Here is a 57,671-nt window from a genome sequence, read left to right on the forward strand (position 1 = left end):
GGGGCGTACTCAACGGTATTCAGCATATCGTCTTTCAGCTTGCCAAGAAAACGGCGGTCTTCGGCAGTGGTGCTCTGTAACTTAGCCGTTTTATCGGCGGTATCAGAGACACACATCAGCAGACGACGCAGCTGGCTGCGTTGCTCAACGTTTAACGCGTCGTAGCTTTGCAGATTACTCAGCAGGCCTTGAGCACGTTGAATAGCCGGCATCGCGCGGGCGGCATCGCAGTGAAACTCATGCGGAGCGCCCGGATTTTCCTGCGGTGCGGGTACAACAGGCGGAGCCATCTGCACAATCTGGGTCAGCGAATCAGCATGCTGCTGATAATACTGTTCCAGATGGTTTACCGCATCGCGGGTACGCGTAATGTCATAGCCCGACGAATTCATATTGACCACAAAGCCCGCCGGCGCCACGCCAATCAGCACCAGCATGATCAGGCCAATGCCTTTCTGTCCGTCGTTAGCACCGTGAGAATAGCTCACGCCGATAGCCGAGACGATCAGCGCGGTGCGCGTCCAGAACGGCGGCTTTTTCTTGCCGTCGATCTTCTCGCGTTCCGCTGGCGTCATATGAATACGGCGGCGTTTCTTACTGCCGCTCCAGTAGCGACGCAGAATAAACACCAGGCTACCGGCCAGTACCAGGCCGACAATCGGCGAGATAACCAGCGACATAAAGATGCCGATCATTTTCGGGATATTCAGCGCGTCCACTACCGAAGTGCCGGTAAGCAGCGCGTTGGTCAGGCCAATGCCGATGATGGCCCCGATGAGGGTATGAGAGCTGGAGGCAGGCAGGCCAAAATACCAGGTGCCCAGATTCCAGATGATAGCAGCCAGCAGCATGGAAAAGACCATGGCCAGTCCGTGAGCCGATCCTACATTAAGCAGTAAATCGGTGGGTAGCAGATGAACGATAGCGTAAGCAACGCTTAGCCCGCCCAGCAGTACGCCAAAGAAGTTAAATACGCCGGCCATCACTACCGCCAGTTGCGATCGCATAGCTCGCGTATAAATTACAGTAGCCACCGCATTTGCCGTGTCGTGGAAGCCGTTGATAGCTTCGTAAAACAAAACAAAAAGCAGGGCAAGGACGAGTAACAGGCCGGTATGGTAATCAAGACCAGCAAACAGATGTAGCATAAGCGTTACGCCATTTTGGAGGACATGAACGCGGCGCATTATCAGCGAGAAACCGCGCCTGGGGAAAGTGAAATATAGACTTTTTTTGACATTAATACGTTAACAGAAGCAAATAATGGTCCTGAGTTGTATGAAAATCATACGTTTACCGCTATGGGCTAAGATGACGCTTTTATGACGCTGGCGATAAGCGACCCATCTCATTACAATCACCGTTTTTTGCGCAGCAGGTCGGAGCGGATTGTGGAAAAGTTTGACGTTATCGTTATTGGCGCAGGTGCGGCTGGCCTGTTCTGTGCCGCACAGGCAGGGCAGCGCGGCAAACGCGTGCTGGTGCTGGATAACGGCAAAAAAGCGGGACGCAAAATATTGATGTCGGGCGGCGGCCGCTGCAATTTTACTAACCTTTATACCGAGCCTGCGGCTTATCTGTCGCAAAATCCCCATTTCTGTAAGTCTGCGCTGGCACGCTATACGCAGTGGGATTTTATCGATCTGGTGAATCGGCACGATATCGCCTGGCACGAAAAGACGCTGGGCCAGCTATTTTGCGACGATTCCGCTCAGCAAATTGTGGATCTACTGCTTAAAGAGTGCGAAGCAGGTCAGGTGACGTTAAGACTGCGTAGCGAAGTAGTAAAGGTAACGCGCGAAGAACATTACACGCTGGAGCTGAACGGCAGCGTGGTACAGGCGGAAAAGCTGGTCATCGCTTCCGGCGGTCTTTCTATGCCCGGTTTGGGCGCGTCACCCTTTGGTTACAAACTTGCCGAACAGTTTGGCCTGAAGGTTTTTCCAACGCGCGCGGGCCTGGTGCCTTTTACGCTGCATAAGCCGCTGCTTGAGCAGCTGCAAATGCTTTCCGGCGTGGCGGTGCCTTCCGTAATGACTGCGGAAGACGGGACGGTATTTAAAGAAGCCTTGTTATTTACCCATCGCGGCCTCTCCGGTCCCGCGGTATTACAGCTTTCCAGCTATTGGCAGCCGGGCGAGTTCGTGACGGTCAATCTTTCACCTGAACGCGACCTTGATGCTTTTATCAGTGAAGAACGCGAAGCCCATCCTAATCAAAGCCTGAAAAACACGCTGGCAAAAGTGTTGCCGCGCCGTCTGGTAGAATGTTTACAGCTGTTGGGCAGCGTGCCGGAATGCACGCTTAAGCAGTTAAACAGCCGCCAGCAAAGCGAACTGACCCAGACGTTGCACAGCTGGCGCGTGCAGCCCAACGGTACGGAAGGTTACCGCACGGCGGAAGTTACGCTTGGCGGGGTTGATACCAGCGCACTCTCCTCTAAAACAATGGAAGCACGCGATGTGCCGGGCCTCTATTTTATTGGCGAAGTGGTGGACGTGACCGGCTGGCTGGGCGGCTATAATTTCCAGTGGGCCTGGAGCTCTGCCTGGGCCTGCGCGCAGGCGCTGTAGGGCAAACGGGATCTTCACTGACGAAGATCTTGTTTTATAGCACCCGTTATAATAGAAAGGCTAACGCAGACGGATTCCTTACTGGAAATAACGGGCCTGCATTGTAGGTAATAAGGAGTTGTAAAATTCCTTAATTAGCGACGCATTGTCTTTTCGCTTCGCAGCTTTAATTGGCTTTTTCATTAATGTTGTTTTTTAAATTATTGTTTTTATAAATATAAAAAAGAAGATTAATGGTCATGTTTTCGCTTCTCTTCTTATGGCTATTTATGGAATGAACCCCCGATTTTCCCGTTGGCGGTTAGCTGTTTTAATAACGCAATTGACTTATATCGACGATTAACACACTCTTTTTGCTGAGGCTATTTTATCGCGGCGCTTAAAAAACGCTTCTTCTTATGCGCCCATTCAATTAATATTGTTGCGCCAGGAAGGCCAGAATTAAAGGATGGGAAGCGGTGTTGCCCGTTTTATTCTCATTACGCTGTCAATTCAAAATAAACGCTTCGGATAGCGTATCGCACAACGTTTCCCCGGAACGCCTCCTCGCATTAAAACAGCAGCCAACCCCTTAATCGTTTTAAAACCATATTAATGAAAGGATGCACTATGGTTATGAAATCACGGCCTTTTGCGCTCGGTTTGCTCACGCTGACGCTCTCCCCACTCTCTGTTTTTGCCGCATGGGTAGTGACGGATGGTTCCACTTTACAGGTAACCTCAGGCTATGACTCTACGGACATCAGTGACGTACCGTTACAGGCTTCCGGACAAAACAGCCGGTTAGTTACCGACAGCGGACTGGCGTTCAGCATGTCAGGTGTTGCGACAAGCGTTGCTAAAATTATCGACCAGGGCAGTCTGAAGTTGAATAAGGCAACTTTATCCTTCACGGGAATTGACGGACAGGTCATTTCGGTTAACAACGCCACGATAGATATTATTGGAAGCACGCTTTCCATATCCGGGAAGCGCAACTTTGCTATTAACGCAAAAAATAGCAACGTCTCTGTTAAAGACAGTTCTTTGTTACTTGAAGGCGCTGGAGCAACTGGAATAAGCGTGAACGATGGCGGTACGCTAACGGTGAAAAATACCGTTATCAGCAATCAACCGGATTATGCCTCTACCGGTATCGTAATGAATCATTATGCCAAAGCCACGCTAAACGATGTAAAAATTACGCTGAACGGCAGTAACGTCTCTCATGCAATTAATATCTATGGCGGTTATATGACTGCCGATAACGTGACGATAGATACTGAGTCAGCCAAATGGGCTGCTATTTTGACAGGAAATGCCTCTGGTCCCAATAGTACGTTAGCGCTAAGCAACAGCACTATTAACTCCGTCTTTACCGCGCTGCGTGGTATGGGGGGAAATATGACGTTAGATAATGTGAATGTGACGACCCGTGGTACATCAGGCCTGGCTATTGATGTTAATGTCGAATCAAACGCTATCGTTCGCGGCGGCAGCTATCAAACTTCAGGGGAAAGGGCACATGGAGTATGGGTAGCAAATAAGCTCTCCACTTTAAAGGCTTCTGACACCAGTTTTACTACCCGGGGTAGCGGCTCCCATGCTGCTTTTCTACAGTTCGGCACAACCGAGTTGAATAACACGAAGTTAACAACGTCAGGAATCGAAAGCTTTGGCATGTATACCGAAGCGAGCGATCCTGATAAGCAGGGGAGCATTACGGGCGACAATGTCACTGTCAATACATCCGGAGAATCGAGTTATGGTGCCAGAGCACATGGAGGAAAAATAACGTTAGAGAATTCCGCCATTACTACCAAAGGGGCAAGCGCATCAGGTGTAGGGATAAGTAATGCAGGCGTGCTGACGCTGGTCAACACACCGGTAACAACTTTTGGAGATGACGCATCGGGGATTACTCTTGCCGCTACCGCAAGTGCAACGATAAGCAATTCGGCAATAGGGACTTCTGGCTCACAGGCGCATGGCGTAAATGCCGACAACAGTACTATTAACCTGACGGACGTCTCTTTAACCACTTCAGGTACAGACGCTTACGGCATAGTGGCCAAAAACAGCAGGACAGGCGAAATTCGTAACAGCACCATTTCCACTACGGGAAAGGGCGGCGTAGGTATCGCTGCTTTGCTATCTGCCAGCCTGACCGGCGATAATCTTACTATCAATACAACCGGTGAAAATGCGCCAGGCTTGTCTGCCTCTCTTGCCACGTTAAAGCTGGCCAACAGCACAATTACTACGGCGGGGACAGGCGATAAATCTCCTGCCGCTTTGTACGCGGCCGACAGTTCAGGCAGTGCGACCAACACAGTAGAGCTGGACAACGTCTCGTTAAATAGCCTGGCGGGCAATGGCGTACTGGCGAAGGGGACGCCGCTCAACCTGACGCTGACAAACAACAGCGTTATCTCTGGTGGCAACGGCACGGCATTACGTGCTGTCCCAAACATCGTCGAAAAAGAGGGCACGGTGACCTATGCAAAAGTGAACATCACTGCAAAAGATCGTGCCCGGCTGCTGGGGGATATTATCGCCGAAAGTGACGATAACGAGATCAATCTGTCGTTAAACAGCGCCTCGGTTTTGCAGGGTGCGACGCAAAACGTTAACAGGCTCATCCTTGATGCCGCGAGCAGCTGGTTGGTAACGGGCGACTCTGACGTTAAAACGCTGCAGCTGAATAACGGCTCGGTGATTTTTAATAACGAATCCGGTTTCAGTACCTTAACGGTAAATGGCGATTTGACCGACTCAGGGAATTTTACCCTGGGTACGCAGCTGGGTGATGACAGCTCGCCAACGGACAGAATTCTGGTCAGCGGCACCGCATCCGGGCAGTACGGTTTGACCATTAACAACAGAGGCGGCACGGGCGGGATCACGGACGCCGGTATTCTGGTTGTGCGGGTAGCTGGCGATGCCAGTAATGCCGATTTTAAACAAAATGGCACCGTGGTCGCGGGTAACTATCAGTACATGCTCCATAAGATTGGTGACGGTGCCTGGTATTTACAGACCTCGCTGACGCCGGTAACGCCACCGGATGAGGCTGACGGCGATGCTGAAGAAATCGACAACGGCGATGTTCCGGGAATTGATGATGGCGATGTCCCCGGAATTGATGATGGCAATATCCCGGAAACCGATGGTGGCAATACCCCGGAAATTGACGACAGCGTGACGCCAGGCATCAAAGCTTACAGGCCAGAAACCGCCGGTTATCTTATCGCGCCTTATCTTAATGCCGCTTACGGCTTTGCCGCTATCGGCACCTGGCATGAACGACTGGGCGCTTATCAGGATGACACCATGTGGGCAAGAGTCTCTGGTCGGCATGACGGATACCGTGCAGGGCGCTTCTCTTTTAACGTCAACACGACCTTTGTGCAGTTTGGCGGCGATCTTCTGACTAAAAGTCTGGCTGACGGCTGGCATCTGAGCGCCGGGCCGGTGATAACGCTGGGCCATCAACGCAGCAATAACAAAGACACCGCGCGTAGCTTACGTTCTGAACTCTCTGTCGATGTCGGTAAAATCACCACCAATACCTATAGCCTTGGCGGTTATCTGACGGCGTGGAATGACGAAGGTGCTTACCTGGATAATGTGGTGCAGGTGACGCGCTACAGCAACGAGTTTACCAGCCTGACCAGCGCGAAAATGGACAGCTACGGCGTCGTTGCCTCTGTGGAAACCAGTCTTCCCCTTTCGCTGGGCGGGCAGTTTAAGCTGGAGCCGCAGCTGCAGGCTATGGGGCAATATATGAATATCAGCCAGACCTATGCCAGCGGCGTTAAGCTGAAAGATCAAAACCTGATGGTCGCCCAGCTGCGTGAGGGACTACGGCTTTACTACGATAGCCCGTTACTTAAGCCTTATCTGCAGGCGGATGTCGTGCAGTTGCTGGGCCGTACGCCAGGCGTTGATATGAACAATGAAACGCTGACGCCGGATGTTCGTCGCGGCTACTGGCAGGCCGGAGCCGGACTCAGCAGCCAGCTCAACGCGCACTTAAGCGCTTACGCACAGATGAAATATTCGCACAGTTTTGGGCCAGGCTCGGAAGGCTATACGGGCAACATAGGCGTGAAATACAAGTTTTAATTCAATAAGCTGGCGTCGTTATCGACGCCACGCTTCGGGCCTGCGGGCCCTTTTTTGTTGCCGTAGCTTAGTGGCAGCGCTCATTTTTGAAATTGATAATGGCAATGAAAATTATTATCATTCGCGCCAATTATAACTCCATCCTGCGTCCTTATTGATGAAAACACCATCCGCACGTTCTGCCAGCGTTTTTTGCCTGCAAAGAAAAACGCCGCTTTATATCGCTCTTTCTTTGCTAAGCGCCTCTGCTATAGCCGCAACCAGCAAAGACCAAACGCTGACCGTGACCGCTGACAAAGCAGCCCCTACGGGCAGCTACAGTCAGGATACCGCCACGGCTGCGACCAAAACGGCCACGCCGCGTAGTGAAACACCACAGTCCGTCAGCGTGGTCACGCCGCAGGTGATAAAAGATTACCAGGTTAAAACCGTTAACGACGCCATGAAGTTTGTCAGCGGCGTAGCCCAGGGCAATACGCTGGGCAACATAGAAGACGGTTTTGTTAAACGCGGCTTTGGCAGTAATTCCGATGGCTCTATCTTTATTGACGGCGTGCGCAGTAACCAGGGATTGTCGATGGATTCCACCATCGATCATGTGGAAGTGCTGAAAGGGTCCGCTTCACTCCTGTACGGCATCCTTAATCCGGGCGGCATTATCAACCTGGTCAGTAAAAAACCACAGTACGAATGGAATACGCATATCAGCGGTGAATCTACCAGCGTAGGCGGCGGTGCGGGCAGCATAGATATCACCGGACCGTTAGGGAACGGCTTTGCTTTTCGTCTGGTTGCCGAACGTCAGCGTGAAGATTACTGGCGCAACTTTGGCGTGAATGAACACACGCTGCTGGCGCCTTCACTGAGCTGGTACGGTGATAAGGCTTCCTTCAACATCAGCTATAGCGAATATAAATTTGATATCCCTGTCGATCGCGGCACCGCGTTTATCAATAAAAAGCCGCTGAAGATCCCGTACAACGAGCGCATTGACGATAACGCCAACCATGCCTGGGGCAAAAACAAGCGGTTGAATGTCAATTACGGTTATAACCTGGACGAGACCTGGGAAACGCATTTCAACTATGCCTGGATGCAGCGCCGCTATGACAGTAACGAAGTTCGCGCCACGGCGATCAACGCCACTACCGGCATCGTTTCTCGTCGCGCCGATGCCAACCGCGGCTTCAATCACCAGACCACTTATCTTTCGTGGGATATCGGCGGCAGCCCGGAAATCTGGGGCATGCAGCATGACGTCATGCTGGGCGTGGACTACGAGCAGGATGAAACCTACAAGGCATACTCTTATCGCGGCAAGGTTTCAAAAACCTTCAACATGTACGATCCGGTCTATGGCGAAGAGCCGCCGGTCAGCGCCAGCACGGTTTCCGATGCGCAGAGTAATTTGCGCACCAACCTTTATAGCCGTTCCGTATTTGCTAAAGACAGCATCCACCTGACCGACAAATGGATCGCCGTCGCGGGCGCACGCTATCAGCGCTATACCCAAACGGCCAGCAGCGGCTGGACCGATCCGCAAACCACGCTAAACGATCGCGGTGATGCTTTCCTGCCGCAGATGGGACTGGTTTATAAAATTCGACCAGATTTATCGCTCTACGGCAGCTACAGTAAATCGTTTACGCCTTCGACCCAGACAGATGACGACGGTAACGTCGCCTCAACGGAAAAGGGCACCACGTATGAAGTGGGTGCAAAATGGCAGATGGTACCAGCGGTTTCTGCCACGCTGGCGCTTTATCGCATTGATGAAAAAGATATGTCAGTGCTGATTAACGGCGTCACGCGCAATATTCCAAAGGCGCGTTCAACCGGAGCAGAAGTCGAAATTAACGGCGAGCTGGCCCCTGACTGGAATTTAATCGCCACTTACAGCCACGACAAAACGGAAATTGTAGAGGACGACGTTAATTCGGCGAACGTGGGTAATCGCCTGGTTAACGCCCCGACTAACAGCGGCAGCCTTTATCTGACGCATGCGCTGCGCTTCTCCTGGCTACCTGGCGATGTACGCGTTGGCGGCGGCGCGCGCTACGTTGGCTCCCGCGCGGGCGATCCGGAAAACAGCTTTACCATGCCGGACTATACGGTTGCGGATGCTTTTGTTGCCTGGGACAGCAAGCTGGTCGGCAAGCATACGCAGCTGAAGGTGAACGTGAATAACCTGTTCGATAAAGAGTACTACGAATCCAGCGGTGGCAGCCTGCGTGTTAGCGAAGGTGCACCGCGCGAAGTCGTCGTCTCCGCTTCGGTAGATTTTTAATAACGGCCGGGAAAACCGATGAAAAAAACGCTGATTATGCTGCTGCTATTAGCCAGCGGACTGGTGCAGGCAAAAACCGTTACCGACATTTTGCAGCGACAGGTAACGGTGCCGGATAATCCGCAGCGCATCGTACTGGGTGAAGGACGGTTACTCTACACCCTTGCGCTGGTGGAAAAGGGCAACCCTCTGGCACGCGTAGCGGGCTGGCCTGACGATCTACAACGTTACGATCGCCAGACCTGGGAACGCTATACCGCGGCTTTTCCGGCAATTAAAAAAATTCCGCTTATCGGCGGCGCAAATCCTGGCCAGTTCAGCGTGGAAAAAATTATCGCACTGCACCCGGATTTGGTGATTTTGCCGGTTTATGCCAGAAAACCGACGACGCAGGATAACGTACTGGCCCAGTTAAGCGCGGCGCGCATCCCGGTAATCTATATTGATACTCGCGTCGAGCAGTTGAAAAACACCGTGCCAAGCCTGCAAATTCTTGGCGAAGCGCTAAATGACGGTCAGAAAGCCCAACGCTTTATCGCTTTTTACCAGCAGCATATGAACCTGGTTCGCGATCGTCTGCGTCAGGCTAATCCACCCAAGCCCAGCGTGATGCTGCAGCTGCATATTGGCCGCCGTGACGTTTGCTGCACAACTGTTGGTCGCGGTAACCTGGCCGATTTGCTGGAATGGGCGGGCGGCAGAAATATTGCGGCCGGCAAGTTTTCCGGGGTCTTTGGTCAGCTAAGTCCGGAAGCCGTGCTGGCGGCTAATCCCGATGTTTTTCTGGCGACGGGCATGAGCGGTCCTCAGCAGCCAGATCGGCTACAGCTTGGCCCACAGGTAAAGCCGGAAGCGGCGCAAAAGAGTTTTGATCGGGCGCTGGCGGGCGAAAGCGTCATTTCCCAGCTGGCGGCGGTTCGCAACGGGAGAACGCTGGCTATCTGGCATAATTTCTACCTTAGCCCGTGGCACCTGCTGACGGTTGAAATGATTGCCAAAACGCTGCATCCCCGGCTGTTTCACGATTTGAATCCGGCCGAAACGCTACGGGAAATGAATCGTGAATTCTTACCGCTTCCGGAAACGGGAACCTACTGGACAACTGGCGACAAGCGATAAAAGCGGGAAAGGGTAAAAGCGGCTCTGGTAAAAGGCAGAAAAAAGCCCGCGGCTGCGGGCTTCCGGTACTTTACTCGTTAATACGCGGATGCTGGTTAATCAGATGCTTACGCTTCTCTTCCAGCTCGGCGATCTGCTCGTTAATATCTTCAATCTTGCTCTCGATATTATCGTGGTGCTCCTGCAGCAGTTCTTTCGCCTCGGCGATATCAGACGCGGCAGGCGTAGCGCCACGCAGCGGCATATTCGCGGTTTCTTTCATCATGATACCGGTGATCAGCCCTACCACCGCAACCACCATCAGATAGTAGGCTGGCATATAAAGATTAGCGGTATATTCTACTAACCATGCCGCCAGCGTTGGCGTCAGGCCCGCGATCAGAATAGAGATATTAAACGCGCTCGCCAGGGCACTGTAGCGGATATGGGTAGGGAACATCGCCGGAAGCGATGACGCCATCACGCCGGTAAAGCAGTTCAGAATCACCGCCAGCAGCAGCAGACCGGCAAAAATCAGCCCCATCACGTTACTGTTGATCAGCATAAAGCAAGGAATGGCCAGCAGCAGCAGCGCAATACTACCGATGATCACAAACGGACGACGCCCAAACTTATCGCTCATTAACCCCATTACCGGCTGAATAAACAGCATACCGATCATAATCGCGATAATAATCAGTACGCCGTGATCTTCGGAGTAATGAAGGTTATGCGACAGATAGCTCGGCATATAGGTGAGCAGCATGTAATAGGTCACGTTGGTGGACAGCACCAGACCAATACAGGCCAGCAGGCTTTTCCAGTGTTTGGTCGCGATCTCTTTGAAAGATACCTTCGGGCCGTCAGCCAGGCCTTCACGGTCGCCCTGTTCCAGCTTGTCTACGTGCTGCTGGAAAGCCGGGGTTTCTTCCAGCGCGTTACGCAGATAAATACCGATCAGTCCCAGCGGCAGCGCGACGAAGAACGGCAGACGCCAGCCCCATTCCAGGAAGCTCGCTTCGCCGACCACGGTAGAAATCAGTACCACCAGGCCCGCGCCCATAACGAAACCGACGATAGAACCGAAGTCCAGCCAGCTGCCCATAAAGCCGCGTTTGCGGTCAGGGGAGTATTCGGCGACAAAGATAGAAGCGCCGGTATATTCACCGCCTACGGAGAAGCCCTGAGCCATTTTACATATCAGCAGTAAAATCGGCGCCCAGATACCGATAGAGGCGTGCGAAGGTATCAGGCCAATACAGAAGGTACTGACCGACATAATAACAATGGTAACAGAGAGAATTTTCTGGCGGCCGTACTTATCGCCCAGCGCGCCAAAAAACAGGCCGCCCAGCGGACGGATCAAGAATGGAACGGAAAAGGTTGCCAGCGCGGCTATCATTTGTAAGCCGGGATCGGCGCCAGGAAAGAAAACCTGACCTAGCGCGTAGGCCACAAAACCGTATACCCCAAAGTCAAACCACTCCATGGCGTTACCAAGCGACGCGGCGGTAATGGCTTTGCGTAACCTGGCATCGTCAATGATCGTTACGTCTTTTAAGCCAATCGGCTTAACACGCTTCCTACGTAGCTTCATATAAAAACACCCTGTAATTGACTGTTTCCCAGATAATTTTTCCATTTTGCGCCGCACTTATGACACCATGCGGGCAGAACGGTACAAATTGCGTACGGACTTTTACCCTACAGACAGAGATAAGTAGCGGGTTTGTTGTTCAACTGCCAAATATCTGTCTGCCTTCATTATATCCTCTCTCTGGCGCGTAACATAATTTCTACCCGAAATCAGATAATGTAACCAGAAGTAACATTTTGCAATCGACCCACTCAGGGTATGCCGGCCTTGAATGTGTACAGTGCGCGGCTCTGAATGAATAACGCCGGGCCAGGTTAGTCCAGGATTTTTCGGAATAGAAATAGCTTTAAAAACTTTATATTAATATGACACCTGATTGAATTTAGTATTGCACGCTCTGGCGCAATCAGTAATACTGCCAGCCGCATTTATGCGGAGCTCGCAATGTATAATAAAATAAAACCAGATTTTGAAAATTACTGGCTGGACAGTATAGAAATCAATTTGAAATTTTTTCGTTCGCCGCAACTCTTTTTCCCTGGTAAATATGGGGTTTATTCCAGGCAGAATGAATGGTTACAATGTGGCAGACGTGTTGATAAAAATTTGCAGCAGGAAGCGAAACGGCATCGACTGTTTTTTCAGCATGTCGCAGCAAGGATCCAACGACGGATAAAAAGAATACGTCTTTTATTTCAAAGGGTTGTAAAAAGCAATTTTCCGGGGGACAGCGATAGATTTCATACTGACTTATATCAACAGCAATTTGAAAATATCACGGATCTACTGGCAAGAATTAATTGCCGGGAAAACAGACGTCGTGAAAAATCAGACATAACTCCGCTCCATCGGGAAAAAGTGTCAGCGGATGAAACGCTGGAGTCCGCATTGCGAATCATATTAAAGCATCGTGAATGTAATTGAATATCATTACGTCATTCCTCTATTTGATTTAATTATCTCTGGTAACAGATTATTATTCAGCTCCGCACTTTTAGCCCAGCGGATGCTGACCTTGTTGCTGTAGCCACTCCATCAGTACGCTGCTTTCCATTGGACGCGCATACAGATAGCCCTGAATAAATACCACACCGCGATCTTTAACGTATTGTAGCTGTAGCGGCGTTTCTATCCCTTCCGCTACCACCTTCAGCTTCAGCTTGTGGCTTAGCATGATGATGGCATCCAGCACTGGCGTTTCGCCTTCCACCGACTCAATAGCGTTAATAAAACCACGGTCAATTTTCAGGTAGTCGAGCGGGAAAGTTTGCAGGTAGGAAAGCGAGCAGTGGCCAGTACCAAAATCATCAATCGCAATACGGATCCCCTCGCTGCGCAGCAGCTGCAGTTTTTGCACAACATCCTCGCCGTCGGACAGCAGGCTACGTTCGGTAAGCTCCAGCGTAATTCTGGATTGATGCGTGGCCATCGCAGCAGCAAATTGTCGGATATCACTGACAAAATCTTCGTGCTGGACATGTTCGGCCGCCACGTTGATCGCCAAATGAAAGTCAGGCGGAACACTCCAGCTTTTCGCTTCTTCGGCAATCAGCTGCATTAAATGACGGGTAAGCGGGACGATCATACCTTCCGCTTCGGCTGCGGCAATAAACAGATCGGGCCGTATCTGGTTGCCGTCAGGCAGGTGCCAGCGCATGAGCGCCTCTACGCCACTGGCCTGGCCGGTTGCTATATGGTAAACGGGCTGATACTGCACGGAAAATTCACGACGCACTATGGCCCGACGTAACCGGTCACGTATTGAAAGCTTACGCTCCAGCCAGTTATTGATCACGGCCACCAGCAGCAGCGACAGGATCAGCGCCACCGGTACAAAGGTAAGCAGACCATGGCGCCAGTTTCGCATGACGTCGCTGGCGGGCGAGGTAACATGCACAGTAACGGGATAGCGGCTGGACGTTTTATTCAACATCAGCGCAGCGGGTACAGCGCCATCCTTTATGTCGCTATAAAGGATGGCGCCTCCGCCAAACTGTAGCGTAATACTACTATCCTGATTCCTGTCGATAGCATTCATAAAATCCAGCAGATATTGCCCGTCAATCAGCGCAAAAGTGCTGAACTGGCTGGGCGTATCGCGCACAAAAATCACCGCCGGGCGATCTTTTACCGCCCGGGTACCGGCAACCGAAAGCATCCACCAGGCTTTACGGTTTTCCGGCGGCGGCCGTAAAAGCATGGTCTTGATATCGCTATGGCTGCTGCCAAAAGCAGAAGAGCAGGTCACCAGGCCGTCCTGCATTACGCCAACGGCGCGAAAATAGGGATAAAGCGCCGCATATTGCCGTAAATCTTCATTAACATCGTCGCATTGTTTACCGGAAAAACGGCGCAGCTGATCGATCATATTCCATGCCTGATCGCTGATCGTCTCGGCGTGAGCCAGCAGCATGTCTGCCGTTGCCTCCTGCTGGCGTTGAACGCTATGTCTGGCGTCGACCCAGGTAAAAATGACGCAAAGAATTAGCGGTAGCAGGCCTGCGGTAGCCAGAATAGTTATCTTTCGCGCGCGTTTTTTTTTCGGCGAATCCATGATGGACCTCTGTTAACGGCGCCTCGGTGCCTGAAGAAAATCTTAAGGTAGCACGTCACGAAAGAAAAAGTTTAAACGTCACGCTGCCCATCCTGACTTAGTCAATTTTATGCAATTTATTCTTATATTCGTCATTTCCGTCTGCCGATCCTTTCGTGTCAGGATGCCAGGACAGGGCTTCGGCCGTCCATCACGCTGGTAAATCAGGAGAATTTATGACTGGCGCACTGCATCCTGCTGAATCACTTCGCGCGCGTATTACCGACGCGGAGTGGCAGGCTCGAACCAAACTGGCACAGTGTTACCATCTGGCGGCGCGCCTGCGCTGGACAGATCATATTTACACCCATTTTTCATTACGTGTGCCGGGCGATAAGCCTCATTTTTTAATTAATGCGTATGGGCAAACGTTTGATGAAATCGCGCCGGAAACGCTGGTAAAGGTCGATCTGGATGGCGAAATTATTGACGATCCCACCGGACTGGGGATAAATCCTGCAGGTTATGTCATTCACAGCGCTATTCATCGCGCCCGACCGGAAACGCATGCCGTACTGCATACCCATACGGCCGCAGGTATTGGCGTAGCGGCGCAAAAAAATGGCCTGCTGATGATTTCACAACACAGCATGCGCTTTTACCGCCGACTGGCTTACCACGACTATGAAGGGATTGCGCTGGATCTGGATGAACAGCAGCGAATCGTCGCCGATCTTGGCGATCTGAACGCGCTGATCCTGCGTAATCATGGCCTGCTAACCTGTGGGCGGGATCTGGAAGAGGCCTTTTATAACCTTTATTACCTTGAACGTGCCTGCGTGGCGCAGCTGGCTGCCCAGAGCGGTGGCGCTGAACTCACTATTGTCCCTGATGACGTATCGGAAAAAGCCGCGCAGGTATTTGATGACGCTATCAAAAATAAAAGATATCTGCTGCACTGGGATGCCTACATACGTCAGCTGCAGCGCAATGCGCTTTAAGGAAGGAAAATGAAAGCGGGAAAAATCGTTCTGGCGCTGCTGCTTAGCGCCGTGGCTGCCGCCAGTATGGCAAAAGAGGAAGAGGTAACGCTGGTGCTTGGCGATCAGGCGCGCAACTTACGCTCTCTGGTCGAAGCCTCTGGCGTAATGAAAGATGCGCCTTATCACTATCGCTGGGCCAATTTTCAGGGTGCTGCGCCGTTATTTGAAGCGCAGCGTGCTGGCGCTGTCGATACTTCTTACGCTGGCGATCTGCCGGTGTTGATGGCGGCTTCCGGCGGCGTCGATCTGAAAATTATCGCCACTAACGTAGGCGACAACAGCGCGAACGGTCTGATTGTTCCCGCCGATTCACCTGTACATAGCGTAAAAGAGCTGGCGGGGAAAACGGTGGTCGTTTCATCGGCACGCGGCAGTATCTCTCAGCATCTGTTGTATGGCGCGCTAAAAGAAGCCAGCGTGCCGCAAAAGGATGTTTCCGTCCGCTTTGTATTGCCAACCGACGCCAGCGCGGCCTTTAATTCCGGACAAATCACCGCATGGGCTACTTTCGATCCCTATCTGGGCATAGCAGAGCAGCATGGCGCGCGCCTGTTGCGCGACAGTAAAGGATTAACGACCGCGCTTTCGTTTGTCACCGCCACCGGCAGCTCGCTGAAAGATCCGCAAAAGCGTCTGGCGATTGCCGATTTCGCCCGTCGTCTGGCAAAAGCGCGTGCGTGGGGGATTGCTCATCCTGCGGAATATAATCAGGTTTATTCGACGCTGACCCGACTCTCGCCGGAAGAGTCCAAAGCCATAACCGCGCGGATTTCGCACGGTATACGGCCGGTCTCAACGGAGGATGTGGCTCGCGTACAGCAGGTCGCCGATCTTTTCTCTTCGCTGGCTATCTTGCCCAACAAAGTTAACGTTCAGGCGATTACCGATAGCAGCGTATTTGAGGCTCGCTGAAGGCTATTTCTGTACTTTGGGTTTGGCGACTCTCGGCGGCCTGCCGTTGCCCAGCAGGATCGCCAGCTTGCTGCCGCCGGGCGTCGTTTCCATCAGGATTTTACACACGCTGGTCAACGGGACCGAAAGCAGCATGCCAACCGGGCCCAGCAGCCAGCCCCAGAAAATCAGCGACAAAAAGACCACCAGGCTCGACAGCCCCAGGCCTTTACCCATTACGCGTGGCTCCAGCATATTGCCGAAAACCATATGGATAGCGCTGAACAGAGCGGCAACCAGTGCAGCATCATAAACGCTGTTTAGCAGCAGCGCCTGCAAGGTGGGCGGAATGCCTGCGATAATGGGGCCGATATTGGGGATATAGTTCAGTACAAACGCCAGCGCCCCCCATAAAAGCGCAAACTTCACGCCCAGCAGTACCAGCACCAGCCAGACCGAGAGCCCGGTAATCAGGCTAATAAGCGTTTTCAGCGCCAGATAGTGCGTGACGCCTTTTAACGCCCGATGTAAGCCGGCTATGCGAATTTTGGGGTTAATCAGCGCAAAACGCAGCTTATAAGGCAGGTGATGCACTTCAAAAAGCATAAACACGACGGTCATTACCAGCAGTACCAGATTAGCTAATGCGCCGGAAAACTGACTCAGGATAACGGTCGCCATGTTCATGATCGCGTTAGGATCCAGCCGTGCGGCCAGACTGTTAGTAGAAAGGTTGATATGAAAGGGCGCCACCAGATGCTGCACTATCGTAAGCTTCTGCGTCATCTGATGCTGCAACTGAGGATAAACAGTAGAAAACTCATCGGCTGAACCGGCAATCATTGCTACCAGCAGGCCCAGCGCCGTCAGCACGGCGGCAATTACCAGCGTAATGGCCAGTCCGCGTCGTACGCCCCGGCGCATCAACAGGGTGACTAAAGGATTTAAAACAATCGCCAGAAACAGAGCGAGCAAAAAGGGCACGATGATCGTCGAGGCTGCCTTGATCCCTGCCAGTATCACGACCAGTGTCGCCATCTTTAGCAGTATATTCTGCCCCATCTTCTCCTGCTGCAGTGTGTTCATTCCTTCTCCCTCTGGCTTCGATCTGCTAAGTGTAGCGGCTTCCGGCCACTAACAGCCTGATTTCCGGAAAGCTCTGAGGATTTTTACGCCAGCGTTTAAGCCATAGCGGGTGCTTTATTTTATTGTGGGCAGGTTAACGTTGTTGCTCACTGTCAGGGAAAAGCAAATCAAGGTGCTGCTCGTTGTTTGGGAAGCGGGAATTAAGGTGCCGTTCTTTAGTTGGGAAGAGGGAATTAAGGTGCTGCTCGTTGTTTGGGAAGAGGAAATCAAGGTGCCGTTCGTTGTTCGTGAAAAGGAGATCAAAGTGCTGCTCGTTGTCCGGGAAGAGAAAATCAGGGTGCTGTCGTTGTTCTGTAAGGGTGATGAAGCTTATTGCTCGCGCTACTAAAAAAAGGCGGCCGTAAGGCCGCAAGGTAGGACACAGATAAAACCGAGGAAAAGGGTATAAGTCCTTACGTGGCTAGTGAGCTATGCTGGTCCAGGCCAGAAAGCACTCTCTTTTGAAAAATAAAATTTTGAGAGGCACAGGCTTTGGCATAACGACTGCTGCCTGTGCCTGTGCCTGTGCCTGTGCCTGTGCCTGTGCCTGTGCCTGTGCCTGTAACTGTAACTGTAACTGTAAACCGTTTCCGCTATGCTTTAAGGCTGTTGCAGATATTTGACTCCTGGCGCTTCCAGCTGAGCATAGCTCGTACCGTAACGCTGTTATGCCTGCAGCAGCTCAATGCTCTGACGCAGTTCCCGTTCAATATCCGCCGCGCTCCAGTTTTCCATTGCCGAGGAAAAAGGCTCAAAAGCATAAATGCCGCGATAGCCCATACGTTCCAGCCTTTGAACCTGGGCCACGCTGTTAAGCAAGTCACCTTTGCTTAGCATAATTCGTTCTTCGTCAGTCAGTTCTGCCGTTGGGCGCGCATCTTCCACGCCAGAAAGATGTACCAGGCCAATCCCGTTAATGTCGATGCCCTTTTCAAACTCTTCTTCCGCTTTTTCATAAAGATGATGATGGAACGTATCCAGCACCAGGCGGAAAGGCACGCCCGCATCACGAATCAGCGCCTGGCTATGTACCGCCGAACGTAGCGAGCTAATCGGAAAGCCGAGCGGCTCGACCAGGCCTTCCACACCATACTTTTCAAACAGCGGGGCCAGGGTTTTCAGCGCGCTGATGGTTTCTTCTGCATCAACCGGCGTGCCGTCGTTTAACGGACAGAGAACCAGTGCTTTAGCACCGATACCTTCAGCATCTTTCAGCAGCGCCTCTGTTTTTGCCAGAAGCGCATCGTCAATCTGGTTAAACGGATAGACCGCATTAATGGTGACAATTTCCAGGCCATAGCGCTGCGCCAGCTCGCGCACTGCGCTATGGCTAAGGTTATCCGTCACCTTACCGCTGCGCATATCGTTACGCAGTTCGACTTTATGCAGCCCCAGTCCGTGGACCAGCTGGAAAAATTGCTCAATGCTGAGAGCGGGCGCAATTTTACGGTTAACACAGAAACGGGTTGGATCGATGGCCATCTTGCTGCTCCTGCAGAATAAGAAATAAGGCTGAATAATGAGTGAGGGCGCAGACCCCGGCATGTCGTCCGGCCTTATCTTGCCAGTTCCGCCACCCGTCACGTTCAATTTCACTAAGAAAACATTTATTTCATATTAGTGGAATGATGAAATTTAAATTTTTGGATCTTTCTCGCAAAATTTCGTTTTTCCGCATCGGGACTTACGTTGTAGTAGCCGTTCTTACAGCTGAAAAAACAAAATGCTATCGGCCAGGAAAGTGGAGTATTACGGTGATCCCAGCGCTATTTCTGGTTTTTTCTTTTGCTCGCCACAAAGGGATAAGCCCGCGTTCGTCAATGTGCTGCCGGTAAAAAATGCGATCCACGCCGCTAAAAATGGATTTTCTAAAGTGGAGTATTTGAAAAATTTATTCCAATATAATACTGTCATTGCACGCATTTGGGAGTTGTCCGGTCGGATTGCCAGCTGAACAAGCGGCTATCCGCAGGAATACATACATTAAAGAGGCCAGAACATGACTACTACAGGAAACTTTATCGGCGGAAAAACGTCTCTGAGCGCCAGCAATGAAACTATTCCGATTTACGATCCGGCAACCGGTAAACCAGTGCGTGAATTGACGCAAAGCTCGGCGGAAGAAGTCAGACAAGCTATTGAAGTTGCGCATAATGCGTTTGATGGCTGGTCACGTACTTCGCCACTGCGCCGCGCACGCGTGCTGTTCAACTTTAAAGCCCTGATGGAACAGCACCGTGACGAGCTGGCCGCACTGATCGTGAGCGAGCACGGCAAAGTCTGGTCAGATGCGCTGGGTGAGTTGACGCGTGGTATGGAAGTCGTCGAGTTTGCCTGCGGTATTCCTCATCTGATTAAAGGCGAGAACTCTGCGGATGTTGCCACCGGTGTGGATAGCTACTCGTTGATGCAGCCGCTGGGCGTGGTCGCGGGCATTACGCCATTCAACTTCCCGGCAATGGTACCGCTGTGGATGTTCCCGATTGCGCTGGCCTGCGGCAACACCTTTGTCCTGAAGCCGCCAGCGCTGGACCCGTCAGCTTCTGTTCGTATGGCCGAGCTGCTGACCGAAGCTGGTCTGCCGGACGGCGTGTTTAACGTTGTTCACTGTTCTAACGAAGATGCCGAACAGCTTTATACCAATCCGCTTGTTCAGGCGGTCAGTTTTGTCGGTTCTTCTGGCGTAGCGGAACATATTTATAAAACCGCCAGCGCACACGGCAAACGCGTCCAGGCCTTTGGCGCGGCGAAAAACCACGCGATTGTTATGCCGGATGCCGATCTTGATGCAACGGTAAACGCCATTATGGGCGGTGCATTTGGTTCCGCGGGCGAACGGTGTATGGCGCTGCCGGTAGTGGTAGCAGTGGGCGATGACACTGCTGACAAACTGATTGCTGCCCTGACGCCGCTGGTAAAAGCATTGCGTGTGGGGCCGGGCATACAAAAAGGCAGTGAAGAAAACGAGATGGGGCCGGTAGTTTCCGCTGCGCATCAGAAGAAAGTGCTGGGCTATATTGATAAAGGTGTGGAAGAAGGGGCGAAGCTGGTGGTGGACGGCCGCAACTTCCAGGTACCGGGCCATGCTGAAGGCTACTACGTTGGCGGCACGCTGTTCGATAACGTTACGTCCGATATGGTTATCTGGCGTGAAGAGATCTTTGGACCGGTATTGAGCATTATGCGTGCGCCAGATTATGCCACGGCGCTGGAATTAGTTAACAGTCATGAGTTTGGCAACGGTAGCGCTATTTTTACCAGTAACGGCCACATCGGACGCGACTTTGTCCGTGAGGTTCAGGCAGGCATGGTGGGCGTTAACGTACCCGTTCCGGTGCCAATGGCGTTCCATAGCTTTGGCGGCTGGAAACGCTCCGTGTTTGGCGCGTTAAACGTACACGGACCAGATGGCGTGCGTTTTTATACCCGCATGAAAACTGCCACCGTGCGCTGGCCGAGCGGACAGAAAACCGTTTCTGAATTCAGCATGCCAACGCTGGGCTAACGATAAGGAGACGCAATATGTCATTGCTGTCTAAAGCACAACGGCCTGATGCGCAGGGACGCATCCAGCAGGTTACGCCAGAAAGCGCCAGCTGGCGCTATGTTGGCTTCGAAGCTTATCAGATGAAGCAGGGGCAAACTATTCAGCTTGAAAGCGGTGATAAAGAGCTGTGTCTGGTGTTGATTGCCGGACTGGCATCGGTAAAAACCCGTCATGCCGAGTTCCCTGATATCGGTAAGCGGATGTCGCCCTTTGAACGCACGCCGCCGTACTCTGTGTATGTGCCGCATCATGACAAAGTAGAAGTTCGTGCCGACTCCGATCTGGAGCTGGCAGTCTGCAGCGCGCCGGGCAGCGGTAATCTGCCCGCACGGCTGATTACGCCGGCAGATGTGGGCGTCGAAAAACGGGGCAAAGGGCGTAACAAACGTCTGGTGCATAATATTCTGCCTGACGACAGGCCTGCCGATAGCCTGCTGGTGGTAGAAGTTTATACGGACGAAGGCGATACCAGCTCTTACCCGAGCCACAAGCACGATCAGGAAAACTCAGAGACGGAAACCTATCTGGAAGAGACTTACTATCACCGTTTCGATCCGGAACAGGGATTTGCTCTGCAGCGCGTCTATACGGATGACCGCTCCCTGGATGAGTGTATGGCTGTCTATAACCATGATGTGGTCACAGTACCGCGAGGCTATCATCCGGTAGCGACTATTGCGGGCTATGACAACTACTACCTGAACGTTATGGCTGGTCCGGTTCGTCTGTGGAAGTTTAGCTGGGAAAAAGATCATTCCTGGGTAAACAGTGAAGCGTATCCACGTAAATAGAGCATTTTAGCGAAACGTGTTTACGGTAAGTCGAGCATTTTAGCGAAGCATACCCATGTAAACAGGGCTTCTCAGTAAAGCGTGCTCATATATGGCGGGCGTCTCAGTAATGCATGCTCCCGTAAGCAGGGCGTCTTTCAAAGCAATGTTTTCTTTGTGAATGCATTAACGATACAGAGTTTGCCCGTCCTTTAATAAAGGGGTGACGCCAGTCACCCCTTTTTGTTAGCGCTGGCTATTCGACTTCTTTCTGCCTCTGCTCGCGGGCACGACGCAGCAGTAGCCACATTCTGACTGTTCTGACCGCTACGGTACGTGCGGCAGTAGATTGCGTAGTCGGCTCTTCCGGGGCGCAGTCTGCGCAGGTGCGTTGCTGAAGATGGGCGCCTTTGCCATTTAAAATCAGATTCGCCACAATCGCCACGCAAGTGCCAAGCGTAATACCGCTATGCAGGAACATTTTCGCCATTTCAGGAAGCTGCGCGAAAAGCTGCGGTACCAGCACGGGCATCAACCCTAAACCCAGCGTCAGCGCGACAACCATACCGTTATTGTTATTACGGTAGTTCACTTCGCCCAGCGTCCGAATCCCGGAAACCGCTACCATCCCGAACATTACCACGCCAGCACCGCCCAGTACGGGTTTCGGTACGATAACAACCAGGGCTGCCATTTTGGCAAAAAGCCCCATCAGGATCAGGATGCAGCCGGAAACCGCTACGACAAAGCGGCTTCGGATCCCGGTTAACCCGATCAGACCGACGTTTTGTGCAAAGGCCGCATAAGGGAAAAGATTAAAAAAACTGCCGCAGAAGGTTGCCAGACCGCAGGCTAACAACCCCTTTTTCAGGGTTTCCCTGTCTGCTTTTCGCCCTACCATTTCACCTGTTGCCATCATTGATGACATGGTTTCTACCATAACGACAACCATAACCATTGACAGCAGCAAAACAGGTACCAGGTGAAACTCAGGCAGAGCAAACTGCACTGGAACGGGAATATTAAACCACGGGCTAAGGGTTATGCGGCTGAAATCGAGCGTATCGACGAAGTACCACAGCGTTGAGCCAACGACCAGCCCAATCAGCACGGCAATATTTTTGAGCAGTCCGGAACCAAACGTATAGATATTCAGGATGATAACCAGTGTCAACACAGCCATAGCCAGCGAGGTCACGCTGCCGAAGCTGGCCATCTCGCTGTTGCCGCCGCCGATCCAGCCGCCCGCTACCGGCATAATAGAAAGGCCGATCAGCGTGACAATAGACCCCATTACCACCTTAGGGAAAAAACGAACCAGTCGACAAATCCAGGGCGCGCTGAGCAGCGTAAAGGCACCGGCAATCATCACCGCACCAGATATACCGCCCATGCCATACTCTTTGCCTATTAACACCAGCGGTATTAGCGCAGCGAAAGTACAGCCCTGAACAACCGGCAGGCGGCAGCCTAGCCAGCGCCCGGCACCCAGCGTTTGCAGTAGTGTGGCAAGGCCGCAGACCACTAAATCACAGCTGATTAACACAACAATTTGCGCATCGGTCATGCCTAATGCCGCGCCTACGACCAGCGGAACGGCAACGGCCCCGGCATACATAACCAGCACGTGCTGCAGGCCATAGAGGATCATCTGCCCGACGGGCAGTATCCGATCGACGGGTAGAACGGAAGTCTGAAGCGGCTGATGAATCACGGATGTATCCATTACTCTCTCCCTTACGGCCAGGCCATCCCTGGCTACGATTCGAAGGCGTTCACAGTTTTGCCATGTTTTGCCATAGTCGTTCGGCAGCCTGGCGTGCTTTGGCATAAAGCGGTTCTGATTCAAAGGGGAAATGGCGGTCCTGGTATACCATTCGGCCGGCAACCATTACGCTGTTTACCGCCGCGCTGTTTATGCCAAAGGCCAGATGACCCGCCAGGTTTTCCGCCTGTAGCGGCGTGGGGGAAACATAATCGCAGATGGTAAGATCGGCGGTATAGCCCACCGCCAGTTGGCCAAATGGCTGAGCAAAATTACGCTCCAGCAAAATGTTGCCGTTATGCAACATACGCAGAAAACTATCGGGCCATAGCGGGCCGCCCGCATCGCGATGTTTAAAATAAGCAAATTTCAGCTCTTCAAACATATCGGCACCAATACCGTCAGTGCCTAACGCCGCCAGCTGGTAATCAGGCAAACGATGGTTATAGCCAACATGGTTATTCATATTGGAACGCGCATTATGTACCAGACAGGCTTGGCGCTGATTCAACAGGGCAACCTCTGCGGGCGAAAGCCAGAGCGCGTGGGCAATCAGCGTTTTTTCATCCAGCAGACCAAATTTATCCAGGCGCACAATCGGGTCCATACCGTACTTATCGTGGCTGTGCGAAACATCATAGCTATCCTCTGCCACATGTATGTGCAGGCCGCGGCCTGTTTCCCGCCTCGCTTCGGCCAGCATCGACAAACCGCTGTCCGGTACGGTAAAGGGAGCGTGGGCACCCAGGTGACATTCAACCAGGCGTTCCTGAACGCCTTTATCACGCTGTGCATCGATCAGGTGCGCAAAAGCTACGTTTTCTTCCACGCCCGCTTCCAGCTCGCGTAAACCAAAATTACGATCTGTTGTTTCAAAGCAGGTCATTCCGCGCAGTCCGGCCTCTATAAAACCGCGCCGCAGGATCGCCAGCGATCCTTTGATAAAATTTGGGGAGGCATGATGATCGATAACGGCAGTACAGCCGTGACGAATGGCTTCCAGTGAACAGATCAGGCCGCTGTAATAAAGGGACTCTTCATCCAGCGCTCGATCCAGCCGCCACCAGAGGTTTTTCAGCGTTGAGATAAAATCCGGGCAGGGGGCTATCGGTGCCAGAATGCCGCGCGAAAGGCCAGAGTAGAAGTGGTTGTGCGCGCAAACCAGCCCGGGCATTACCAGCTTGCCGTGCAGACAGATAATTTCCGCCTGCGGATAGAGCGCTGACAGACTGCTGCCGATGGCAATAATTCTGTCGCCCTCGATGACAATATCGCTATTGTGCTCAACTCGGCAGGGGTGGAAATTTACAAGGGTACAATTTTTTAATAACAGCATGATTATTCCTCCACGCTGCCGAGCAAATAAGCGTGATGCTGGCGCGTATAGCTGATAATCCGCGCCATATCATGCAGTTCGTCAGGTACCTCAGCGATTTCTCCCTGCCTGTCGACCTTAAGCTGCCAGACGCGATTGTTAAGGCGAACCTGAACGTTTTGTTGATGGAGTACAAAGCCCGGATTAGTACTGTTCTCGAAGTCGTCCTGGCGGCTAAAAAGGGTAATTTTGTCTTTATAAGGTTTACCTCGCCACGGGCAGAACTGGGCGCAGTTGCCGCATTCATTGCAGAACGCGTCCAGATGCAGAATTTGCTGGCGGCTGTTAAAACCCGGTACGGCAAGCGCAACGTTGGCACGATTAGGGCAGACGTCCACGCACCTGGCGCACACGTAGTTACATTCCAGACAGCGAGCGGCTTCCTGACGGGCGAATGCATCTGGCTGATCCACGTCGATCTGCCGCACTGCTACCACGCCACGCCGACGATATATTGCCGTTGGGTCGCTATTCAGCCAGCGCTTGTTTTCATCGTTGTGATGAATGTTTTCCCGCTTAAGGATGGTGCGAGTCGCCTTACGTGCGCCACCAATGGCGGCAACAACAGAGGCTGGCCCACTTTGCACGTCGCCAATCAGAAAAACGTCTGGCAGACGCGTTTCCAGCGTATGGGGATCAACTTCTACGCTGCCGGAAGCGGCAAGGGGTAAGCCGATGCGCTGTAAAATTTCGTTATCTGCCTGCTCGCCGGTAGCGGCGATGAGCGCGTCAAAACGTCGGCTTAACGTTTGCCCGGTCGCAACCGGACGACGGCGGCCCTGTTCATCAGGTTCTCCGGGCTGCATAACACGGAGTAGTAGTTCGCCGTCGGCCTTAAAGCTTTCTGGATTCACCAGCGTCATAAACTGCACGCCGTCGCGTTTTGCTTCCGCAATCTCTTCCGGCCAGGCGGGCATATCCTGCTCTTCACGGCGATATAACAGGGTAACTGACCTGACGCCAGGAACTCTTAGCGCGGCCCTGGCGCAATCCATCGCCGTATTGCCTGCGCCAACAACGGCGATCTCGCCCTGAATGGCAGCAGGTGTATTTTGCTGATTGAATGCCTGAAGAAACTCAAAGGGTTTAAATATGTGCGGATTATCACCGGTCAGCGACAGCGCGTTATTTTTACCGGCACCGATGCCAATGCAAATACAGGTGAAGCCCTGCTGGCGTAGCTGCCCAATAGTCAGATGCGGATCGCAGTCAAAAACGAACCTTACGCCGTGATCGGCAATGAACTTAATATCCTGTTCAATCAGGCTGGCGGGAATGCGGAAGCGAGGAACAATATGTTGCACCACGCCGCCGGGGCCAGCTTCTCGCTCAAACAGCGTTACCGGATGACCTGCACGCGCCAGAAAATAAGCGGCGGCCAGACCTGCCGGCCCGGCACCCATTACCGCAACGGGATGTCGGTTGCCCGAACCCGCCGGTTTATGCCAGCGCTGACGGTAGGCTTGCCAGCCCTTTTCCAGCACGATTTTTTTGATTGCGCGAATGTTCAAAGCGTTATCGTAATCAAGGCGGGTACAGTTGTTCTGACACTGATGATCGCAAATATGGCCAGTAATGGCCGGTAGCGCGTTACGTTGATAGATCAGCTCCAGCGCCTCAACGTAGCGGCCTTCTCCCGCCAGACGAAGGTATTCCGGAATATCCTGGCTAATGGCGCAGGCGGTGACGCAGGGCGCGACGTAGCAGTCGGTCAACGGCAGCGGTTCGCCGGTATCAATCTGTTCACGAGATTTCCAGGACTTTTGTGCCCACTCAGCGGTTAGCGCTTCCTCAGCCAGCTTTTTCAATCGCGGAACATCAATATGCCGTTGCTGCCAGCCCGGATTTGTTTCGAGCAGCTGCGCGCAGGTTTTCATTCGCAGATAGCCGCCTGGTTTTAGCAAATCGGTGGCCATTGTCACTGGTTGAATACCGGTCGCGAAGATTTCAGCAATATTGTACTGGCTGGCCCCACCGGAGTAAGAGATGGGCAACTTCCCGGCAAAATGTTCAGACAGCAATGCCGCAACGTTAATGGATAGCGGATAAAGTGCGCGGCCTGACATATACATCTCTTCACCCGGTAAGCGATGTTTATGGTTGCGAGCGCCCAGCGTATTGGTCAGCTTCACGCCGAAGACGCGTTGTTTCTCGCGCCCCAGCGCCAGAAGCCGCTCCAGCATGCCCAGCGCCTGCGCTAACGGCAGGTCGTGACTAAAGGACTCTTCGCTCAGTGAAACATAGTCAAAGCCGTTGTTATCCAGAATTTCCCTGACGCGCGCATAGCCCAGCAGCGTGGGATTAAGTTTGACAAAGGTATGCAGCTGCTTCTCCGTCAGCATATAGCGGCAGATTGACTCGATTTCGTCAGGGGGGCACCCGTGCATGGTCGAAAGGGTTACGCTGTTGACCATACGGCTGGATATACGCGGTAATAAGGCCTGCAAATCGGGCGGGTTGGCTTTTTTCAGCAGTTGCCAGCGTCCGTCCGAGATAAAATTTTGCAGCATATACTGATAACGAGCGAATTTTGTATTCTGACTGGCGTCCATCATTTCGCTGATAAAGGTTTGCATGGCGGGCTGCTTAATACCCTGTAAATCGTAGCCAACGCTCATATTGAAAATAAAAGAGCGCTGTCCGCTTTCCCCACGCGGTGTAAAAATTGCTTCCAGCAGATGCAGAACGAACCACGCTTTCAGATATTCATCCCAGGCTTTGGGTAGCGTGTACTCCGTTGACCATTCTGTATTAAAAGCTTCGTCACTGGCGTCAATACAGGGCTTTTCCAGTTCCAGTCGATCCAGAATTTGTACGGTTTTCAGCTCAATAAAGCTGCCGCCAGCCAGCCATGCGGCGATAATATTTTGCGCCAGCTGCGTATGAGGCCCGGCTGCCGGCCCAACGGGCGTATCGCAGCTTTCCCCAAACAGTGAAATTTTTCGATGTTGATTTCGCTGATAAAATTCCGTTTCCGGAATGCCAAAAATTGTCCGGTTTTCCTCATACTCCGCGGCTGTTCGCGTCAGGAGTTCATCAAAGGGAATGGGACGCATAATGTCACCCATATATAGCTCCTTAATGCTGCTGATTAATCCGCCCCGGCCTGAAGGCAAGCGGTTTTGCAGGGGATAGCAACAAGCGAGCCAGGGCTGCCTCGACTCAGGTTTTCCGATAAATTTCGTGACGCCTTTCGCACTTTCAGGCGCGCGGTAAACGCGGCGGCGTAAGAGCTGAGAATGGCTTTCATTTAGAACGGGGCGGGGCGTTCACAAAGACGTAAATCTTCGCAATATAAGAATCGATGCTCTCATTATGAGAATGTCGCGCTGTTTTTATAAAAATAAACAATAAAATCAGAATATTAAAATCGGCACAGGGGTTGCATCCGGCGGCGCAATATAATTGACAGGGAGGAAGAAAAAATGAGCCTGTTTGCCGTAGCCAGCCAGCTGGAAAAGGAAAATCGTGCTTTTGCTCTTTTACATATTATCGAATGCCGGGGTTCTTCCCCGCGCCATTCTGCGACAATGCTGGTGCCGGAAGAGGGAATGCCTACAGGGACAATTGGCGGTGGGATGATTGAACGGCTGGCTATCGATCAGGCCAAAGCTGCGCTGGCAGAAGAACGTTCGCGTCTTTTTCATGGCAAGCTGGCGCGTCAGGGGCCGGATGCAGTGGGATCGGATTGCGGCGGTGCCATGACGATTTATATTGCCGTTTATCCGCGGCGTCCTGCCCTGTTTTTGCTGGGAGCAGGACACGTTAATCGCGCCCTGGCGCAGATAGCGATGCCGCTGGGCTATGAGGTGACTATCGCCGATCCCTGGGAAGGAAATCTGTATCATCCAGCTTTACCTCAGGCGTGTAAGCGCGTTGGTGGCAAAAATTACAGCGAGATCCTGGCCCGTTTGCCGTTGACGGCCAATAGTTCCGTCATCATTGCGACCAATCATCAGGACTGGGAAGTACTGGAACAGGTAATGCGCCTGCCGCTGCGCTATCTGGGACTGCTCGCCAGCCGACGAAAAGCGCACTATTTTCGGGACAGATTACAAAAGGAACGGCTGGCTACAACAGATCGGTTGGCAAGATTGCATGCGCCAATCGGGCTGGATATTGCTGCAGAAACGCCGGAAGAAATTGCCGTCAGCATTCTGGCCGCGCTGGTTCAACATCACCGCCAGAACAAATCTGACGGTGAGACAACAGCCGACAGGATGATCGTAGAAGTAGCCGGAACGGCTACTGTTGAATAAGCGTTCCGGTCCGGCCCGCAATGCCTTCCCCGGCCTTTGACAGCAGGGTAATCAAAGCCTGACGGCCGGGCTTTGATTCAGCAAAGGCCACGGCGGCTTTCACTTTTGGCAGCATCGAACCGGGTGCGAACTGATTTTCGGCGATATGGCGTAAGGCATCCTGCGGCGTCAGGGTATCCAGCCAGCGTTCTGAAGGCTTACGGAAATCGATAGCCACTTTTTCTACCGCCGTGAGAATAATCAGCATATCGGCGTTGATATCCTGGGCCAGCACCGCACTGGCAAGATCTTTATCGATCACCGCATTGGCACCCTGTAAGTGACGATCGTGGGCAACAACCGGAATACCGCCACCGCCTGCGGTAATGACAATCTGACCTGCTTCCAGCAGAGTTTTGACCGCACAGGCCTCAATAATTTCCAGTGGTTCAGGCGAGGCAACCACCCTTCGCCAGCCACGTCCTGCATCCTCCATCAGCAGAACGCCCATTGATTTGAGTTTGCGCGCCTCTTCTTCCGCCAGAAAGGAACCAATCGGCTTATCGGGATGCAAAAAGGCCGGATCGCGAGGATCAACGCGTACCTGAGTAATCAGTGAAACGACGTTTTTTACGATGCCGCGATTAAGCAAAGCCTCTCTTAAAGCATTTTGTAGATCGTAGCCAATATAACCCTGGCTGAGCGCAACGCAGACCGACATAGGCAGCACGGGTGAATGCGCGGAAGTATGTGCCGCGGCCTCAAAGGCCTGATGAATCATGCCAACCTGCGGGCCATTGCCGTGGGTGATAACTAAATCGTGGCCTTCAGCTACCAGCGTAGCGATGGTGTCCGCCGTATTTTTTACGGCCTGCATCTGTTCCGTCAGGCCGTTGCCAAGCGCGTTTCCGCCCAGCGCCAGTACGATTCTCTTGTTCATAGGTGACTTCCTGTTACAAATGGCTTACGAGAAATAAAACGTCCGTGACCGGCTTTGCCGGTAAAGCGGCCTTCACGGCAGACTACCTCGCCGCGAGAAAGCGTCATGACAGGCTTGCCCTGGCAGCAAAAGCCCTCATAAGGCGTATAGTCGCCGTTATCGTGTAAATCCGTGTGGTGAACAATATGCTGGCTACGCGGGTCAAACAGCACCAGATCGGCGTCGGAGCCAGGCAACAGACTGCCTTTTTCCGGCCATAAGCCAAATAATTTTGCGGGCATAGTGCTGGTCAGAGACACGAACCGCGAGCGGCTAATGCGTCCTTTCATTACGCCTTCAGAAAAAAGAAGGGCAAGGCGATTTTCCACTCCCGGCATACCGTTAGGGCAGCGGGTAAAGTCTCCTGCTGCCATCTGCTGGCGCTGGCGCCAGGGGAAGTTACAGTGATCGGTAGCCAGTGTGGCAATGCTGCCATCGGCGATACCCACCCACAATTTATCCAGCTCGCTGTGCGGACGCAGTGGTGGACTAAGAATATATTTCAGGCCGTCCGGCAGGAGATAGCGGCCCATATCCAGCAGCAAATATTGTGGGCAGGTTTCTGCCCAGACCGGTTGCCCGGCGGCCTTTGCCATTCGAACGTAGTCCAGCCCCAGGCCGTTAGAAAGATGAACAATGTATAAAGGGGCGTTGTCAGCCAGCCTGGCGAGATTGATAGTGCGGGAAATCGCTTCGGCTTCGCAGGCCAGGGGACGACTGTGCGCATGCCACACGGGTGCCGTTTTATTCTGCTGCTTAAGCTGGGCCGTGCGCCAGCGTATTGCCGCATCGTTTTCCGGATGGACCGTGGCCAGCGCTCCCGCTTCGTTAAGCTGCTGCAGGACCTGTAGCACGTCGCTGTCCTGCAGCATATAGCTATAGGTCAGATAAAATTTAAAGCTGCTGATGCCCTCTTTTTGCACCATCGGTGCAATTTCTTCCAGAATCTGCGGATTCACATGCTGGATAACGCCGTGAAAGCTGTAATCAATTACCGCTCGGGCCGCATCCCGATGATACTTTTCCAGCTGATGGTGCAGCGAGCAGCCCGCAGGCCCAAACCCCATGTGATCGATAATGGTGGTGGTTCCGCCACAGGCTGCGGCACGAGTACCGGCAAAAAAATCGTCGCAGCTTTGCGCAATACCGACATCAATATTGAAATGGGTATGTACATCAATGCCGCCAGGCATTACCAGCAGTTCACGGGCGTCAATGACGCCCATGCTTTCATCTGCCACAATCTGCGGCGCTCGGCGGACGATTTTTCCCTGCATTATCAGTAAATCCTGACGATATTCCCCAGCGTCATCCACCAGGGTGCCCCCTTTTATTAATAGCTTCATCGTCCTTCTCCCGCCGACAGCAAGCGCCGCCTAGTGCTGTTGCAGCCAGGTTAAAGGCGTTGCAGCATACAGAGCTGCGCAGGTAACCAAATGCGCTTTCCAGGTTTTCTCATTGGGGGCGTGCGCCTCTGGTTCTTTACCTGGCCCAAAGCCGATGACGGGAATACCGTGACGGCCCATGATAGACACGCCGTTAGTGGAAAACGTCCATTTATCAACTACAGGTTCACTTTTAAACAGTCCGCGATAGGCTGCGCTCAGGGTTCTGACCGTAATATGATCCTGCTCTACTTTCCAGGTCGGGAAATAGCAGTCGGTAGGATAGACAAGACCGGTCCAGGAAGGGCGTTCATAGGTATAGAGCGAAACCTCTGCTTTAGCGGCCTGTACGGCGGGCAGGGCACGAATTTCCTCCAGCGCGTTTTCCCAGGTTTCTCCCCACGTCAGGCGGCGGTCGATAGAAATAGCGCAGCTATCGGCAACGGCGCAGCGGCTGGGCGACGTAAAGAAAATTTCGGAGACGGTCAATGTGCCTTTGCCGAGGAAATCATCGTTGGCCAGTTTGCCGGACATGGCTTCCAGTTCGGTAAGAATGGGTGCCATTTTAAAAATAGCGTTGTCGCCGCGTTCCGGCGCGGAGCCATGACAGCTGACCCCCTGAACCTCAACCCGAATCTCCATGCGCCCGCGATGACCACGGTAGATTTTACAGTCGGTAGGTTCCGTGCTGATAACAAATTCAGGTCTGATGTTCATCTGTTCAATAAGATATTGCCAGCACAGGCCGTCGCAATCTTCTTCCTGAACCGTTCCCGTAATCAGCAGCGTATAGTCATCTTCCAGTTGTAGATCTTTGATGATCTTCGCGGCGTAGACCATGGCCGCCATACCGCCCTCCTGATCGGATGAACCACGACCGCCGATCAGTTCGCTATCTTCCATGCCTTCATAAGGATCGAAGTTCCAGTTTTTGCGGTTGCCGATGCCAACCGTATCAATATGGGCATCCATCGCAAGCAGGCGTGGCCCATGACCGATATAACCCAGGATATTGCCCATAGGATCGATCTCAATTTTATCAAAACCTACTTTCTCCATTTCCTGACGTATACGCGCAACCACGCGTTTTTCATCACAGCTTTCGCTGGGAATGGCAATCATATCGCGCAGAAAACGCGTCATTTCGGGCTGATATTTTTGCGCCAGAGCAAGAATGTCGTCGAACGGAACGGATTTCATGATTAACTCCTGTCAATTATACGGTAATTCCATCTTTTCCTTCCCATACCACTTCCCGATAGTGCTGAGGATCGGTATCGCCTTCGGTACTGAGTAACAGCAAGCGTGAGGCTGGGGTAAGCTTTAATTTCTCTTTGAGTGCCTGAGCCTGGGGATGATGCAAAATGGTGGCGAGCACGCCTGCGCTGACGGCCCCCGATTCGCCCGACACAATGCGGGGATCTTCGCCCAGAGGGTTGCCCAAAACGCGCATGCCAAGAGCGGCTACGCGATCCTCGCAGGAGATAAATTGCCTGGCGCAGTCGCGTAGCAGCGGCCAGCCAAGCGGGTTCGGTTCACCGCAGGCTAAACCGGCCATAATGGTGTTCATCTCGCCGCCAACGTTGACTATTTCCCCGCGCCTTGCCGAACGAAACAGGCAGTCGGCTTTATCCGGTTCAACCACCACGGCATGCAGCGCTTCTGCGCCATATACATCATTGAGATAGCCCAACACGCCCGCGGCCATTGCCCCAACGCCAGCCTGAAGAAAGACGTGGGTTGGCCTGGTGCCCTGCATCTGTTCTACCGCTTCGTCTGCCAGCGTAGCGTAACCCTGCATAATCCAGGTGGGGACTTCGTTGTAGCCTTCCCATGCCGTATCCTGAACCACCTTCCAGCCGTTTTTTTCTGCGTTGCTGATGGTCATACGCACGGTATCGTCATAGTTCATCTGCGTAACAATACATTCTGCACCCAGCTCGGTAATGTGCCTGACGCGGGCGGGCGAAGAGCCTTTGGGCATATAAATGACGGCATGCTGGCCCAGCTGGCGCGCTGCCCAGGCTACGCCGCGCCCGTGATTGCCATCGGTGGTGGTGGTAAAAGTGATGGGGCGGTGCTGCTGCTGACGGAAGGCGGCAAAAGAGAATTTGCCGATATCGCAGCCTGACTCCTTGCAAAGCAGCCGGGCAATAGCCCAGGCGCCGCCAAGCATTTTAAAAGCGTTCAGGCCAAAACGATGTGACTCGTCTTTTACTAAGATTTGCTCAACGCCCAGTGCCTTTGCAAACGCGGGAAGCGATAAAAGTGGCGTAGGCTGATAGCCCGGCAGCGAGCTGTGAAACGCGCGCGCCTCCCGAGCAGATTGCCGATTAAAAAGGGCCGACTGGCCAGGCGAAAAAGCGGCGTTGTCCGCAATTTGCATCTTTAACGTGAAGTGTGACATGACTGACCTTTCCTTAAAAAATAAGCGAGGGACGCATCGATCAGAGTTTTATTCGCGGCAAAGCCTCCTGCAGGCGTTGGGTCAGTACAGCAGCTGGGTCGGCAAATTTTCTGGCCAGAATCATGCTGGCGATAATCCAGGGCTTCCAGCTGGCTTCTTTGTAGGTAGCGATGCGGTAACGTTCGAAAACGCTGGCTTCGACTTCTCCAGCGGCACAGGAGACGCCGGTGATATCGGCGGGCAGGCAGTGCATATAGAGTGCCTGTTCCTGGCGGGTTAGCTTCATTATCTCTTCCGTACAGTGCCAGTGCTGGTGCTGGGCATTTTGCTGCAGGCATTTCTGCTCCAGCGCTTTCAGGCCTTCGCTATCCTGGCTACGTAGCAGCTCGGTTCTCTGCTGCATAACCTGCCACGGTGCCCAGGATTTTGGGTAGACGATATCGGCATCACGGAAAGCTTCCTCCATAGAGCCAACCTGGCGAAAATGTCCGCCCGACGCCTTGGCATTCCGTTGCGCCGTTTGCAGCACCTCAGGGATTAAATCGTAACCTTCGGGGTGCGCCAGCGTGACCTCCATGCCAAAGCGGGTCATCAGGCCGATAATGCCTTGCGGCACGGAAAGCGGCTTGCCGTAGCTTGGCGAATAGGCCCAGGTCATGGCGATTTTCTTGCCTTTCAGCTGGTCCAGACCGCCAAAATGTTCTTTTAGCCAGGCCAGGTCCGCCATCGATTGTGTCGGGTGGTCAATATCGCACTGTAAATTGACCAGTGCAGGACGTTGAGGCAGCACGCCTTGCTGAAAGCCTTCGTCCAGCGCCTCACCGACTTCACGCATATAGGCATTTCCCGCACCCAGATACATGTCGTCACGGATACCAATCGCATCCGCACAGAAAGAGATCATGTTCGCGGTTTCCCGAACGGTTTCGCCGTGGGCGATTTGCGATTTGCCTTCATCCAGATCCTGCTGGGTTAACCCAAGAATATTGAGCGCGGAAGCGTAGGAAAATCTTGTGCGGGTGGAGTTATCACGAAAAATGGAAATGCCTAATCCGTTATTGAAAACGCGCGTATCAATATTTTGCTCGCGCATTGTTTTCATCGCTTGCGCGATATCCAGTATCTGCTCCAGCTCGTCGCGGGTTTGCTCCCAGGTAAGTAGAAAGTCTTTACTGGCCAGGCTGGTTTGTCTCTGGCCGATAGCCTGCAGCAGTTTGCCTGTCTCTTGCATGTAATCGGTTCCTTCTAGCGATAGCATTATCCCTGTAGCTGTCTGTAAGCCAGGGAGCCTGTCCGCTGTAATCAACTTTTGTGCCAATGCTGATGAGAAAGTAAGCCACCGCTAAAAAAGTGTGCCTGAGAGGGGAATTTGCGAAGTTGGCTACAAAATAAAAACGAAATCGGCAGCGAACAGGCTTTTTCTACCGCGACTGGCATGACAGTCAGCCGTATGGCGGAGTATGGTGACCGCCAGACGCTGATTTCTCAGCGCTCAAAATGATAAAGCCGGGCGATTCTCTCAAAATGAGATACGGCCTCTTTCTCCTGGACGAAAATGTGCACTATGGACAAAAGGATATTTTCCATGGATGAAACTTCATCATTACCTTCCTCTCTCATGGCAATACAGCCTGTGATAATGAATTTCAGCAGCCTCCTGGCAAACGTGCTGGGAATGGAAGTTGAAGTGGTCGATCGCCATCTTATACGTATCGCCGGGACCGGCCCTTATGGCCATAGCTTTGGCCATAGCCCGGAAGGCAATACGCATCTGCTGCGCAAGGTGATAGAAACGCAAAAAGAAATGGTCGTTGTCGACTCGCGGCATAACCTGTTGTGCAAAGATTGCCAGCATCGTCATAGCTGCAAAGAACAGGCGTTTATCGGCGTGCCTGTTGTGACCGCTCAGCGTTGTCTGGGCGTCATCAGCCTGATTGCCGTTAATAATGAACAGCAGCGCAAGCTGAGCGATAACGCAGAAATGTTTGTGCAATACATGTGGCACGTGTCCAGGCTGCTGGTGGCTAATCTGGCCAGCGTTCAGTTAAAAAACCCGCAGAACAATGTTGCCTGGAACATTTTGCTGGAGAATATGGATCAAGGTGTGATCTTGCTCGATCGTGACGGCAAAGTTAAGGCCGTGAACGATCGGGCATTACAGCAGCTCCTGTTACCGGGCGAAGATATGCTGGGGCGGTTAATGACGATTGAACCGCTTAGTCGTCAACGAGAACGTGTCAGGGGACACATTCAACACCGCATTACGCTGGGAGACCGGCAGATGCTTCTCACCGGACAACGTCACCAGACCGAGCGACAGACGCTTTTTTTACTGGCTTTTCATCAGGATGCTTCGCCTGCGCCTTTATTGAACGAGGAAGAAACGCCGGGCATTGAACGGCTGGTAGGTAAATCAGGCGCTATGAAACAGTTAAAGCGGCTGGTTATGCGCATTGCATCCAGTCCCTCCAGCGTAATGATTCTGGGAGAAAGCGGAACCGGAAAAGAGGTAGTAGCGCGTGCGATCCATCGGCTCAGTAAGCGACACGATAAACCTTTTGTGGCGATAAACTGTGCGGCAATTCCGGAAAATTTGCTGGAAAGCGAACTGTTTGGCTATGTGAAAGGCGCTTTTACCGGCGCCGCCCCGGGCGGAAGAGCAGGCCTAATCCTGTCTGCCAATGGAGGTACGCTATTTCTGGATGAAATTGGCGATATGCCGCTTAGCCTGCAAGCTCGTCTGTTGCGTGCTATAGAAAGCCGCGAAGTATTGCCTGTGGGTGCCAGCCGGCCCGTTCCTGTCGATATTCGCATTCTTTCCGCCACGCATCAGAAGCTGCAGCAATTTATCGCCGAAGGAAAATTTCGTGAAGACCTCTATTACCGGCTTAACGTCATCCCTCTTGAGGTGCCGGCACTGCGCGAGCGGGGCGGTGATGTAGAGCTCCTTCTGCACTACTTTCTTAACCAACATTCGCAGCGTATCGGCTGTACTTATCCGGGAGTCAGCCGCGAAGTTATTCGGCTTTTACAGAATTACTCCTGGCCCGGCAACGTGCGTGAGCTAAGTAATCTCGTTGAATATCTGGTTAACATCATTCCCGAAGGTGAAATCATTGACAGCGCGCTGTTACCACCGCTGTTTCATACCCATTCCCGCTCGGTTATTACTGAAAATAAAAAAGAAACCAGGACGGAAGAAAGGCACGAAGAAGAAGGCACAAAGCTAAAATCTGTCGAAAAAAGCCTTATTGAGGAAGCCTTGCAGCGCACCCGGAATAAAAAGCAAATTGCAGAGGAATTGGGTATTGGCGTTGCAACACTTTACCGCAAAATCAAAAAATATGGCCTGAGAGCGTAGCTCAGTGGAATAATGTCAGCAGCCGTTGATATTGTGCAGGCGTATCAACATCCCAGTGAATAGTGCTGCTTGTTACGGGCAGGCTTTCACGTCCACAGATCTGCATTAACGTCCGTAAGGTCTCTGTTTCGGGGGCGGCAAGAATGTGTTCCCGCATTATGGCGGGCAGCAGAGCAGGATGCCCGTTGCCGCCTGCATAACTCGGCAACAGACAGTAGCATGTACGATAATGCCAGAGCAGGCGATAGACGTTTGGGTCAATAGCGGGCATATCTCCCGGAACAATAAAAAAACGCTCACCGGGAAGAAGCGCCGCCGCGCCGCAGCGAACCGATGAGAACATGCCCGCCATATAGTCTGCATTATGACAAAGACGAACGGACGGCCGATCGGCGTAGCGCTGGCGAAGCTCGGCAGCCCGATGGCCTGTGACCAGAATAACGGTATCGCAAAAGGCCAGCGCATTTTGCAACGCGCTGTCCAGTACCGTTAAATCCTTCCATGGCAGCAGCATTTTCCAGTGTCCCATACGCGATGAAAGCCCGGCCGCCAGCATGATGCACTGCTTCACCTGCCCTCCGTTAACCTGCTTTCAGCACGGCTTTAATGGATTTTATAATCGGACGATAGCCGGTGCAGCGGCAGAGGTTACCCTCCAGCGCTTCTGCAATTTGCTGGTCATCGGGCTGAGGCTGTTTGTCCAGCAGGGCTTTAGTGCTCATCAACACGCCCGGCGTACAGAAACCACACTGCACACCGCCATGCCGAACAAATTCCTGCTGTAGCTTTCTGCCTGTCTCATCTGCCTGCAGAGCTTCTATCGTCGTCACTTCGGCACCTTCACACTGCGCGGCCAAAAGCAAACAGGAGCAGACGGCTTTGCCGTTCATAATGACCGTACAGGCACCGCATTCGCCAACCGAGCAGCCTTCTTTCGTACCGGTAAGCTGCAAATCCTCCCTTAAAAAATCAAGCAGGCGACGGTTATCATCAACCGTTTTTTCTACGTGAACGCCGTTTACTATTAGCTTGACCTGATTCATTTTTGCTCCTTTTGTGTCCTTGCTTCGCAGGCTTCCTGCAACATCTGACGCAGCATATCCAGCGCGACCGGTACTTTGTAAGCGGCAGACCAGCGATTACCAATAGCCGCTATGAGCTGAGCTTCCAGCGTGCTGGTTCCCGCCTCAATTTGTGCCGCAGTCAGCTTCTGTCCGGTTAGCACTTTCTCTACGGCTATCAGCCGCTGGGGTTTACTGAGTAACGCACCATCCACCAGCCGGCAGCGGGTCAGTATTCCAGCTGAATTAAAAGTGAACTGTCCGGTAAAACTTTGTCGGGTGATATTTAGCGCATTGCGACGGCCTAGCTGTAGATAGCGCTGCTGCATTCCGCTGTCCCGATAAGGTGAAGGAAGAATGATGGTGGTTAAAAGCTCGTCCGGCTGTAGCTGCGTGCGGTAACCGCCGGTAATAAAGTCTGCCAGCGGCATCTGCCTGAGGCCCTGCTGACTTTGCAAGACCACTATGGCGTCATAAATAATTAACGGGGGTACAGAGTCCGCGCAGGGCGCGGCATTAACAATGTTTCCACCCAGGGTAGCCCGGTTACGCAACTGCAAAGAACCAATCGTATTGCAGGCGGTAACCAGCAACGGATAGCTCTCCTGAACCAGCGTGTTTGCTGTGAGATCGCTGAAGCATACGCCTGCGCCAATGGCCAGCCCTTCAGCACAAGGCGTAATCTTCTGTAATTCCGCCAGGCCAGAAATATCTACCAGTGGTAAAGGCGCGGCGCTTAATCTTGCCTGAACCAGTACATCTGTTCCGCCTGCCACCGGTCTGGATTTGCCATCCGCCAGCGCCTGTAGCGCCATGGCCAGCGTAGTGGCGCGACGAAGGCGCAGCGTATTCAGACGTAAAACCTGTTTCTTCTCATCCGATTCAGCCAAAATTTCGCTTTGCCGCACCGGTTTTTTCAACGCGTAGCCAAGACGTACCTGCTCCAGCGTCAGAGGTAGCACATAGTTACGGCGCGCCAGTGCAAAACTTACGGCGTTGTTCAGGGCCGCGCCGCCCAGCTCCAGTACCGGTTCGCCAATAACTTTTGCGCCATAGGGGCCTGCGACGTCATGATTTTCTACCGCCACAATGTCAATATTGGGGATGTCTTTAATGGTGGGCAGCAGATAAGTATCGAAATTTTCTGATTTGACCTCGCCCTGTTCAATATTGAATTCTTCCAGCATGGCGTAGCCGATCATTCCCTGAACCAGACCGCCGTACACCTGGCCTTCAAACCCTACTTTATTGATTACTTTGCCAACGTCATGCACCGCTGTAGCATTGTTAAAGGTGATTTTGCCAGTGCGTGTATCTATAGCGATATCGGCAATCTGACAGCCGTAAACCCAGGTGAAATAGGGGTTACCGCACCCTTTCTCTTCATCCCAGTAAATATCCGGCGCAACATGCCAGCCGTAAGCGGAAAGATTTGCGCCGGTCGCTTTGGTCATCTCCACCACCTGCTGAAAATCCAGCCGTTTCCAGGGGCAGGTGCGGTTAAAAACCCGCCCATTTTCCCAGACTAAATCATCAACGCTTGTCGCCTTCAGCTCTACAGCAACCGCTTTGGCCATGTCGTGTTTGATCTTATTGGCTGCATCCAGAATGGCCTGGCCACCCATCAACGTGCCGCGCGACGCTACCGTTGAGCCGCCATCGGCAATCATTGACGTGGCCGGATCGGTAAAGTGGATGCGATCCAGCCCGAGACCAAAGGCTTCTGCCGCAATCAGCGACATGGTTGTTTGCAGGCCCTGACCGTTCTCAGATACGGAGGTGGAAATATTAAGGCTGCCGTCGGCATTAACCTGAATCAATGCTGAAGACGCATCCAGACCCTCCGCTCCCAGCGAGCAGCCGCGATGGCTGAGCGCCAGGCCGATGCCATATTTGATTGGGCCGCCCTGGCTGTTAAGCTGGCGATACTGTTCTCGTTTAGCAATGAACCCGGTTTTATCAATGGCTTTCTGCAAGACCTCCTGCGCGGAGACGTTATGCTCGCTGAAAACCTGCCCAGCTATGCTGGTATCGTTTTGCTTTAAAACGTTTCTTAGCCGTAGCTCAACAGGCGACAGCCCCATTTTTTCTGCCACTTCGTCCATTAATGATTCGTTGGCGAAAATGACCTGCGGCGCACCAAATCCGCGATAGGCAGAGGTGTAATTGTTATTGGTATAGACGCCGGTAATATCGACGCGGACGTTGGGAATATTGTATGGTCCGGCTGCCTGTACCGAACTGCGCCAGGTAACGAAGGGCGTTTGTCCGGCATAGCTGCCACCATCGGCCAGAATATCGATCTTAATTGCCTGGATGCGTGCCTCATCATCCAGGCCAATTTTATAATGCATTTGATAGGGGTGGCGCTTATAGCTTTCCCGCATGGATTGTTCGCGGTTGTAGGTCATTTTTACCGGACGCGAGGTCAGGACAGCCAGCAGCGCCGCGCGGCAGGCTAAATGATCGATAATATCGTCCTTGCCCCCGAAAGAGCCGCCAAGCACGGAACGTTTTACGTTAACTTTTGCCTGTGGCAAATCCAGATACCGCGCCACCATTCCCCGTACGCGGTGCGCGTTTTGTATTGAGCCATAAATAGTCACAATCTGTTCGTTATCGTCATAGCCGACGGTAATCGATTCCGGCTCTATATAAGCGTGTTCCTGAAAGCCCACTTCAAAATCCCGCTCAAAAATATGGCTGGATGCAGCGAAACCGGCTTCAATATCGCCCTTTATCGTATGGTGATGATTAATAATATTATTCTTTTGACTACTGTGAATTAATCTTGCGCCAGGACTGATTGCTTCCCTGACCGACGTTACCGGCGTCCAGGGAATATAGGTAACGCGAATTTTATCGGCCGCCTGGCAGGCAATCTCGTAACTTTCTGCCGCAATAACGGCGATAACGTCACCGCGAAAGGCAATTTCACGGTCGGCAATTGGGGGATAGTCCGGAATGACTACGCCAATATAGGGCTGGCCGGGAATATCCTTCCAGGTTGCAATCTTCACTACCCCAGGTAGCTGCTCCGCCTCTGTTAAATCCAGCGAGGCGATTTGTCCTGCAGCGATATCGGCGTAACGGCAAACGCCATAAAGCATATTTTTTAACACGATATCATCGCCGTATTGGGCAACGCCCCTGACCTTAGCCAGACCATCAACGCGCGGCACTTCACTGCCAACTAAATATGTTTTCACCGGAATTTGCCCTCCCTGAAGCATTTCACTGTGCCAGCGCTAAGCAAGCGATATGCCAGGATGGGTAGAAAAGAGCCTTTATTGATAAAGTCGTGGCGAATGGTGAAAAAAAAGCTGGGAAAAACGCTTACGCAGAAAAATGCCCCACTGTTCTTTTTCAATTTGCGTTTTTTGTTCTCAAAATGAGACGTCATTTCTCGCCTCGTTATCGCCTTTTCTGTGAAGATCGCCAGCCGATTGCGCTTCCGCCAGGTAATTGCGTCCTGTCTCACAAAATCTGCGTTTTAATCAGCCCACAGGGCAAACCAGCCCATTTTTTGCATTGCTCCGAACAGTGAAAGGGATTCCGTGCGGTAAAAGGAGAGAAAATGAACCGGTTTGTTACTGTTAATCCCGGTGAATGTATCAACTGCCATGTCTGCGAAATAGCCTGTGCTGTAGCGCATGGCGATGGCGGCTGGCCCAGCGTGCATGAACTGTTTCGCCCACGTATTCACCTTATCAGCGGCCTGGTGCCGGTCACCTGTCGGCAATGTAATAACGCACCCTGTGTCGCCAGCTGTCCGACACGGGCACTGACCTTTAGCCAGGAAAGCGTTCAGCTCAGCGAAGAAAAGTGTATAGGCTGTAAAAATTGTCTGCTGGCCTGCCCATTTGGTGCCATTGAGCCAGCGGCTTGCTCAGATGTGATGATGAAATGCGATCTGTGCCAGCAAACAGAAAAAGGCGTGCCGGCCTGTGTATCTTCATGCCCGACACAGGCGCTGCAGTTAATGGATGAAAAAGCATTAACGCAGCTGCGGCATTTTCGCCAGGGTGCCAGCGTTGAAGGAATAAAAAAGCCCGCACTGGTGTCAGGGCGCGCTGTAAAAGTGCTGGATAAACCTTCGCGCATGGGCGCACGTAAGCGTGCGGCAGAAGAACGGAAAAAAGATTTTGACGAGATTTACCATAATCTTTCCGAGCGTCAGGCAGCTTATGAAACCGATCGCTGCCTCTATTGCGCGCAAAAAGCCTGGTGCAACTGGACCTGTCCATTACATAACGCCATTCCCGACTTTATTCGGCTGGCGGGCGAGGGCCGACTTATTGAAGCGGCAGAGCTTTGCAGTCAGAGCAGTAGCCTGCCAGAAATTTGCGGGCGAGTCTGTCCGCAAGATCGTCTGTGTGAAGGGGCCTGCACGCTTAACGGGCGAGCGGGCGCCGTTTCGATTGGTAACATTGAACGCTATATCACCGACGAGGCGTTAAAACAGGGCTGGCGTCCGGCCTTGCAGAAGAGCAAAGCTCGTCGGGAAAAAGTTGCTGTTATAGGGGCCGGGCCTGCCGGACTGGGATGTGCGGACATCCTGATTCGTCACGGCATTAAGGTGGATGTTTACGATCGCCATCCTGAAATTGGTGGCTTGCTCACCTTTGGTATCCCTTCCTTTAAGCTGGATAAAAAAGTGATGGCAACCCGCCGCACTATCTTCAGCGAAATGGGCATTCACTTTCATCTTAACTGTGAAATTGGGCGCGATATTCCTTTTTCCAGACTGCTGGCCGATTACGATGCCGTTTTCCTGGGCGTGGGCACTTACGGACTGATGCAGGCGGGGCTGACGCATGAAGAAGCGCCCGGCATTATTCAGGCGCTTCCTTACCTGACTGCCAATACACGCCAGGTCATGGGGCTGAAAGAAGATAAGCAGAACCCTTACGTCTCGCTACAGGGCAAAAAAGTTGTGGTGCTGGGTGGAGGTGATACGGCAATGGACTGTGTCCGTACTGCCATCCGGCAACAGGCAAAACAGGTGATCTGCGCCTACCGGCGTGATGAGCAAAGCATGCCTGGCTCTAAAAAAGAGGTTGTTAACGCACGCGAAGAAGGCGTGGAGTTCATGTTTAACCTGCTGCCCCAGTGTACTGAGCTGGATAAAGCTGGACGTTTTAATGGCGTTGGCATGATCCGTACGGAGCCCGGTAAGCCAGGCCCTGACGGGCGGCGCAGACCTGAACCGGTTATCGGTTCAGAATTTGTGCTGAAGGCGGATGCGCTGATTCTGGCCTTTGGATTCCAGCCACATGAAATGCCCTGGCTGGCTGGTCAGGGTATCCGTTTTGACAGAAAGGGCCTTATTCAAACCGGCAGCTCGGGACGCATAACCCAGACACACAATCCAAAAGTATTTGCCGCCGGAGATGCCGTACACGGCGCGGATTTGGTGGTTACGGCTATGGCGGAAGGTCGGCGCAGCGCACGTGAAATGCTGGCCATGTTTGGACAGGCACATAAGGAGCTGAGTGCATGAACAATTTTATCGTGGCGCTGGCGGACAAATGTATCGGTTGCCATACCTGCGAAGTTGCCTGCGCCGCAGGACATGCGGGCGCGTCTCTACTGTCGGTCCAGCACTATTTCCCCCGGCTAAACGTTGTTAAATCAGCAAAGATTAGCGTGCCCGTTATGTGCCGCCAGTGTGACAACGCGCCTTGTATAGCAGTCTGCCCCGTGGCTGCCCTGCATAAAGGCGACCATAGGGTAGAGGCTGTCAGTGAACGCTGTATTGACTGTAAAAGCTGCGTTATAGCCTGTCCTTTTGGCGCGATTGAAATCGTTAACCAAGCGCAGGCCCTTCCCCAAATTATTAAATGCGACCTTTGTCGTGAGCAGGCTAACGGACCTGCCTGCGTAAACGTTTGTCCTACCAACGCGCTTTCACTGATGACTGACAACGTGCTGGAGCAGCAGTATCGACAAAAACAGCAGCGTGCCGCAAGGGAAGGCCAACTGAGCGGCGCATTTATACCGGAGGTAACAACGCATGGATAAAAAACTTGTTGTTTGTCCTTATTGCGGCTGTGGCTGCAAGATTTTCCTGCACGTTGAGGAGGGAAAAATCGTGGGTGCAGAGGGCGCGCAGGGCGTAACTAATGAAGCCCGGCTTTGCCTGAAAGGCTACTTCGGCTGGGAGTTTTTGAACAATACCCGGCTCCTGACGCCGCGCTTGCAGCATCCCGCCATACGTCGCAAGCGAGGCGGGCCTTTTGAGAAAGTCAGCTGGCAGGAAGCCATCGCTTTTGTCAGTTCCCGCCTGAAAAAAATCAAGGCCCGTTCTGGCCCGGAAAGCATTATGGTGACGGGTTCTTCACGAGGGCCGGGGAATGAAACGAACTATGTAATGCAGAAGTTTGTGCGTGCCGTATTGGGAAGCAACAATATCGATTGCTGCGCACGGGTCTGCCACGGGCCATCTGTTGCAGGTTTACAGGCCACGCTGGGCAATGGCGCGATGAGCAACTCAATGAAGGATATTGAAGAAAGCGACTGCCTGCTGATTTTTGGCTATAACGCTGCGGATTCTCATCCGATTGTTGCCCGGCGCATTATTAATGCCAAAGAGAAAGGCGCGAAAATTATCGTCTGCGATCCCCGCTATATAGAAAGCGCCAGGCTGGCTGACCTGTTCCTGCCGTTGAAAAACGGCAGCAATATGGCGCTGGTAAACGCTTTTGCCCATGTTTTGATTGAAGAGCGTTTATGGAATAAAAACTATATCGACCAGCATGTTGAGGGACTCGAGGCCTGGAGTGAAGTGGTTAAGCGTTATTCGCCGGAAGCCGTGCAGGAGATTACCGGGCTGGCGCCAACGTTGATCCGTCAGGCCGCACGTATGTACGCCGGTGCCCGCAACGCCACCATTTTATGGGGAATGGGGGTAACCCAGTGGGGGCAAGGTGTTGATGTAGTGAAAGGGCTTGCCAGCCTGGCGCTGGCCACCGGTAATTTTGGCCGTCCGGGCGTCGGCGTCGGTCCGGTAAGAGGCCAGAACAACGTGCAGGGCGCCTGCGATATGGGCGCGCTACCGAACCTTTTCCCGGGCTATCAGCCCGTAACCGACAAAGCAGCGCGGGAGAAGTTTGCCGCTGCATGGGGCGTCGCGTCGCTCAGCGATAAACCGGGTCATGCCATCACTGACGTGCCCCATCTGGCGCTTGAGGGCAAGCTACACGCTTACTGGATTATGGGTGAAGACCCACTGCAAACCGAACCGGATTTGGGGCTAATGCGTCAGGCAATGGCTAAGCTGGAGCTGGTTATCGTGCAGGACATTTTTATGACGAAAACGGCAGAGCTGGCCGATGTCTTATTACCGGCCACCAGCTGGGGCGAGCATGAAGGGGTATACACCAGCGCCGACCGGGGCTTTCAACGATTTTACAAAGCGGTTGAGCCGCAGGGGGATGTGCTGCCAGACTGGGAGATTATCAGCAGGGTAGCGCAGGAGATGGGTTATCCCATGCGCTACGCCAATAACGAGGCAATCTGGAACGAGCTGCGCGCGCTGTGTCCGCTCTACACTGGCGCAACGTGGGAAAAAATGGCCGGGTTTGGCTACGTGCAGTGGCCTTGTCCCGAAGAGTCCCATCCGGGTACGCCCTGGCTCTATGAAGGCAATCATTTTTCACGGCCTTCCGGTAAGGGACAGCTGTTTGCCTGTGACTGGCGACCGCCTGTTGAGCCGACTGACAGCCAATGGCCGCTGGTGCTCTGTACGGTCAGGGAAGTCGGACATTACAGCTGTCGTTCCATGACGGGCAACTGTCATGCGCTCACGGCCCAGGCGGATGAGCCAGGAAAGGTGCAGATCAATACCGTGGATGCGCGACAGCTGAATATCAGCGATGGCGAACTGGTGTGGGTAGCCTCACGACGCGGCAGGGTGATCAGCCGTGCTGAGGTAAGCGAGAGAATTAATCGTGGGGCGGTGTACATGACCTATCAATGGTGGATTGGGGCCTGCAACGAGCTGACTATTGACCATCTCGATCCGATAGCCAAAACGCCAGAGTTTAAACATTGCGCCGTCAGAGTAGAAAAAATTGCCGATGCCGAATGGGCGGAACAGCAGGTAGCAGAAAGCTATCAGCAGTTGAAAAATCGTCTGGCAAAAACGGCAGAGCCGCTGGCATAACACGTCCGGGTTTGCCAGTGCGGGTATTGTTGACCTTGCAGCCATCAACGCCCGCAACGGTTAAATCAGGCCTGAACGTTGTTCAACGCCAGAGAGACGGCCAGCGTCTGCGCCAGGCACAGCGAAGCAACCTGTGAGCGGAAGCCATCAACCTGGGCTTCACGCACCACAAAGCAGACGTCGCTGAAGGCCGCCAGCGGGCTAACCTGACTGTCGGTAATGGCGATCTGGTGCGCACCGCGTTTGGCACCCAGCTCGACCAGCTCAATCGCTTCGCGAGCGTAAGGTGAGTAGCTGATGGCAATGACTACGTCTTTGGGATTCACCATGCTGAGCTGTTCGGTGAACATGCCGCCAAGGCCGTCTATCAAAAAGGCGCGTCGTTCCAGATGACGGAGCGCATAGGTCAGGTAAGAAGCGACGCTGAACGAACGTCGCAGGCCAATAACATAGATATTTTCTGCCTGCGCCAGCAGCTCAACTGCTTTATTTAGCTGTTCCGGATTGGTCTGCATCGCCAGCTGCTGTAAAGCCTGCGAGTTTACCATCGTAAAAACGTTAAGAATTTCAGCAGGGTTTTCAGGTGGGGCGGCGGCTTCATCCGTTGACGTCTGGCGAAAAAGCCGGGCGCGTTCGGTATAGTTAACGGTCTCTTCCATCAGGTGCTGACGAAAAACCTGTTTCATTTCATTAAAGCCACTAAAACCAAAGGCGTTAGAAAAGCGAATCAGCGTGGAAGGCGGTACGTCAGCCTGCTGGGCAATTGACGCAACGGTGTCAAAAGCGATGCTGTTGCTGTTGTCGAGAATATAGCGCGCCACCTGTTTCAGGCGCTTGCTTAAGGTGTCATAGCGACGGCGGATATCATCCTGTAACAAGGAAAGCTGTGTTGAGGTAATAGTCATTCAATCAGGCTCGCTAAAATTTTAGTCATGTTCTTCTGGTGGTTATTCTATCAGATGAACAAAAAATTTCACTTGCTAACGAAATCCAGCGGATCTATTTCATCGGGATATGAATTGAATCACAGATTAAACAAGATCGACGCGACTTTACTGACATTCACGTTTTTAGCGGGCCGGAAGCAGCAAATAAGCGAAAATAACCACACCGCCAGCCGTCAGGAAAACAGCTGGCAAGTGGGTTAATGGAAAAGCGTTACTTTGCCGGACGAACTTCGCGCCAGTAGTCAATCAGGCGTAAGTAGTTGCCTTTCACTTCGGCAATCAATGCCCGATCGTCCAGCTCGCCCTGCAGCCACTGGCGTGACGGCTGGCCAAAGATAGTGCGGCCGACGGCGAATCCTTTTACCCACGGAGACTGAGCGGCGGCGGCAAAACCGGCCTTAAGCTTTTCTTCTGGCGCGTCCAGGCCCAGAATCAGGATGCCGCGGCAGTGCGGGTCCTGCTGTTCAATCAGTCCGCTAATTGCCTGCCAGCTTTCGTGGCTCAGCGGCGGCAGTTTCCACCAGTCCGGCTGGATGCCCAGTGAGTAAAAATGGCTCAGCATATCTACATAGTAGGACTCTTTCTTATCCGGATTACTTTCCGGCAGAATGACCTCCAGCAACAGCTCATGTCCGGTTTTATTACAGCCTTTCCAGACGTCAAGGATTAGCTCATCCTGCTCTTTACGCAGCTCGGCGCTGTCGTGCGGATGATAAAAGACCAGACATTTCACGACGTGTTCCTGGGGCCAGTCGACCAGCTGTGAGCCAATATTGCCGTGCTCCAGGCGTAGCGGTCTGGAACTGGGCATTTCTATCGGGCGACCAATCCACCAGCCTTTGCCGGTAATGGCGTTTAACGCAGGTTGCCCAAACGTCGTATCGGCCAGGATGCCGCTGCGGTGATCCAGGCCTGCCTCTGTCGAGGCTTCCTGTGCAGCACGCAGCAGTAGCTGTTTCAGTTCCGGCAGACGGGCAGTATCAATGCCTGCTTCATTCGCCATATCGACCAGCTGCTTGCGGTGGTCAAAAGCAAAGACGCACAGCTCTGGCCACTGCTGCTTACGCGTTGTAACCCGATGCAGATGATTCAGACGGCTGTCCAGATCGGGCCGCTTAACGTCATTGTCCCGGCTGAGAAAGTCGTCCAGTTCGGCTTTGGTCGGCATGGCAGGCGCACAGCCGTGACGCGAAACCACCAGCGCGCCGCAGGCATTGGCGTAACGGCAGGCCTGCTCCCAACCTTCATCGTTCAGCCAGCCGCGCAGCAGGCCGGACATAAAGGCATCGCCAGCGCCAAGCACGTTTAGCACTTCCACCCGCACGCCGCTTTGCAGCTTTGTCTGTTCCCAGCTTTCCGGGATTTCATCTTCCAGCACCACGCATCCTAGCGCGCCGCGCTTGCAAACCAGCGTGGCTTTTGTTGCCTGGCGCACGTTTTTCAGCGCGGTCAGCGTATCGGTGCTGCCGCCTGCGATATGAAACTCTTCTTCAGTACCTACTATTAAATCGAAATAGTGCAGCACTTCCTGTAGCTGCTGGGTCACGTGTTTTGACTCTATAAAACGCGTTTCACCATCGCCCAGCGAGGTTAATCCCCACAGCACCGGACGATAATCGATATCAAGCGCGGTGCGCAGGCCGTGACGGCGGGCAATATCCAGCGCTTTAAGTACGGCTGCACGAGTATCAGGATGAGATAAATGGGTACCGGTTACCGCGACGGCTCTGGAGGAGGCAATAAAATCTTCTTTAATGTCATCCGGCGTCAGGCCCATATCCGCACAGTTGTCGCGATAAAAGACCAGGGGGAAAGTATCCTGGTCTTTAATTCCAAGGATCACCAGCCCCGTCAGACGCGTTTTATCCGTGATCAGGCAGTCGGTATTGGCGCCTACCCGCTGTAGCTCTTCGCGAAGAAAACGTCCCATATGCTCGTCGCCAACGCGGGCCAGCATCGCAGATTTCAGCCCCTGAATTGCCGTGCCGTAAGCGACATTGCCAGATGAACCGCCAAGATATTTGGCAAAGGTGCTCATATCTTCCAGGCGGGCACCGATTTGCTGACCGTAGAGGTCAACGGCAATGCGCCCGATACAGATCACATCAAGCCGCTTTTGTTGTGTACTCATTCTGTTTTCCTTCTGTGATAGGCCAGCCGAGCTGTCGCAGCGGATCCTTCTGAACAATTTTTGCCGTCCGGAACGGGGTGAAAATCAGTATGGAGAATAAATATTTCAAATTCAACATGAAATGAAACTATTACCCCAAAAATGTGAAGTGGCTAAAACTCTGGCCACCAGCCGCTACTGTGCCCGGCCGGAAAAGCGATGCGAGCGGTATGGCGAAGCAGTAAATGGCCTTTGCACGCCCTCTGAAAAAGGCTAAACGCGATGAAAACAATGATAATTATTTTGAAAAACGCCTTCAGATAAGCGCCAGGTGAAAATTGCGGCCTGGATCGCCTGTATGACGGGGGTTTAACAACATAATTTGATCTCTCTCGCAAAATGAAATGTTTCTTCTGTAATGTGGTTTAGTGAAAAAAATATTTGTTTATAATCGCCTCACGTTTCATTTTTGGCCGTTACCGCGGTGGTGGCCACTCAGACGAAGCGCGGCAGGTTACAGACCTGTCGCCGTACCGTTAAGGAAGAGCAAATGGGCAAGATCAGATTAACCACGGCACAGGCTCTGGTCAGATTTCTGGACAACCAGTATCTGTCGGTAGATGGCGTTGAAACCAAATTCGTGAAAGGGATTTTTGCTATTTTCGGCCACGGTAACGTACTGGGGTTGGGCCAGGCACTGGAGCAGGACAGCGGCGATCTGGTGGTCCATCAGGGCCGTAACGAGCAGGGCATGGCGCATGCCGCCATTGGCTATGCCAGACAAAAGCTGCGCCGTGAGATTATCGCCTGTACCTCTTCCGTCGGGCCAGGCGCAGCCAATATGATTACGGCCGCGGGCACCGCTTCCGCTAACCGTATACCTTTATTACTGCTGCCGGGTGACGTCTTTGCCACTCGCCAGCCCGATCCGGTACTACAACAGATCGAACAAAGCTACGATCTTAGTATCAGCACTAACGACGCCTTTCGCGCGGTGAGTAAATACTGGGATCGCGTAAGCCGTCCGGAACAGCTGATGACCGCCTGCATCAACGCGATGCGTGTGCTGACGGATCCCGCAGAAACGGGTGCCGTAACCATTTCTCTGCCGCAGGACGTGCAGGGCGAAGCCTGGGACTATCCCGACTATTTCTTCCAGAAGCGCGTGCATCTGCTGGATCGTCGACTGCCGACCGAAGCCCAGCTGGCCGCCGCGCTGAAGCTGATTGCCGGTAAAAGCAAGCCGCTAATCATTTGCGGTGGCGGCGTAAAATATTCCGAAGCGGGTGAGGCGCTGCGTCAGTTCGCCGAGCGTTACCAGATCCCCTTTGCCGAAACGCAGGCTGGAAAAGGTACGATCGTTTCCGATCATCCGCTTAACGTGGGTGGCGTAGGCGAAACCGGCTGCCTGGCGGCTAATTTGCTGGCGAAAGAGGCCGATCTGGTCATCGGTATCGGCACGCGCTATACCGATTTCACTACCGCTTCAAAATGGATTTTCCACAATCCGGACGTCAGCTACCTCAATATCAACGTCAGCAGCTTCGATGCCTACAAGCTGGACGGCGTACAGCTGGTGGCCGACGCGCGCGAAGCGCTGACCGCACTAAACGACAGGCTGACCGTTCAGGGTTTTACCAGCGGCTGGGGAGAAAAAATCTCGCAGGCGCAGAGCAAGCTGCTTAAGGAAACACAGCGCGTTTATCAGGCGGTCTACAGCCATGACGGCTTTATTCCGGAAATAGACGATCATCTGGATCGTGAAGCAGTTTTCGCCGAGTTTAACCGGCTGACCGATTCTTTTCTCACGCAAAGTAGCGTGCTGGGTACGCTAAATGAAAATCTCCCAAAGGACGCGGTGATTGTTGCCGCAGCGGGCAGCCTGCCGGGCGATTTACAGCGCGTATGGCGCAACAAGGATTACAACAGCTATCACGTCGAATATGGCTATTCCTGTATGGGCTACGAGGTTAACGCCTCGCTGGGCGTCAAGCTGGCCGAGCCGCATCGCGAGGTCTATACGCTGGTTGGCGACGGCTCTTTTATGATGCTGCACTCTGAGCTGGTTACCTCTGTTCAGGAGAACGCCAAAATCAACGTGCTGCTGTTCGACAATATGACTAACGGCTGTATTAACAATCTGCAAATGGAACACGGGATGGACAGCTTTACCACCGAGTTTCGTTTTCGTAATGCCGAGGGCGGCAAGCTGGACGGCGGCTTCGTGCCGGTGGATTTTGCCGCTATCGCCGCTGGCTACGGCTGCAAAACCTGGCGCGTTACCACGCTGGCGCAGCTAAAGCAGGCGCTGGAAGAGGCACGTCAGTCGCCTGTCTCCACGCTGATAGATATCAAAGTGCTGCCAAAAACGATGGTGCATAAATACTTCAGCTGGTGGCACGTCGGCGGCGCGCAGGTTTCGCAGTCTGAACGCGTAAATGCCGTCGCTCGGATGCTAAACGAGCATATCGACCAGGCACGTAAATACTAATTACTTTAGTGGCCTCAACCGGACTGGTTTTCCAGCCCGGAGGACTCCCCTTACCCTACATTTGAACGGAGTAGCTATGACACTGAAACTTGGCGTAATCGGAACCGGTGCTATCGGTCAGGAACATATTCGTCGCTGCAGTAAGGTGTTGCAGGGTGCGAAGGTGGTCGCCGTCTCCGATATTAATATCGAAGGAGCCAAAGGCGTGGTGAGTCGCCTGGGTTTGGATGCGGAAGTTTATGCCAACGGGCATGACGTTATTCAGTCTTCCGATGTGGACGCGCTGATTATTACCTCCTGGGACCCGACGCACGAAGAATATACGCTGGCAGCCGTTGCGGCGGGCAAACCAGTTTTTTGTGAAAAACCCCTGGCGCTGACCGCGGAAGGCTGTCGTCGCATTGTCGAGGCGGAAATTGCTCACGGCAAGCGCCTGGTGCAGGTTGGCTTTATGCGTCCTTACGATGCGGGCTACCGTGCGCTGAAGCAGGTCATCAGCAACGGCGACATCGGCGAGCCGCTGATGCTGCACTGCGCGCATCGTAATCCAACGGTGCCGGAAAGCTATACCACCGATATGGCTATCACCAGCACGCTGATCCATGAGCTGGACGTACTGCGCTGGCTCACCGAGGATGACTACAAAACCGTGCAGGTTGTCTTCCCTCGCGATACGAAAAACACCCATGCGAAGCTGCGCGATCCGCAAATTGTGCTGTTTGAAACGCAGAAGGGCACGCGTATCGACGTCGAAATCTTCGTTAACTGCGTTTACGGCTACGACATCCAGTGTGAGGTTGTGGGCGAAACCGGTATTGCCAGGCTGCCAGAACCGGCTTCCGTACAGCTGCGTAAAGAGGCAAAGCTGTCGACCTCTATCCTCACCGACTGGAAAGATCGCTTTATCGATGCCTATGACGTTGAGCTGCAGGCCTTCATTAACGACGTGACGGCTGGCCTGCTGCACGGCCCATCCGCATGGGACGGTTATGCCGCTTCCGTGGCAGCCGACGCCTGCCTGAAAGCGCAGGAAAGCGGCGCAATCGAAGCCGTTGAGCTGCCGCCGCGCCCGGCTTTCTACAGCAAATAGCCGACGGCCTTCCTGTTTCAGCAGGAAGGCTATTACACAGATTATCAGGGAGAAACCGATGAAAATTGCCTTTGACGTCGATGTCATCAAAGACATGGGCATTACCAAAATGGTTCACCAGGTGGCAGATTGGGGCTACAAATATATTGAGCAGTCGCCGCATCCACAGATCAATCCCTTTTATAAGCATCCTAAAGCCAGTCGGGAAATCATTACCGAATATAAAAACGCGCTGCGTGAAACCGGGCTGGAGATTTCTTCTTATATCGTCGTGTATCGCTGGTCAGGTCCGGATGAGGCTCGCCGTCAGGCAGCGGTGCGCAACTGGAAACGCATGATCGAAATTGCTGTAGAAACGGGGGTGCAGGTCATCAATACCGAACTTTCCGGTACGCCTAACGAGCCGGAAATCTGCGAAGAGATGTTCTATCGCTCAATGGAAGAGCTGCTGCCAATCGTTGAGCGCGAAGGCATTCGTATTGAGATTCAGTCGCACCCATGGGACTTTTGCGAAGAAAACAATGAAACCGCGGATCTGGTGAAGTCCTTCCGCAGCGACAACGTCAAATATCTCTATAGCGTGCCGCACACCTTCTTTTACGACAAAGGCAAAGGCGATGTGAAAAGCATGCTGGAGTATGCCGGTGGCGATCTTTCTCACGTGCTGATTGCCGATACCATGAACCATACCAAACATTGCCGCTATATCGTCAATCCGCCAGGCGTGGATGCCACTATCCATCAGCACGTCGGCGTCGGCGAGGGTGAGGTCGATTTCGATACGCTGTTCCAGACGCTGCGTGAAATGGATTTTGCCAACCGCAGCTGGAAGGTCGGCGGCGAGTCGATTATCGCCTCTTCGCTGTTCGGCTATCCGGAAAAAATGAAGTATCAGGCCGTGGAAACTCGTGAGCTGATTGAGCGCGAACTGCTAAGCCGATAAAAAAAGGGCGGCAAAGCCGTCCTGAAAACCTGAAGCGCGGAAAGCTCAGGTCGACAAATAAAGCGTCCCGCGCCATCTACAGACTGACCGCTGAGGCACCACCATGAATAAAGAGAACGTGAAGCTGGCGATAGCCCCGATTGGCTGGACCAACGACGATATGCCAGAACTGGGCGCGGAAAATACTTTCCAGCAAATTGTCAGCGAAATGGCGCTGGCCGGTTTTACCGGCAGCGAGGTTGGCAGCAAATACCCACGCGATCCGGCCGTCCTAAAACCAATGCTGGAGATTCGCGGCATCCAGATATGTAACGCCTGGTTCAGTACCTTTTTTGCCAACGGCGATAAGGCCAAAACCATTGATGAATTTATTAACCACCGCGATTTCCTGCACGCAATGGGAGCAAAGGTGATTGGCTGCTCCGAGCAGAGCAAAAGCATTCAGGGCACTACGCGAGCGGTACTGGAAGAAAAGCCCCACTTTACGGAAGAAGAGTGGCGGTTAACGGCAGAAGGCTATAACGAGCTGGCGGCGCTGGCGGCAGAAAAAGGCATGCAGGTTTGTCTGCATCATCATATGGGCACGGCTATTCAGACCACGGCGGAAATAGACAAATTTATGTCATTAACCAACGATGACGTTTATCTGCTGTTTGATACTGGCCATGCTTACTATTCGGAAGGTAGCCAGGCCCGGATGCTGGCGATTCTTGAAAAGTATTTGCCGCGTATCAACCACGTACATTTAAAAGATGTGCGTGATGACGTGGTATCTCAGGTAAGAAGCCAGCGTTTGTCATTTCTGGATGGCGTGAAGAAAGGCACTTTTACCGTTCCCGGCGATGGCGTCATCGATTTTGCACCGGTATTTAAAGTGCTGGACGAGTCTGGCTATAAAGGCTGGATGGTGGTGGAAGCTGAACAGGATCCGGCACTGGCCAACCCGTTTGAATATGCCGTAAAGGCCAGGAAATATATCCGCGAGCATGCGGGGCTGTAACAATCTTTTAAGCTCGGTTTAAAGCAAAAAGCCCTTGCCGGAACATGCCGCTCCTGAACGTCGAATTATCAACAATCAGAGCGCGGCGCAGGATGGCAGGGGCTTTTTTATAAAACGACCGTTGCTTACTTCAGCACGACCGTATTGATAATATTCTCTGCCTCGGTCTGCGACTTCTGCTGATTATCCGCCGGTAGCGTAATCTGTACGGTCAACAGTTTGCCGTCAACTTTCGCCAGCAGCACTGATGACCAGGAAGACTGGCCCTTGGCGGAAATAACGGTATCCAGCTGCTGTGCCGGCTGGCCTTTCAGCTCAATTGACTTGTTAGTCACTACCTGAAGCTGTGCATCACGGTTACGCTGCTGATCTTCCAGACGTTTCGCCAGCACTTCCAGGCTCTCGGTGGTGGTATCGCCCGCAATAACGATAATCGCTTTCTGTCCGGAAGAATCCGCGTAAACGTGCATGTTGTTAGCCTGGGTACCCAGCTTGCCGCTCTGGTCGGACATACCGGCCGGCAGCGAGAAGCTCAGCTTGCCTTCCATCAGGGTAACGGCCTGGCTGCTCTGGCTGCTGCTAACGCCATTATCATCGGCTGCGGCTTTATCATCTTTGCCGTCGCAGGCGGTCAGTCCAACCACCAGTAACCCGATACCGGCATATTTTAGTAAGTTACGCATCACTGTCCCTTTTACGTTAGTCGTCTGCTCTGTTCAGCCACTTATACAATAGTAATCAGCAGGTAAAAGCAACCTGCGTGCTTACAGGCTAGCCGAAGTTAACCCGAGCGCCAGAGGATTTTTCCGTTAAGCGTTTTAACGTAGCGTTGAGCAGCACGCCGTAGGCAGGCAGGAAGAAAACCATACAGATAAGCACCTTAAAGCTGTAATCCACCAGCGCAATCTCTACCCAGTTTTGCGCCATAAAAGCATCGGGACTTTTATAGAAGGCAATAAAGAAGAAGGCCAGCGTATCGCTGATATTACCTAAAAACATGGCGGAGGCGGGCGCTATCCACCATTGCGGCAGCTGGCGCAGGCGATTGAAGACGTGAACGTCCAGAATCTGCCCCAGGGCATAGGCCATAAAGCTGGCGCAGGCGATACGCGCTACAAACAGGTTAACGCTTTCTAACGCCGCCAGACCCTGCCATTCGCCCTGATAAAACAGCACGGATACGCCATAAGAAACAAACAAGGCAGGGATCATTACCGCAAAAATGATACGGCGAGCCAGCGGCGCGCCGAAAATCCGCACGGTTAAATCGGTTGCCAGAAAAATAAACGGAAAGCTGAAGGCGCCCCATGTGGTATGCAGGCCAAAAACAGAGATCGGCAGCTGCACCAGATAGTTACTGGAAGTGATAACCAGCAAATGGAATAGCGACAGCCAAATCAGCGCGTGTGTGCGCTGATGAGAAGAGAAATTCATCATCATGTAACCTTTTTGAACATTGGGGTGAGGGAACCCAAAAAAATTGTATCGCCCGGGCGATTGCGCGGCATCTTACCGAAACAGACTGCTAATGCAATGGTTAATTTTAGCGCAAACGATAACGTTGTCGGCCCGGCTTGCAGATGCCCGTCGGCGGGGTAAAATGAGGAAAATTTTTTGTCTGAACGAGAATAATATGGAACCGTTCGCTAATCCCGATCAAACCCTGGACGCGCTGGGCCTGCGCTGCCCTGAACCTGTAATGATGGTACGCAAAGCCGTGCGGCATATGCAGGATGGCGAAACGCTGCTGATTATCGCTGACGACCCGGCAACCACGCGTGATATTCCGGGCTTTTGTCGCTTTATGGAACATACGCTGCTGGCGCAGTCGACAGAAGAGTTGCCCTATCGCTATCTGCTGAAAAAAGGCCTCTGAGGCTAACTTAAGCTTTCGCATACAGAGCCGACAGGGCTGGATAAGCCAGATGCGTCACCCACTGCTTTTTGGCTGAATTTAACCGGGCAGCCGTTACCCACTGTTTTTTACCTAAATTTAACCGGGCAGCCGTCACCTACTGCTTTTTGGCTGAATTTAACCGGGTAGCCGTCACCCACTGCTTTTTAACTAAATTTAACCAGGTAGCCGTCACCCACTGCTTTTTAACTAAATTTAACCGGGCAGCCGTCACCGTCAGGGATGCATGTTGGCTGAAGCGTCGTCAGCAAGCTATAAGCGATGCTGACAACGCAAACGCCTGAAGCATAAGTTAGCGCTTACTTAACAAGCGCAGCGCATTGGCTGTTACCAGCGCGGTTGCGCCAGAGTCTGCCAGTACCGCCAGCCACAGGCCCGTAATGCCGCACAGCGTCGTTACCAGAAACAGACCTTTCAGCCCAAGCGCTAGCGTAATATTCTGGCGAATATTAACATGGGTTGCGCGCGCCAGACGGAGCATAGCAGCCAGCCCGTTGAGCCTGTTATGCGTCAAAGCGGCATCGGCGGTTTCCAGCGCGACATCGCTTCCTCCGCCCATCGCAATCCCCAACGTTGCCGCTTTCATCGCAGGCGCGTCATTAATACCATCGCCCACCATGGCTACCGCGTGCTGTTGGCTAAGCTCGCGTACCGCCGCTACCTTATCCGCAGGCAATAAACCGGCGCGATAAGCCATGCCTAGCTCCTGAGCAATGGCGGCGGCGGCTCGCGGGTTATCGCCAGTCAGCATTACTGTCTCAATATTCAGCGATCTTAGCTCGTTCAGCGCCGCGGCGGCATCGGGACGCAGCGTATCACGCAGCGCAATCAATCCTGCTGGCTGACCATCCTGCATGATGGCCACC

At 52.9% G+C, this 57,671-nt stretch carries 42 protein-coding genes (2 of these 42 running past the window's edge); 20 read left to right on the top strand and 22 right to left on the bottom strand.

From position 1 onward, the window contains the following. A protein-coding gene (pitA, locus tag ACMGGR_RS00550) for an inorganic phosphate transporter PitA (protein WP_246762304.1) crosses the window boundary here: on the bottom strand, nucleotides 1–1,148 show its 5' portion. It extends 355 nt beyond the left edge of the window; 1,148 of the gene's 1,503 nt are visible here — the first part of the coding sequence; it begins with the start codon at nucleotides 1,146–1,148; the stop codon falls past the left edge of the window. A 243-nt stretch (nucleotides 1,149–1,391) separates the two neighbouring features. Here pitA and ACMGGR_RS00555 point away from each other — a divergent pair, with 243 nt between their 5' ends. The 4 genes from ACMGGR_RS00555 to ACMGGR_RS00570 all read left to right on the top strand — a co-directional run bounded on the left by ACMGGR_RS00555 (nucleotide 1,392) and on the right by ACMGGR_RS00570 (nucleotide 10,086). Further along, nucleotides 1,392–2,573 (top strand): NAD(P)/FAD-dependent oxidoreductase, encoded by a 1,182-nt coding sequence (locus tag ACMGGR_RS00555; protein WP_414147922.1) that lies wholly within the window; start codon nucleotides 1,392–1,394, stop codon nucleotides 2,571–2,573. A gap of 609 nt (nucleotides 2,574–3,182) precedes the next feature. Beyond that, nucleotides 3,183–6,680, top strand: a complete 3,498-nt coding sequence (locus ACMGGR_RS00560; RefSeq protein ID WP_414147923.1) for an autotransporter outer membrane beta-barrel domain-containing protein — start codon at nucleotides 3,183–3,185, stop codon at nucleotides 6,678–6,680. Nucleotides 6,681–6,837: 157 nt separating this feature from the next. Further along, nucleotides 6,838–8,967 (top strand): TonB-dependent siderophore receptor, encoded by a 2,130-nt coding sequence (locus ACMGGR_RS00565; protein ID WP_246762299.1) that lies wholly within the window; start codon nucleotides 6,838–6,840, stop codon nucleotides 8,965–8,967. An 18-nt stretch (nucleotides 8,968–8,985) separates the two neighbouring features. Further along, complete coding sequence (locus ACMGGR_RS00570) at nucleotides 8,986–10,086, top strand: ABC transporter substrate-binding protein (protein WP_414147924.1); 1,101 nt, start codon at nucleotides 8,986–8,988, stop codon at nucleotides 10,084–10,086. Nucleotides 10,087–10,156: 70 nt separating this feature from the next. On the opposite strand, the gene proP is transcribed toward ACMGGR_RS00570, so the two are convergent. Beyond that, nucleotides 10,157–11,662: a glycine betaine/L-proline transporter ProP gene (gene proP, locus ACMGGR_RS00575; protein WP_246762296.1), complete on the bottom strand. Its 1,506-nt coding sequence runs from the start codon at nucleotides 11,660–11,662 to the stop codon at nucleotides 10,157–10,159. 444 nt (nucleotides 11,663–12,106) lie between these two features. Between proP and ACMGGR_RS00580 the strand changes: the two genes are divergently transcribed. Next, nucleotides 12,107–12,586 (top strand): hypothetical protein, encoded by a 480-nt coding sequence (locus ACMGGR_RS00580; protein ID WP_246762294.1) that lies wholly within the window; start codon nucleotides 12,107–12,109, stop codon nucleotides 12,584–12,586. 70 nt (nucleotides 12,587–12,656) lie between these two features. Here ACMGGR_RS00580 and ACMGGR_RS00585 read toward each other — a convergent pair whose 3' ends face one another. After that, complete coding sequence (locus ACMGGR_RS00585) at nucleotides 12,657–14,216, bottom strand: EAL domain-containing protein (RefSeq protein WP_246762292.1); 1,560 nt, start codon at nucleotides 14,214–14,216, stop codon at nucleotides 12,657–12,659. 215 nt (nucleotides 14,217–14,431) lie between these two features. Here ACMGGR_RS00585 and ACMGGR_RS00590 point away from each other — a divergent pair, with 215 nt between their 5' ends. Then, nucleotides 14,432–15,196 carry a class II aldolase/adducin family protein gene (locus tag ACMGGR_RS00590; RefSeq protein ID WP_246762291.1) on the top strand — a complete coding sequence of 255 codons (765 nt, stop codon included), beginning with the start codon at nucleotides 14,432–14,434 and terminating at the stop codon, nucleotides 15,194–15,196. Between the two features lie 9 nt (nucleotides 15,197–15,205). Next, on the top strand, nucleotides 15,206–16,150 hold the full coding sequence (locus ACMGGR_RS00595; protein WP_246762289.1) for an ABC transporter substrate-binding protein: 945 nt from the start codon (nucleotides 15,206–15,208) through the stop codon (nucleotides 16,148–16,150). 3 nt (nucleotides 16,151–16,153) lie between these two features. On the opposite strand, the gene ACMGGR_RS00600 is transcribed toward ACMGGR_RS00595, so the two are convergent. Beyond that, complete coding sequence (locus ACMGGR_RS00600) at nucleotides 16,154–17,215, bottom strand: AI-2E family transporter (RefSeq protein ID WP_414147925.1); 1,062 nt, start codon at nucleotides 17,213–17,215, stop codon at nucleotides 16,154–16,156. Between the two features lie 124 nt (nucleotides 17,216–17,339). Here ACMGGR_RS00600 and ACMGGR_RS00605 point away from each other — a divergent pair, with 124 nt between their 5' ends. Continuing rightward, on the top strand, nucleotides 17,340–17,603 hold the full coding sequence (locus ACMGGR_RS00605; RefSeq protein ID WP_414147926.1) for a hypothetical protein: 264 nt from the start codon (nucleotides 17,340–17,342) through the stop codon (nucleotides 17,601–17,603). Nucleotides 17,604–17,920: 317 nt separating this feature from the next. On the opposite strand, the gene ACMGGR_RS00610 is transcribed toward ACMGGR_RS00605, so the two are convergent. Together ACMGGR_RS00610 and ACMGGR_RS00615 are read right to left on the bottom strand one after the other, a co-directional pair. Beyond that, nucleotides 17,921–18,736, bottom strand: a complete 816-nt coding sequence (locus ACMGGR_RS00610; protein WP_246761266.1) for a TIM barrel protein — start codon at nucleotides 18,734–18,736, stop codon at nucleotides 17,921–17,923. 267 nt (nucleotides 18,737–19,003) lie between these two features. After that, a complete protein-coding gene (locus ACMGGR_RS00615) occupies nucleotides 19,004–19,177 on the bottom strand; it encodes a hypothetical protein (protein ID WP_246761265.1) in 174 nt (57 codons plus the stop codon). Nucleotides 19,178–19,253: 76 nt separating this feature from the next. On the opposite strand from ACMGGR_RS00615, the gene ACMGGR_RS00620 reads away from it, so the two are divergent. Together ACMGGR_RS00620 and iolB are read left to right on the top strand one after the other, a co-directional pair. Continuing rightward, nucleotides 19,254–20,759 carry a CoA-acylating methylmalonate-semialdehyde dehydrogenase gene (locus ACMGGR_RS00620; RefSeq protein ID WP_246761264.1) on the top strand — a complete coding sequence of 502 codons (1,506 nt, stop codon included), beginning with the start codon at nucleotides 19,254–19,256 and terminating at the stop codon, nucleotides 20,757–20,759. A 17-nt stretch (nucleotides 20,760–20,776) separates the two neighbouring features. Continuing rightward, complete coding sequence (gene iolB, locus ACMGGR_RS00625; RefSeq protein ID WP_414147927.1) at nucleotides 20,777–21,592, top strand: 5-deoxy-glucuronate isomerase; 816 nt, start codon at nucleotides 20,777–20,779, stop codon at nucleotides 21,590–21,592. 235 nt (nucleotides 21,593–21,827) lie between these two features. Here the strand turns inward: iolB and ACMGGR_RS00630 are convergent, their stop codons facing one another. Genes ACMGGR_RS00630 through ygfK form a run of 3 tightly spaced genes read right to left on the bottom strand, consistent with a single transcriptional unit; the run spans nucleotide 21,828 to nucleotide 27,779 of the window. Beyond that, entirely contained in the window at nucleotides 21,828–23,297 is a 1,470-nt protein-coding gene (locus tag ACMGGR_RS00630) for a nucleobase:cation symporter-2 family protein (protein ID WP_414147928.1), read from the bottom strand. Between the two features lie 49 nt (nucleotides 23,298–23,346). Then, nucleotides 23,347–24,672: a putative aminohydrolase SsnA gene (gene ssnA / locus ACMGGR_RS00635; protein WP_246761261.1), complete on the bottom strand. Its 1,326-nt coding sequence runs from the start codon at nucleotides 24,670–24,672 to the stop codon at nucleotides 23,347–23,349. 2 nt (nucleotides 24,673–24,674) lie between these two features. Continuing rightward, nucleotides 24,675–27,779, bottom strand: coding sequence for a putative selenate reductase subunit YgfK (gene ygfK / locus ACMGGR_RS00640; protein ID WP_414147929.1), 3,105 nt, complete (start codon nucleotides 27,777–27,779; stop codon nucleotides 24,675–24,677). Nucleotides 27,780–28,136: 357 nt separating this feature from the next. On the opposite strand from ygfK, the gene ACMGGR_RS00645 reads away from it, so the two are divergent. After that, complete coding sequence (locus ACMGGR_RS00645) at nucleotides 28,137–28,970, top strand: XdhC family protein (RefSeq protein WP_414147930.1); 834 nt, start codon at nucleotides 28,137–28,139, stop codon at nucleotides 28,968–28,970. Here the strand turns inward: ACMGGR_RS00645 and arcC are convergent. Genes arcC through ygeW form a run of 5 tightly spaced genes read right to left on the bottom strand, consistent with a single transcriptional unit; the run spans nucleotide 28,957 to nucleotide 34,951 of the window. Beyond that, nucleotides 28,957–29,889, bottom strand: coding sequence for a carbamate kinase (gene arcC, locus ACMGGR_RS00650; RefSeq protein ID WP_414147931.1), 933 nt, complete (start codon nucleotides 29,887–29,889; stop codon nucleotides 28,957–28,959). The two genes, ACMGGR_RS00645 and arcC, sit on opposite strands and share 14 nt — an antisense overlap. Then, on the bottom strand, nucleotides 29,886–31,274 hold the full coding sequence (gene hydA, locus ACMGGR_RS00655) for a dihydropyrimidinase (protein ID WP_246761257.1): 1,389 nt from the start codon (nucleotides 31,272–31,274) through the stop codon (nucleotides 29,886–29,888). Before hydA ends, arcC begins: the two co-directional genes overlap by 4 nt. 30 nt (nucleotides 31,275–31,304) lie before the next feature. Continuing rightward, entirely contained in the window at nucleotides 31,305–32,516 is a 1,212-nt protein-coding gene (locus ACMGGR_RS00660; RefSeq protein ID WP_414148890.1) for a YgeY family selenium metabolism-linked hydrolase, read from the bottom strand. A 13-nt stretch (nucleotides 32,517–32,529) separates the two neighbouring features. Continuing rightward, on the bottom strand, nucleotides 32,530–33,720 hold the full coding sequence (locus tag ACMGGR_RS00665) for a diaminopropionate ammonia-lyase (RefSeq protein ID WP_414147932.1): 1,191 nt from the start codon (nucleotides 33,718–33,720) through the stop codon (nucleotides 32,530–32,532). Nucleotides 33,721–33,760: 40 nt separating this feature from the next. Further along, entirely contained in the window at nucleotides 33,761–34,951 is a 1,191-nt protein-coding gene (ygeW, locus tag ACMGGR_RS00670) for a knotted carbamoyltransferase YgeW (RefSeq protein ID WP_246761255.1), read from the bottom strand. Between the two features lie 354 nt (nucleotides 34,952–35,305). Between ygeW and ACMGGR_RS00675 the strand changes: the two genes are divergently transcribed. Further along, nucleotides 35,306–37,081, top strand: a complete 1,776-nt coding sequence (locus ACMGGR_RS00675) for a sigma 54-interacting transcriptional regulator (protein WP_414147933.1) — start codon at nucleotides 35,306–35,308, stop codon at nucleotides 37,079–37,081. Nucleotide 37,082: 1 nt separating this feature from the next. Here the strand turns inward: ACMGGR_RS00675 and ACMGGR_RS00680 are convergent, their stop codons facing one another. From ACMGGR_RS00680 to ACMGGR_RS00690, 3 genes are read right to left on the bottom strand one after another with little or no spacing between them, the layout of a single operon-like run. Next, a complete protein-coding gene (locus tag ACMGGR_RS00680) occupies nucleotides 37,083–37,652 on the bottom strand; it encodes an NTP transferase domain-containing protein (RefSeq protein ID WP_246761253.1) in 570 nt (189 codons plus the stop codon). Nucleotides 37,653–37,662: 10 nt separating this feature from the next. Next, nucleotides 37,663–38,124, bottom strand: a complete 462-nt coding sequence (locus ACMGGR_RS00685) for a (2Fe-2S)-binding protein (protein WP_414147934.1) — start codon at nucleotides 38,122–38,124, stop codon at nucleotides 37,663–37,665. Then, nucleotides 38,121–41,351, bottom strand: coding sequence for a molybdopterin cofactor-binding domain-containing protein (locus ACMGGR_RS00690; protein WP_414147935.1), 3,231 nt, complete (start codon nucleotides 41,349–41,351; stop codon nucleotides 38,121–38,123). The genes ACMGGR_RS00685 and ACMGGR_RS00690 overlap by 4 nt, the downstream gene beginning before the upstream one ends. 368 nt (nucleotides 41,352–41,719) lie before the next feature. Between ACMGGR_RS00690 and ACMGGR_RS00695 the strand changes: the two genes are divergently transcribed. From ACMGGR_RS00695 to fdhF, 3 genes are read left to right on the top strand one after another with little or no spacing between them, the layout of a single operon-like run. Then, entirely contained in the window at nucleotides 41,720–43,645 is a 1,926-nt protein-coding gene (locus tag ACMGGR_RS00695) for an FAD-dependent oxidoreductase (protein WP_414147936.1), read from the top strand. Beyond that, nucleotides 43,642–44,166: a 4Fe-4S dicluster domain-containing protein gene (locus tag ACMGGR_RS00700; RefSeq protein ID WP_414147937.1), complete on the top strand. Its 525-nt coding sequence runs from the start codon at nucleotides 43,642–43,644 to the stop codon at nucleotides 44,164–44,166. The genes ACMGGR_RS00695 and ACMGGR_RS00700 overlap by 4 nt, the downstream gene beginning before the upstream one ends. Beyond that, nucleotides 44,159–46,309: a formate dehydrogenase subunit alpha gene (fdhF, locus tag ACMGGR_RS00705; protein ID WP_414147938.1), complete on the top strand. Its 2,151-nt coding sequence runs from the start codon at nucleotides 44,159–44,161 to the stop codon at nucleotides 46,307–46,309. The genes ACMGGR_RS00700 and fdhF overlap by 8 nt, the downstream gene beginning before the upstream one ends. A gap of 65 nt (nucleotides 46,310–46,374) precedes the next feature. On the opposite strand, the gene ACMGGR_RS00710 is transcribed toward fdhF, so the two are convergent. Next, nucleotides 46,375–47,214 (bottom strand): MurR/RpiR family transcriptional regulator, encoded by an 840-nt coding sequence (locus ACMGGR_RS00710; RefSeq protein WP_246761247.1) that lies wholly within the window; start codon nucleotides 47,212–47,214, stop codon nucleotides 46,375–46,377. Between the two features lie 253 nt (nucleotides 47,215–47,467). Beyond that, nucleotides 47,468–49,387 carry a bifunctional 5-dehydro-2-deoxygluconokinase/5-dehydro-2-deoxyphosphogluconate aldolase gene (locus ACMGGR_RS00715; protein ID WP_246761246.1) on the bottom strand — a complete coding sequence of 640 codons (1,920 nt, stop codon included), beginning with the start codon at nucleotides 49,385–49,387 and terminating at the stop codon, nucleotides 47,468–47,470. 529 nt (nucleotides 49,388–49,916) lie between these two features. Between ACMGGR_RS00715 and iolD the strand changes: the two genes are divergently transcribed. The 4 genes from iolD to iolE all read left to right on the top strand — a co-directional run bounded on the left by iolD (nucleotide 49,917) and on the right by iolE (nucleotide 54,890). After that, nucleotides 49,917–51,857, top strand: a complete 1,941-nt coding sequence (gene iolD / locus ACMGGR_RS00720; RefSeq protein WP_414147939.1) for a 3D-(3,5/4)-trihydroxycyclohexane-1,2-dione acylhydrolase (decyclizing) — start codon at nucleotides 49,917–49,919, stop codon at nucleotides 51,855–51,857. Nucleotides 51,858–51,933: 76 nt separating this feature from the next. Beyond that, nucleotides 51,934–52,947 (top strand): Gfo/Idh/MocA family protein, encoded by a 1,014-nt coding sequence (locus ACMGGR_RS00725; RefSeq protein WP_414147940.1) that lies wholly within the window; start codon nucleotides 51,934–51,936, stop codon nucleotides 52,945–52,947. 58 nt (nucleotides 52,948–53,005) lie between these two features. After that, nucleotides 53,006–53,890 (top strand): sugar phosphate isomerase/epimerase family protein, encoded by an 885-nt coding sequence (locus ACMGGR_RS00730; RefSeq protein WP_246761243.1) that lies wholly within the window; start codon nucleotides 53,006–53,008, stop codon nucleotides 53,888–53,890. Between the two features lie 103 nt (nucleotides 53,891–53,993). Then, entirely contained in the window at nucleotides 53,994–54,890 is an 897-nt protein-coding gene (iolE, locus tag ACMGGR_RS00735; RefSeq protein WP_414147941.1) for a myo-inosose-2 dehydratase, read from the top strand. A 125-nt stretch (nucleotides 54,891–55,015) separates the two neighbouring features. On the opposite strand, the gene ACMGGR_RS00740 is transcribed toward iolE, so the two are convergent. Continuing rightward, entirely contained in the window at nucleotides 55,016–55,573 is a 558-nt protein-coding gene (locus ACMGGR_RS00740) for a DcrB family lipoprotein (RefSeq protein ID WP_414147942.1), read from the bottom strand. Nucleotides 55,574–55,661: 88 nt separating this feature from the next. After that, nucleotides 55,662–56,327: a 7-cyano-7-deazaguanine/7-aminomethyl-7-deazaguanine transporter gene (locus ACMGGR_RS00745; protein ID WP_414148891.1), complete on the bottom strand. Its 666-nt coding sequence runs from the start codon at nucleotides 56,325–56,327 to the stop codon at nucleotides 55,662–55,664. Between the two features lie 196 nt (nucleotides 56,328–56,523). Here ACMGGR_RS00745 and tusA point away from each other — a divergent pair, with 196 nt between their 5' ends. Next, entirely contained in the window at nucleotides 56,524–56,766 is a 243-nt protein-coding gene (gene tusA / locus ACMGGR_RS00750) for a sulfurtransferase TusA (RefSeq protein WP_414147943.1), read from the top strand. 331 nt (nucleotides 56,767–57,097) lie between these two features. Here tusA and ACMGGR_RS00755 read toward each other — a convergent pair whose 3' ends face one another. Next, nucleotides 57,098–57,671: the end of a zinc/cadmium/mercury/lead-transporting ATPase gene (locus ACMGGR_RS00755; protein WP_414147944.1), read on the bottom strand. Its footprint extends 1,673 nt past the window's final position; only the last 574 of its 2,247 coding nucleotides appear in the window; its start codon lies beyond the right edge, outside the window; the stop codon is at nucleotides 57,098–57,100.

This window comes from Erwinia sp. BNK-24-b (assembly GCF_047456155.1).
Taxonomy (GTDB): domain Bacteria; phylum Pseudomonadota; class Gammaproteobacteria; order Enterobacterales; family Enterobacteriaceae; genus Erwinia; species Erwinia phyllosphaerae.

Coding starts and splice junctions, on each gene's coding strand:
- ACMGGR_RS00560 (WP_414147923.1), top strand. CDS start 3,183: ATGGTTATGAAATCACGGCCTTTTGCGCTCGGTTTGCTCACGCTGACG.
- ACMGGR_RS00565 (WP_246762299.1), top strand. CDS start 6,838: ATGAAAACACCATCCGCACGTTCTGCCAGCGTTTTTTGCCTGCAAAGA.
- ACMGGR_RS00570 (WP_414147924.1), top strand. CDS start 8,986: ATGAAAAAAACGCTGATTATGCTGCTGCTATTAGCCAGCGGACTGGTG.
- proP (WP_246762296.1), bottom strand. CDS start 11,662: ATGAAGCTACGTAGGAAGCGTGTTAAGCCGATTGGCTTAAAAGACGTA.
- ACMGGR_RS00580 (WP_246762294.1), top strand. CDS start 12,107: ATGTATAATAAAATAAAACCAGATTTTGAAAATTACTGGCTGGACAGT.
- ACMGGR_RS00585 (WP_246762292.1), bottom strand. CDS start 14,216: ATGGATTCGCCGAAAAAAAAACGCGCGCGAAAGATAACTATTCTGGCT.
- ACMGGR_RS00590 (WP_246762291.1), top strand. CDS start 14,432: ATGACTGGCGCACTGCATCCTGCTGAATCACTTCGCGCGCGTATTACC.
- ACMGGR_RS00595 (WP_246762289.1), top strand. CDS start 15,206: ATGAAAGCGGGAAAAATCGTTCTGGCGCTGCTGCTTAGCGCCGTGGCT.
- ACMGGR_RS00600 (WP_414147925.1), bottom strand. CDS start 17,215: ATGAACACACTGCAGCAGGAGAAGATGGGGCAGAATATACTGCTAAAG.
- ACMGGR_RS00610 (WP_246761266.1), bottom strand. CDS start 18,736: ATGGCCATCGATCCAACCCGTTTCTGTGTTAACCGTAAAATTGCGCCC.
- ACMGGR_RS00615 (WP_246761265.1), bottom strand. CDS start 19,177: ATGCGTGCAATGACAGTATTATATTGGAATAAATTTTTCAAATACTCC.
- ACMGGR_RS00620 (WP_246761264.1), top strand. CDS start 19,254: ATGACTACTACAGGAAACTTTATCGGCGGAAAAACGTCTCTGAGCGCC.
- iolB (WP_414147927.1), top strand. CDS start 20,777: ATGTCATTGCTGTCTAAAGCACAACGGCCTGATGCGCAGGGACGCATC.
- ACMGGR_RS00630 (WP_414147928.1), bottom strand. CDS start 23,297: ATGGATACATCCGTGATTCATCAGCCGCTTCAGACTTCCGTTCTACCC.
- ssnA (WP_246761261.1), bottom strand. CDS start 24,672: ATGCTGTTATTAAAAAATTGTACCCTTGTAAATTTCCACCCCTGCCGA.
- ygfK (WP_414147929.1), bottom strand. CDS start 27,779: ATGGGTGACATTATGCGTCCCATTCCCTTTGATGAACTCCTGACGCGA.
- ACMGGR_RS00645 (WP_414147930.1), top strand. CDS start 28,137: ATGAGCCTGTTTGCCGTAGCCAGCCAGCTGGAAAAGGAAAATCGTGCT.
- arcC (WP_414147931.1), bottom strand. CDS start 29,889: ATGAACAAGAGAATCGTACTGGCGCTGGGCGGAAACGCGCTTGGCAAC.
- hydA (WP_246761257.1), bottom strand. CDS start 31,274: ATGAAGCTATTAATAAAAGGGGGCACCCTGGTGGATGACGCTGGGGAA.
- ACMGGR_RS00665 (WP_414147932.1), bottom strand. CDS start 33,720: ATGTCACACTTCACGTTAAAGATGCAAATTGCGGACAACGCCGCTTTT.
- ygeW (WP_246761255.1), bottom strand. CDS start 34,951: ATGCAAGAGACAGGCAAACTGCTGCAGGCTATCGGCCAGAGACAAACC.
- ACMGGR_RS00675 (WP_414147933.1), top strand. CDS start 35,306: ATGGATGAAACTTCATCATTACCTTCCTCTCTCATGGCAATACAGCCT.
- ACMGGR_RS00685 (WP_414147934.1), bottom strand. CDS start 38,124: ATGAATCAGGTCAAGCTAATAGTAAACGGCGTTCACGTAGAAAAAACG.
- ACMGGR_RS00695 (WP_414147936.1), top strand. CDS start 41,720: ATGAACCGGTTTGTTACTGTTAATCCCGGTGAATGTATCAACTGCCAT.
- ACMGGR_RS00700 (WP_414147937.1), top strand. CDS start 43,642: ATGAACAATTTTATCGTGGCGCTGGCGGACAAATGTATCGGTTGCCAT.
- fdhF (WP_414147938.1), top strand. CDS start 44,159: ATGGATAAAAAACTTGTTGTTTGTCCTTATTGCGGCTGTGGCTGCAAG.
- ACMGGR_RS00710 (WP_246761247.1), bottom strand. CDS start 47,214: ATGACTATTACCTCAACACAGCTTTCCTTGTTACAGGATGATATCCGC.
- ACMGGR_RS00715 (WP_246761246.1), bottom strand. CDS start 49,387: ATGAGTACACAACAAAAGCGGCTTGATGTGATCTGTATCGGGCGCATT.
- iolD (WP_414147939.1), top strand. CDS start 49,917: ATGGGCAAGATCAGATTAACCACGGCACAGGCTCTGGTCAGATTTCTG.
- ACMGGR_RS00725 (WP_414147940.1), top strand. CDS start 51,934: ATGACACTGAAACTTGGCGTAATCGGAACCGGTGCTATCGGTCAGGAA.
- ACMGGR_RS00730 (WP_246761243.1), top strand. CDS start 53,006: ATGAAAATTGCCTTTGACGTCGATGTCATCAAAGACATGGGCATTACC.
- iolE (WP_414147941.1), top strand. CDS start 53,994: ATGAATAAAGAGAACGTGAAGCTGGCGATAGCCCCGATTGGCTGGACC.
- ACMGGR_RS00740 (WP_414147942.1), bottom strand. CDS start 55,573: ATGCGTAACTTACTAAAATATGCCGGTATCGGGTTACTGGTGGTTGGA.
- ACMGGR_RS00745 (WP_414148891.1), bottom strand. CDS start 56,327: ATGATGAATTTCTCTTCTCATCAGCGCACACACGCGCTGATTTGGCTG.
- tusA (WP_414147943.1), top strand. CDS start 56,524: ATGGAACCGTTCGCTAATCCCGATCAAACCCTGGACGCGCTGGGCCTG.